We start from the raw sequence: 57,671 nt of genomic DNA on the forward strand, positions 1-57,671 counted from the left end.
GCAGCCGAGTTGGAAACTGCCAGGCAACTTACATTACAAAGAAGGAAAGATTCTATTAGTGCGGTAGAGAAAGAGAAAGAATTGGAGGCTCAAAGACTTGCTCAGCAAAGAGCCAGGGATTCTATAGCCGAAGTAAGGGAACAAGAAAGAATTGCAGAGGTGGCCAAAGTGCGCGAGCAAAAAAGGAAAGATTCTTTGGCCCAGGTGCAAAAAGCAGCGGAATTGGAAACTGCCAGGCAACTTGCTTTGCAAAGAAGAAAAGATTCTATCAGTGCGGTAGAGAAAGCGAAAGAATTGGAGGCCCAAAGAATTGCTCAGCAGAGAACCAGGGATTCTATAGCTGAAGTAAGGGAACAGGAAAGAATTGCGGAGGCGGCCAAAGTGCGCGAGCAAAAAAGGAAAGATTCGTTGGCCCGGGTGCAAAAAGCTGCGGAATTGGAAGCAGCCAGGCAACTTGCTTTGCAAAGAAGGAAAGATTCTATCAGTGCAGTAGAGAAAGCGAAAGAATTGGAGGCTCAAAGACTTGCTCAGCAAAGAACCAGGGATTCTATAGCTGAAGTAAGGGAACAGGAAAGAATTGCCGAGGCGGCCAGAAAAGCCGAACAGCAGAGGAAAGACTCCCTTGAAGCTGTCCAAAAGGCTGAGGCAGCAGCAATTGCCAGGAGAATAGCGGAAAAGAAAACACAGGATTCTTTGGCAAGGATAAAAGCTGAAGAAGAACTTGCAATTGCAAGGGCAAAAGAGCAGGAACGTATTCAGGATTCCATAGCGCAAGCCAAAGCAGAAGCGGCTGAAGCCTTTAAACAACAAGCTGCCCAAGAGGCTGCAGTAACCGTTGAACCGGAGGCCGGGGAGAAATATGAGGAAGCGGTCACTGAAGACGGTCTGGAACCAGGATTTTATCTTATCGCCAATGTTTTTGGCACAAAAAAATACTTCAACAGTTTTATGGCTACATTGAAAGATCAGGGATTAAGGCCCAAGTCGTTCTTCAGGAGCTTAAATAGCTACAACTATGTTTATTTACAGCGTTATGACTCTATGACCGAGGCCAGAAAAGCTAGAGATACGAAGTTCAATGGAAGATATCAGGGGAAAACCTGGATTTTCAGGGTTGTAGCACAGTAGTCTATTTCTTAATTTCCTTATTGATGAGCACCTCCAGATAGGCAACGGTATTCAATAAATATTTTCTATCCTGGGTGATGGTGGCCATGGCAACAGCGCCTTGCAACATGGTATACATTTGTTTCGCAAATTGCAGGGGAGTAACCGGCAACCTTAACTCATTATTATTTACACCATTTTCCAATACCAAGGCGATCTTCCCCTCAATAGTTTTCACGGTTTCCCTGGCTGCCGCTGAGAGTAGTTTATTATTATATTGGGCATCCACGCCAACATTCAGAACCGGACATCCGCCCAATTCATAAGTAAACTCGTCATAGCTCCTGTAGAATTCAGTGAGAACAAAAAGCTTTTGAATCGCTGTTCCCTCAGTGTTTAGTTGTTGATCAATGGCCTGGAGTAGGCGAGTGCTGTTGAATTCAAAGGCCGCAAGGGCCAGGGACTCTTTATTTTCAAAATTACCATACAAGGCCCCCTTTGTCAGACCAGTAGCCTCGGTAAGATCACTCATACTTGTCCCTACATAACCATGTTTATTAAATATTGGAGCTACTGTTTCAATAATAAAGGCAGTGGTTCTTTCGGCTTTGGTGGTCATAGAAATTCATTTTATACGAATATAGAAAAACTATATACTGCATGGTATATAATCGAATAAAAAAAATGTGCCTTAAAATATAACTTTAAGGCACACTCAATTATTGGTACGAACTATTATTTTACCAGCTCATTTTGATTCCTGAAAACCAAGCTGTCATCAAATGAATCTATCAGTACAATGCTGTCTGCCTTGACTTTCCCACCAAGCAGATCCTTAGACAGGGCATTTAAGACCTCTCTTTGAATTACCCTTTTTATGGGACGGGCTCCATATTGAGGATCGTATCCCATTTTTGCCAGATAGGCTATTGCTTCCTCTGTGGCGTCAATTGTAATATGCTGCTTAGAAAGCATTTTTTGTAATTGAGCCAGTTGCAATCTGACGATAGCAGTAATATTTTCCCTGGTTAGAGGTGTAAACATTATAATATCATCTATTCTGTTTAAAAATTCGGGACGGATAGATTGCCTTAATAATGCGAGTACCTCTACCTTGGAGGCTTCTGCCGCGGTGTGCAGATCAACTCCATCTCCAAATTTTTCCTGTATTAAATGACTGCCCATATTACTGGTCATTATAATGATAGTATTCTTAAAATCGGCCACTCTACCTTTGTTATCAGTAAGTCTTCCTTCATCTAATACCTGAAGCAATATGTTGAAAGTATCCGGATGTGCTTTCTCTATTTCATCGAGCAATACTACGGAATAAGGCCTTCTTCTTACTGCTTCGGTAAGTTGCCCACCTTCGTCATAGCCAACGTATCCGGGAGGTGCGCCAACCAGTCTGCTCACGGCATGGCGTTCCTGATATTCACTCATATCTATTCTTGTCATAGCATTTTCATCATCGAATAAATACGCAGCAAGAGTTTTCGCCAATTCTGTTTTACCCACCCCAGTGGTCCCTAAAAAGAGGAATGATCCTATGGGCCTCTTGGCATCTTGCAAGCCTGCCCTGCTGCGCCTGATGGCATCGGACACTGCCTGAATGGCTTCTTCCTGCCCAACTACTCTTTTATGTAAAACTTCTTCCAGTTTCAGGAGTTTTTCACGCTCACTTTGTAACATTTTCGTTACGGGGATGCCAGTCCATTTAGCTACCACTTCTGCAATATCCTCATTGGTAACCTCCTCCTTTATTAAAGTTCCGGCTTTCTGCTGCTCTGCAAGAGCAATTTGTAGTTTATCCAGTTTTTCCTGGGCATCCTTAATTTTACCGTATCTCAATTCTGCAACCTTCCCATAATCTCCGCTTCTTTCTGCACGCTCAGCTTCCAGCTTGAAGTTTTCAATATCCTGTTTTGTTTTTTGGATGTTATCTACAACGGTCTTTTCACTTTCCCATTTAGCAAATATTTCGGAACGCTCTTCTTTGAAATTGCCAAGCTCACTGTTCAATAAACTGAGTTTGGCTTTGTCGTTCTCTCTTTTAATTGCTTCGATCTCTATTTCCAGTTGCATTATTTTTCGGTCCAGGACATCTAACTCCTCAGGTTTCGAATTTATTTCCATTCTCAATTTGGAGGCGGCCTCGTCCATAAGGTCAATTGCTTTATCTGGCAGAAACCTATCGGTAATGTAACGCTGGGATAATTCAACAGCGGCAATGACAGCTTCATCTTTTATTCTCACTTTATGATGTGCTTCATACTTTTCTTTTAAACCCCTTAAAATAGAAATTGCACTTTCTGTATCAGGTTCGTTAACCACAACTTTCTGGAATCTTCGCTCCAGGGCTTTATCTTTTTCAAAGTACTTCTGATATTCATCTAAGGTGGTTGCACCAATTGCGCGCAATTCTCCCCTGGCCAAAGCTGGCTTCAGGATGTTGGCAGCATCCATGGCTCCTTGGCCCCCACCAGCGCCCACAAGAGTGTGGATTTCATCAATAAAGAGAACAATGTTCCCATCAGACGATGTTACCTCTTTAATCACCGCTTTGAGCCGTTCTTCAAACTCACCCTTGTATTTAGCTCCGGCGATTAGCGCACCCATGTCCAGGGAGTAGATGATTTTATCTTTTAAATTTTCGGGGATATCGCCCTGGATAATTCTATGGGCCAAGCCCTCGGCAATGGCAGTTTTACCCGTACCGGGTGCTCCAACCAACATGGGATTGTTCTTGGTTCTTCTGGAAAGTATTTGTAAAATTCTTCTGATTTCTTCATCCCTTCCAATAACCGGATCTAATTTGCCGCTATCTGCGAGTTCGTTGAGATTTCTCGCATATTTGCTCAAGGAATTATAAGTTTCTTCTGCGCTCTGTGAGGTCACCTTCCCACCTTTGCGAAGTTCTTCTATGGCGGCTTTAAGGTCTTTTTCTGCTACTCCCTGATCTTTAAGAATCTGAGAAATTTTGCTTTTGGATTTAAAGATGGCTAAAATGAAATGTTCTATTGAGACATATTCATCCTCCATCTTCTTGGCTATAATGCTGGCCTCGTTTACAGTTTTACCTGCCTCATTAGAAAATTGAAGTTGTCCGCCAGTAACTTTTGGAAAACGTTCCAGTTCTTTCTCCAGGATTTGATTCACCATGGGAATGTTGACCTGCAACTTTTTAAGAATAAAGGGTAATACATTTTCATCTACTGTGAATATCGCTTTAAAGAGATGTTCATTTTCTAGTTGCTGATGTTCCATTTCCTGAGCAAGCTGTTGTGCCTGCTGAATAACTTCCTGGGATTTTATAGTAAAATTATTTATGTTCATTATAGTATATCTTTGTGGTGTATATCAATTTTTCTAGCATAGTTCAACAACCTTACCAATAGGCCAAAGTAGACAAAATGACACCTTATAGCCTTAAAAACAAGTCATTACGGCAGTGTAAGGAATTATAGAAGTGCCGACCAATCTGGGTAATAGTAATAAAATGGGAATATTCAGTTCAATATTTGGAAATAGTAGTTCAGGGGAAAACAATGATAATGGCAAGGCTGCCTGGATATCATTAAATAGTTTAGATCAATTAGAAGAGATCGAGAAAATGTCAGAAGACCGGCCTCAGTTTATATTTAAACACTCTACAAGCTGTGGTATAAGTGGTATGGTACTTAGAATGTTTAAACAAAGTTATAGTCTGGAACCGAAAGCGGCAGATTTGTATTATCTTGATTTACATGCTTATCGGCAAATATCAAATAAAGTAGCAGAGAAATTTGGGGTTTATCATCAATCACCACAGTTACTGGTGATTAAAAACGGAGAGGTAGTGGCGCACAATTCTCATGGGGGTATTTCTGAAATGGCTCTGGAAAATTATATTTAAAAAAAAGCCCCGGCTTTTGGGCCGGGGCTTTTTAATTTAGTTGAACTTATGCCTGATAATAATATTCTTCAGACGAGATTTTAAATCTTCCCCTGCATCATAAACCATTTGCTCGTTTGAGGGAAATGGTACTGCAGCAAGATTTAACAGGGAAACCAAATTGTTATCCAACGCTCTTTTATCGCCATTATAATTGGCATAAATATGCTCAAAAATAAATTCACTGGATAATGGGTATGAATTCACTGCTTGTTTCGTTTTCAAGTCTATGTACTGAACGTTACCAACAACCTGAGCGGCCTTGTGCTGTGTAAACTGATAAAAATTACACCTTACGGTTTTTAAACGATCAATTTTAATCTCATTTCCAAGGCTATCCTTCACCAGGTTACCATTTTCGTCTTCAAGGTATTCATATCCGTCCTTGATTTGTTTCTCTTTTATAAGCTGTTTTTCACTTATTTGTTCAGGAGTAATGTTAATGTTTCTGAAGGCTACCTGCATCTCATAATCATAATCTATATTCTTAAGAGGATTTGCATGATACTCTGTCCATAGATCATTAAGACCATATGTATTAAAATTCAACAATTCTTCTTCCAGACGCTCAGGAACAATCTGGTCTGTATCATTAACTACATTCACCTTAACATAATCCAATCCCTTTATGTGGGCCAGTTCCATCTTTTCTTTAGTGTCGCTGAAACCCGGGTTGATTTCTTCCAGATACTTAAAATCTTCATAGGCATTCCTATAGTCAAATTTACTAGAGGCATTGGCCAGTAGATTATTGGCATTGCTATACAAATAATCTGATAATTCCTCTTTTGAAGCAAGGATATCCTCGTCATAATTGTTGAAAGAAAATCTGGCGTTTCTGTTTTCATCAAATATTTGCAAGGGCAATAAGGGTCTAATACGTTCCTGAATATTTTTAAGCTGACTATAAGAAGTATAGATTGCTTCTAAATTAGCCGGATTCCCATCATTTTTTAAAAAAGAGATATTCTGTAATTCTCTTTCAGTATTTTTCTGAAATGCTTCTTCTAAAATTAAGATATAAGGCTGATGGCTCTTTTTATTCTTGTTATCGGAAATATTTCGCAGGGCATTATTGATTGCACTGGTGTAATTACCTGTGTTTACTGCTTCTTGGGTCTTTTTGACCCCTCCGCAAGCGATCAAAAAAACCAATATCGAACTATAAAGTAGTGTTTTTTTCATGACGTTATCTTTTATGATTTTGTTGGTTAAATCCAATAGCTGTGCCAAAATGGACTTTTAACATAACGCAAAACGACTATCTATCGTATAAGTTCGATGAAATCCTTTATATGAATGTATTTTTACCTTATTCTGTAGTTAAAGCGGGTAGTAGTTTAGTGGATACCTCACCGAATCCTATCCGTAAGCCGTCTTTCTCACAAAACCCTTTCAAAGTAACGGTGTCCAGGTCATTGATAGACTTTCTTAATTCCCCATTGCTTAGCGTAATGGGTTGTGTTCCCTGCCATGCTAACTCTAACATGGAGCCATAGGAATCGGGGGTAGCCCCGGAAATAGTACCACTCCCCATCATATCCCCGCTGTTTACTTTACAGCCGTTCACCGTATGATGAGTTAATTGTTGTGCCATTGTCCAGTACATATGCCTGAAATTGGATCGGGTAACCGTGGTAGGTTCTCCTTTATCGGGTGTAATGGCCACCTCAAGATGTATGTCATAGCTTTTATCACCCTTTTGTTGCAAATAGGGTAGTGGTTCAGGATCCTGAGCTGGACTAGGGACACGAAAAGGAGTCAGGGCATCCAGGGTGACTATCCAGGGAGATATGGAAGAAGCAAAGTTTTTCGCCAGGAAGGGGCCAAGGGGTACATATTCCCATTTCTGCATATCCCTGGCACTCCAATCGTTGAAAAGCACCAGCCCAAAAATATAATCCTCTGCCTCTTCAATAGGAATGGGCTCACCCATAATATTGGCATCAGTAGTGATGAAAGCCATTTCCAATTCAAAATCAACCATTTTGGAGGCGCCGTATACCGGGCTCGTACTTCCTTTTGGAAGCGTTTGCCCCATTGGCCTTCTTATAGGCGTTCCACTGGGAATAATGGTAGAGCTTCTCCCGTGATAACCTACCGGTATATGTAACCAATTGGGCAACAGGGCATTTTCCGGATCGCGAAACATCTTGCCTACATTAGTAGCGTGTTCCTTACTGGAATAAAAATCGGTATAATCCCCAATTTGAACAGGAAGTTGCATTTCTACTTCATCCATGGTAAACAATACAATTTTCTGATGTTCCTTATTGCCTTGTAGTTCCGGATTTCCACTGTCAAAAATTTCGCTAATACGGTTTCTCACCAATCGCCAGGTTTTTTTTCCATCGGATATAAAATCGTTTAAGGTGTCCTGTAGAAATATGTCATCGGTAAGCGGAATATCTTTAAAATAACCTAATTGATGCAGTGCGCCCAGATCTATGGCCTGATCTCCAATCCTTGTACCAATGGTGATTACATCATCTCTTGTCAGGAAAACTCCAAAAGGGATATTTTGAATAGGGAAATCAGAATTTTGAGGTACGGGAATCCAGGAAGTTTTGTGCGGATCATTAGATTTTTCGGGCATAACAGTATTGTTAATTTTCGTTTGATAAATTCCTGATCAAATATATTATTTTCTTCTTATTAAAGGTATTCAATTTGTACTTTTACCGATCATTTAACAGAATTGAAAACTATGCAACGCGACCATGAAATTTTTGACCTTATAGAAGAGGAAAAAGAAAGACAAATCAACGGTATTGAACTTATAGCCTCCGAAAATTTTACCAGTGAGGCGGTAATGGAGGCTGCCGGATCTGTTTTAACTAATAAGTATGCTGAAGGATATCCGGGAAAAAGGTATTATGGAGGATGCGAAGTTGTGGATAAAATAGAACAGTTAGCCATAGACAGGGCCAAAGAATTGTTTGGTGCTGTTTATGTTAATGTGCAGCCCCACTCGGGATCGCAAGCTAATTCTGCTGTTTTTCATGCCTGCCTTAGCCCGGGAGATACCATTCTTGGTTTCGATCTTTCGCATGGTGGCCATTTAACTCATGGTTCTCCGGTTAATTTTTCGGGCAAGCTGTATAATCCTGTTTTTTATGGGGTTGAGGAGGCTACCGGGGTATTGAATTATGACAAAATTCAGGAAATAGCTAATAAGGAGAAGCCTAAATTAATCATTGCCGGTGCTTCTGCCTATAGCAGGGATATGGATTTTAAAAGGTTTCGTGAAATTGCCGATAGTGTGAACGCCTTATTGCTTGCCGACATTGCTCATCCTGCTGGGTTAATAGCCAAGGGGATATTAAACGATCCTCTTCCTCATTGTCATGTGGTAACTACAACCACTCATAAGACCCTTAGAGGGCCCAGGGGAGGAATGATTATGATGGGGACAGATTTTGAAAACCCATTTGGCATCCGATTGAAAAACGGAAACTTAAGAAAGATGTCTTCGCTGTTGGATCTTGCCGTTTTCCCTGGGAATCAGGGAGGACCATTAGAACATATTATTGCCGCCAAGGCCATAGCCTTTGGTGAAGCCTTGTCTGATAATTTCCTTCATTATCAGTTGCAGGTCAAGAAAAATGCCGCGGCCATGGCAGCCGCCTTTGTAGATAAGGGATATAAAATTATTTCCGGAGGAACAGATAATCATATGATGCTTATAGATCTGAGAAATAAGAATATAACTGGCAAAGATGCTGAAAAAGCCCTGGTAAATGCGGATATTACAGCAAATAAAAACATGGTTCCTTTTGATGATAAATCTCCTTTTGTTACTTCCGGAATTCGCTTGGGAACTGCTGCAATTACCACCAGGGGGCTCTTAGAGGATGAAATGGCAACAATTGTTGATTTCATAGATGAGGTGCTTACCAATCCTGAGGATGACAGCGTCTGTAATTCGGTAAAATTGCGTGTGAATAAATTAATGGGTCACAGACCTTTATTTAAATAATAAGAGTGCCGTAAATGGAAAACCAATAGCCCTAAATACTGGTTTTCCATTGTAAATCAATGATTTAGCATGTACAAGTCGCCAGAAATAATAGATTTGTTGCAAAGATCATAGATCACGGCATCTTCTTCCGAGTCGAAATATAAACCCCAGAAAGCAAAGTAGTCCTTTTTGCTGCTATTTCCAGAATTTATATTGTTGAGCCTGTCGTCATTTTCGGGAAAATCTTCTTCGAAGACCGGGATGTAAATTTCGTAAGGAGCCTCAGTTAGTCCTTTTGTGAGGTGTACATAATTTTCAGCTATGGTTTTTATGATATTACCCAACTGCTCCTGAATACTATTGTGATATATTTTTTTAATAATAATTAAGGAATCGTCCAGCATAATTGTAAGTTCCTCAATATCTATAGGTAAAGTATTAAGTCGTTGTAATTCTATAAGCGAATTGGAAAACGCTGTTGCCACAGCAGTGGATTCATAATCCTCTGAGATTGCTCCCCAGGTACCTTTTTGAGCATGAAACAGGACTTCTACCAGTTCTATTTTACACTTCATCTCAATAACCAATTTCGCAAATTGCGTATTAGGAGAGCAATTAAAAATGCTTACTTCGGAAAAATGTTCTTTCTCCAAACTGCGTTTAAATGCGTCTAACCCTATAATTTGAGGGTTGCTGTCTAATTTCAGTTTGAGATTACTTTTAAAGTTGTTTTGATCTATCCGCATGCGTCACCATAGTATTAAAATACACTTCTATGGTAAAATTAACGTTAATAGCTTACAGCTCACTATATAAAAACCATAGAATTATTATGGTTTTTATTTTTTTTTTTGATGGTCTGTTGACTTCTAAAGAGGTTGGGAAGTGCCAAGGTAAAAGGATATATCAGAAAATATTATATAAATCCCCTTTTTCTCGACTCGGTAATCAGGGCCTGATCGTTTTGCTTTTCAACCCCAAATAGCATTTTCAATTGCCTTTTTCTATTCTCAATACCGGGTAGAGAAAGTGAGATATGGTTCACCATATCCTTTGTTTTAGTGCCTATGGAAAGGTAATATAGAATTTTTCTGTCGTTGTCGTCCAGGTGAATATTGTTCGCCATTCGCTTTCGAATAGCCTTCAAGGCCTTCTGTGTATAATAGGGTGGATTGTCTATGACCGTTCGTACCATGGTTTGAAGGCTTAGTTGGTCTATTTCGGACTTTACCATATAGCCTTCAGGGTCTACACTTTCCAGGATACTATTAATTCGGTAGTTATCGCTGAACGAGGACATAAATACAATTTTGGACGTTGGAGATACTTCTCTGGCAAAAATTCCCAATTCTTCTCCCGTTTGCTGAGGTTCTTCAGTGATCTGGGACAGTTGAATATCCAAAAGGATAATGGTAAATGGAATATTCTTGGCTGCATCCTGGATCTTTTGTTTGGCTTCATCAAAGGTTTTGGCCGTATCCATTTGGACGCTGAAGTTTTCAAATTTCGAATCTTCCAGAATAAACTTGTACCCAAGAGTAGTCATTTCATGATCGTCTACCGCTAAAATTTTAACTACATCCATATCTTCTGCAGTGCGCTTATTATTTGTCCTTAGACACTAATTCTTTTTCCAAAGGAGATGTCGAATATACTAAAGGAATTTTAATTGTAACCAGGGTTCCATCTCCTTTCGCAGAATTCACGGACCAGCTACCATTTATTTTTTCTACCCTGGAGCTGATATTTTTATGACCGATACCTTTTTTCCCTTTTTTGGGATCAAAACCTTTGCCGTCATCTTCTATTTGCACAAGCAGTACTTCCCCTTCTGCCGTAATATCCAGGAAAATGTTCTTTGCCGATGCATGTTTAACACAATTCATTAAACATTCCTGTATAATCCTGTAGAGGTTGATAGTAATATCTGCAGACAGGTTATCCCAATCTATTTGTTCTTCATAGGTGAAACTGTGCTCTAAAGCAGCAGAATTTCCAACTGAGGTTAACAGTTCCTGGATAGAGATAATAAAGTTATGAAATTTTTGGTAGGCCGCATCGCTCAATTCATGGGAAATAGTTCGTATCTCTTCCTGTACCTCCTGCAATTTAGAAATTGCGGATGATCTCATGGCAATAGCGTTTTCGTCTGTTTTTTGGTTAAGGCCCATAAGAATCATGCGGGCTCCATTCATTTCTCCAAGAACCCCGTCATGTAGTTCTTCCGAAATCCGTTTTTGTTCAGATTTTTTTCCTTCCTCTATTTTTTGATTTTGAGCCATCATGAGACTAAAAATCTCGTTATTGGCTTCTTGCTGCTGCTGCTGAAATTTCAGTTTTTGATTCCTGATTCTTTGGGAAATAATTATAAAGATCAAAAGTGCTAAAAGAAATACCCCTAAAGCAATGCCGATCCACAACTGATTTTGTCTGGCTAAGACCAGATTTTCTGCTTCAACTTCTTCGGTTTCGAACTGTATGCGGGCAAACTTGTTTCGGACTTGCCGTTCTGCTTTCAACAGGCTATCGTTTAAATCGAAGTAATGAAGGCTAAATTCGGCCGAATTCCCGGGGTTTATTTTAGGAATCAAGGCCAGAGTTTCCAATAACCGGTCATTATTTTGGCTCAACTCTGCAAACTTTTTGGCTTCTAATGCATGGTGCTGAGCCCTGCCCGAATCTTTCCTGGCCAGATAAAATTCAGCCAGGTAATAATTGCTACCGGCAAGACCTTCAAGATCGTTCTCATTATTTCTAATATGAAGCGCTTGTTTAAATTCACTTTCAATATTTTCAGGGTCACCTGCTTTAAATTTACAATACGCCCAATTATTTAATGCCCTGGCATATAACTTCGGAGTTTTAAATTGCAGGCTATCAGTGGATAGCGTCCTTATAAAATTCGTTTTTGCTTCTTCAAAATTACCAAGTTCCCGGTGAACAACCCCAATATTGTTATACATTGCCAATTGAGTTGTGTTACTTCCCTCAATTTTTTGGAGATACTCAATTGCTGTATTATAATATTCCAAAGCCCGTTCATATTCTCCCAAATCCTTGGTTACTACTCCTAAAAGGTTAAAACAGCGGTATAGCATGGCATAATCCTCTAATGGTTTTAGAAACTCAATAGCCCTTATCGCGTTGCTTTCACTGCCAGTATAATCCTTTACTCTTGCTTGTAATCGGGCAATGTCATATAAAGTAATCCCGGCTTCCTCCTCCTGTCTAATGGATATGAAAATTTTTTGTGCATTGTTTAAGTAGAAAAAGGCACTGTCTTTTAAATTTTCACGGTTAAAGAATGTACCCAGGTCCCAATCGGTAATTCCTATCCTTAAAGAGTCGTTTAATGCTCGCGCGAGTTTCCTGGTTTGCCTATTGGATTGCCGGAATTGAAGGGAATCCTGCAGGTCCAGAAAATTCCACTGAATCTTAGTAAGTTGACGGATTTTAGGAGTGTCATCTTGTTTCTTCTGTACCAGTGAATAGGCCTTATCCAAATAACGTCGCCGGTCATCAACGGAATTGGTGTTATTCTGAGACTGGTCAATAAATAAATCAACACTATCAGTTTGGGTGGCTGCATTGTCATACCGGCCCGCATTAGACTTGTTTTTACAGGAAAGAGTACAGCACAAAACCACACAAAAAAGAACCGTGAATATTGAAAAACAGGAGTAAAAATTTCTCTTTTCAGTCATTACATACAAGATAGAAAAAAAGCCTTAAATGAAATATTTAAGGCAATTGGTTTTATCGTTGTTATAGGGCTTATCTTCCGCCGCTACCTCCACTTGGTGGAAGATAATCATCATCGCTGGCAGACTTGTCTAATTTGTATAGGGCATCTGTCTCGTCAACAGTATTTTCTGGTTCGCATGAAATCATTCCTAAACTAAAAATTGCAATTGCTAATACACTTAGTACCTTTTTCATCTTCTTCTGTTTTTGGGATTATTTGTTTTGATTTGTTGTTCTGTAGCTAAACTAAGAAGGAGTACCCAAGGGTATTGTGTAAAAGAAAATGTTTTAGTAGATGAACAGCCTTTAGGAGTAATTATACTGTTTCTGTGAGAATTTACTTAATTAAAGGAGGTAATTGTGTTTTTCGCAAGCAGTGTTTTAAGGTTATCTATGTTTTGCTTGTACGTTTTAGAAAAGGGGAGTTGCGTCTTTCCGGATTTCAAGGCACAAATAGCCTTGCCGTAATTTATCCTGGAAACATAATGCGTATTTAGAATATAACTCTGGTGAATTCTGATAAAATTATCAGGGAGTTGTTGTTCAAAGCTCTTTAAGGTCTTAAATGCGCTTATGGTTCGGCCATCGCGCATAATAAAATCCGTTGCATTATTATCGGCCTTTAGATAAAGGATATCTGCAGTTTCCAGGTATTGAAAATCCTTATACGATTTTAAGCAGAGTGTTTGAGAAACTACCTCTTTCGGCATGTTTTTGCGCAGCTTCAGAATGGTTTTCCTGATATCAAATTCGCTGTATGGCATTAACCAATAATCGAAGAAGTTATTCTTGAGTGCCTCATACGCGTATTCCTTGCCCCTGGAAATCCCAATAACCAATGGTAATTCTTTGACATATTGGTGCAATTGAGTTACCATATGAAAATATTCGTATGCCGTTTCGTTGAGATTAACAAAAACTAAGTCCGGGAGGTGTTTAAGGATGGCATCCAGGCCGTCATGGCTATTTCTAGCCTGGGCTACACATAAAAAATCCCCGTAGTCTTCCAGATAATGCTCCAATTGGAGCTGGGAAGTGGCTTCAGAATCTATGATGGTATAGGTGTAGTCCAATTCAACTTAATTTGAGGTACAAAGTAGTAATACAAAATGAGAAAGTACTATATATTTACCATAGAATTATTAAGGTTTTTGTTATAAATCGTTGAAAATGAACTAGATTGAAGGAAATTTCTTTCAAAAATGAAATCTACTACGAACAAATTATTGTACTAGAAATTCGATTGCGCCAATATCCGGGGTTTCGGTTCTGTCCGTTCCAAAAATATCCAGGGGTACCAAGGCTGCCGCATCAGTGTCTGCAATATCTATGGCAAATGAAGATGAGCCTATTCTAAAATCGCTATTTGCAGTGTCGAGAAAGTTGGTATCTTCGTTGAGAATCAGGGTGTTGTAGTAGTCCGGATTGGTAAAATCGTAAAGTGGGTTATCTGCAAACTGATTGTTAAGATCCCGAAATTTCAACATAGAATTTTTAAATGTAAAGTTAAATGTCGCGCCTTCCATGGTGTTTAAAGATAGTTCCCTGGAGATGTTTCCATCTATGATGCAATTTGTAAAATTAGCAGCGATTAAATCACCAGTCTGTATTTCATTATTACCGTCGGTTTCAAAGTTACTGAGCTCCAGGGCTGTACCACTTCTAAAACCATTGCTCCAGTAGTTGGCAATTGTAGTATGAATAAATGAATACTCCCCGCCAAGAGAGCATTTAAGGGATGTATTTCCGGCATTGCCCAGGATAACGTTTTCGGCCTGAATCTCGGATTGTCTGGCCCAGATATTTATTGTGGCACTATTGTGTATCTGACTATTTTTTATGGTAAGCGTTGGGATGGCGGATACTGAAAGTCCCTCTACCAGCATCCCAAGGGTGGCATTCTTAACGGTAAGATGATCAATTACATTGTTTAAACTACCCTGAGAAAGCCAAATTGTTCCCCATTGTCCCGGAACCTCGGAGAGCGCCGTTTCTAATCTGTCGCCTTCAAAGATTACCTCGTTTTCCATGATCTCCGGATTGGTACTCAGACTTCCGTTAACTTGCAGAGTACCTCCCTGACCTATTAGCATCCCGGAATCTTTATGAAAGTGGACCCGGGTGCCTGCCTCGATGGTAAGAATTTTATTTTCGGCCACAGCAGCATAACCATAAATTACATAGGGTTTTTCATTATTGAAATTCAGTTGGTTATCCTGAAGGATAAAACCTTCAATTCTTATTTCATTGCCTTCTTCATCCAGCCCGAGAAACAGCGTTTCTTTACTGCCATCTGCCAATACCGAAGGATAAAGAAATACAGCATCTTTTATAAGAGTTACGATAGGGACTTGCTGTAAATTGCTCCCAGAATCGAACTGTAGCAAGTCTGTATACAGAAATTCGTTTTGATTTGTCGGGGCAATGTCATAAGTAGTTTCGACAAAAATAAAAATACTGTCCTGGGCTAAGATGGGAATGTCTTCAAATGATTTACCGGGAATGCCATCAACATTCAGGCGGTAACTACTAGCTTCTCCTTGTGCTAATGCAATGGTCGGGATTAATATATCGTCCCGGCTTCTGTTATAAACTTTAAGGGTATAGGTGCTACTTCCGATATTTGTAAATACAGTATCCAGAAATACAGTATCCTTAGAAAACTCTAGTCTGCCGGTACTAAAACCGTATTCAAAATCTTTTCTGCACGAACTCCAGAATATCATGAGTAGAACAATAGGAAGTAAACAGAAGTATGAGCGCATGTTTTTCTAACTCTCCTTATCGGCAAATATTGCGCTGATCTCCCCTGAAATGCGCATTGGGCGAAAAGTTTTGGGGTCTAACAAGCACCAGGTAGTTTTAGATTCAAGAAGTAGTTCCCCGGTTTGCTCATTTCTCATCTCAACCACCCTGTGTGAAGTTGCCCCTTTAGTGGCAGCTATATAGGTTTTAAGAGTAATTACATCTCCTAATTTAGCAGCACCTTTATACGTGATATTGTGGTTTTGAACAACCCATATTACGGCATTATTCAACTTTTCGGGAACACTTTTTTCCCAATGCTCTTTAGATATATCCTGAATCCACTGCACATATCTTACATTGTTAACATGATCAAGATCGTCCAGGTCTGCCTTTTTTACTGTTATTTTCTTTATAAATGGTTTCATGGGGCCTTTTTCTTTATCTGAACCTCAAATAATTTATCCCAATATTTCCCGGTAACAAAAAAAGTTTTTCTTTCCGGATGATAGGCCACCCCGTTTAATACCGCATCTGTATCGTTTGGTTTTTTAGTTTTGTTTTTTAATCCTCCAAAATTAATTACACCCTCTATTGCCCCGCTGCCCGAATCTATTATCATCATACTTTCTTTTTGCCAAACATTAGCATAAAGTTTCCCGTCTACGTATTCCAGTTCATTGGCCTTGTTAAAAATAGATTTATTGGTAACTGTTTGTATAAAACCCTCTTCTACAAGTGTTTCAGGATTAAGCAACCATATTTTCTCGGTACCATCACTTTTAAAAAGTATTTCGCCGTTATTACAGAGCCCCCATCCTTCTTTACTTTGACCGTATTGAAAACTATCTGTTTTTTTAAAACTTTCCAGATCGTAAACAAAGCCAATTTTACTGCGCCAGGTCAGTTGAAAAATTTTTCCATTGAGAATGGTAATCCCTTCACCAAAAAAATTGTTTTCCAGATCTATCTTAGCCAGGACCTCACCAGTTTTATAATCTACTTTTCGCAGAGATGAATTGCCGTTTTTACCAGTTCCCTCATATAAAGTATCGTTATAAAACTCTAAGCCCTGAGTATAAGCAGACGTATCGTGGGGAAACTCATTTAATATTTCATAGGTATATATCTCAGGGGCTTTATCTGCCAGCACCTTTATCTTTCTGGAAATATCTACTGTTTGACCTTCGAAATTTATTCTGGCATTAAGTACCTTGTTTCCCAGTTTTGCAACATCCAGTGTTATCTGATTATTTGTAGCATCCAGTTCTTTGCCGTCAATAGAAAAAGTAACTTCGTCTATTGTTTTATCTGCCTTATTGCTGATGTCAACAGCGATAGTTTGGTTGACCTGAAATTGTTTTTTGTTACCATCAATTCGGATATCGAAAAAACGGCTGGGATCCTTTTCTCCACCACAGGCTAATACAAAAAGAACAATGCTGCTGTATGCAATAAATTTGAGGGAATTCATAGGTTTTTTTCACTTTGAAAAGCAAGGTAATTCAATAAATTTAGAATCTAAAATATTGCCTTAAAATTAAAAGGGTTGTATATTTGCAGTTGGCAAGTCCTACACGACCAGCTCCTGCAGAATCCCCCAGGGTGGGAACGCAGCAAGGGTATGCGGTCGTAGCGGTGCGATGTAGGTAGCTTGCCTTTTTTTGTACCTGCTATTCAACAACAAAAATCGTATTAAGTTTAGTGCTTTCAATGGCCATGTAATAATCCGCACAGGTCCGATTTCCATTCTCACAGTTTTATTTGTTTATTTGTGCAATTATGGAACAAAGGGTTGTATTGATCACGGGAGGATCTTCTGGAATTGGCAAGGCCATCGGAACTTATTTAAAAGCTAAAGGCTTTAAGGTCTATGGCACTACAAGGAGCAAGCATAATTATCCTGGTTTTAATGACTTTAATCTTCTTGAGCTCGATGTATGTGAACCCCCAACCATAAAAACTGCTGTTGAAGAAGTTATTTCCAGGGAGGGTCAGATAGATATCCTTATCAATAACGCGGGTATTGGTATTACCGGGCCCATAGAAGAAACACCGCATAAGGAAATACTAAAGGCATTTGAGACCAATTTACACGGCCCAATTCATGTAATTAAGGCAGTGCTTCCTTATATGAGACGGCGGGGATCTGGCCTGATTATCAATATAACATCTATTGCCGGTTATATGGGTTTGCCTTACCGTGGAATTTACTCTTCAAGTAAAGGAGCTCTTGGACTGATCACTGAAGCCCTGAGAATGGAAACTAAAAGTTTTGGCGTTCATATCACCAATTTGGCACCTGGAGATTTTGCCACAAATATAGCTGCAGGGAGATATCATTCGCCAATCGGCGAAGTATCACCCTATAAAGAAGGATATGGAAACACACTTCAAATGATCAATGAACATGTAGATAAGGGTGGCGATCCGGACATGGTGGCCAGGAAAGTACTTCAGATTATCAGGACCAGGAAGCCAAAGGTACATTATAAAGTAGGTAGTCCGATGCAGAAATTCTCATTGGTATTAAAGCGGTTATTGCCCGATAAAGTGTATGAACGCCTGCTATTAAACCATTATAAGTTGTAGTTTTGTGTACCGTTAAGAAGCTTAACAAAAACAAAGAATAAATTGTACTAATTAACAGGAGAAGCATATGAAATTTTTTATTGATACTGCAAATTTGGACCAAATACGTGAGGCACAGGAACTTGGTGTTTTGGACGGGGTAACCACCAATCCGTCATTGATGGCCAAAGAAGGCATTAGTGGACGAAATAATATTTTAAAGCACTACGTGGACATTTGTAATATTGTAGACGGAGATGTTTCTGCCGAAGTGATTGCAACAGACATTGATGGGATGATTAAAGAAGGTGAGGAGCTTGCAGAATTACATGAGCAGATTGTTGTTAAAGTACCGATGATTAGAGACGGGGTAAAAGCGCTTAAATACTTTTCAGATAAAGGGATAAGAACCAATTGTACCTTAGTGTTCTCTCCGGGGCAGGCTTTATTAGCTGCAAAAGCGGGAGCAAATTATGTCTCTCCTTTCCTGGGAAGACTGGATGATATTTCTACCGATGGTCTTAATCTGATTGCCGAGATCCGACTTATATATGACAACTACGGATTTGAAACACAGATACTTGCAGCATCTATAAGACATACTATGCACGTAATTGATTGTGCAAAATTGGGAGCAGATGTTATGACCGGGCCCTTGTCTTCAATTGATGGCCTGTTAAAACATCCACTGACAGATATTGGCCTGGAAAAATTTCTGGCTGATTATAAGAAAGGGAACTAGAAATAACGATTGCAAAAAAAACCCGGTAATCCATTCTATAGATTACCGGGTTTTTATTTTCTAATCTGTATTTAGAAGGAAGACCATACGTTGGCAAAAGCATCAACGATAACACCATCTTTGCATATGATGCTTTTATTTGCATCGTAAACAACAAGGGTATGAGAAGCTTCCTCAAAATCTTCCGTCCAGAACTGCTCGTCCTTGTCTAAGCCGCTTGTTTCAACGATCGACTTCCAACGCAATTTGTCGGTTCTCATGTTTAAACCGATAAAGGTATATTCCGGATGCTCTTTCTTTAATTTGGCTATTCGTTTAGTGATATTCCTAAAGTGCTTCTGTTCTGCTCCTGACCAGAAGTAGAAAACCACATTTTTATTTGCAGTAATTTCTTTTAAAGACACCTTCTGATCATCAGTAGTATGCACAATAAAGTCTGGTAGTTCTTTTTCGGGCTGCATTTTTTTGATCCCTTCATACAGATTGGTAATTTCATCCATATGTCTGTTGTTCCCAGAGCGATCTTTAAATTCAGCTATAAAAGCGTGTATATTCTCTTCCTGATCTGGTTTAAGTAAATAGTTGACTGCAAAATGTCTGAACAAATTATCTCTTAATTCTGCTTGCTTAATCAGACTATCTGTAAGTTTTAACTTATGCCTGTTATAGTGCAGTTGGTTAGAAGCTATATTCATGTCTCCTCCGCAGTTGTCCTTACATTCCATATAGGCCAAATTTCCAAGATGGTAGATCATGAAATTATAATAGGGCCTTAAATAGGTAAGATCCTCATCCTTATAATTTATTTGTTTTCTGTAATCATAGAAATCTTTTGGAAGATGGTGTATGTCTTTTTCACCTTTGTTCCTCTTGTGGTAAAATGGATAGGCCTCTCTGGAGATATATGATTCGTAATTAATATTGGCCTTGGCTATATTGTATGCACATTCCGAAAGTTGCGTTTCTTTTGCAAGTGACTCTAAGGCCTGAAGTTTAGTTGCTCTTAATGAATCTGTCTTTGAAATAAACAAATTTGGTTCTAAATGGTAAAGAGAATAAACCATCTCTTTTTCATTTTCGTGAACCAGAAACATCTCAATTAAAAAATTATTGACTTCTTCGCCAATTCCAGAAAAAACCAGAGATTCATCAAACTCAATTGTATTGAGCCTTAATTGAATGCTATCGCCTTTTCCAAGGTACACAAACTGATATTCAGGATAATGATAGAAATGATGAAGCCCGGGCCGGACAGAATCCAGTTTAATACTAAACCTGTTGCTCTCATCTAGTAATGCAGAATCAATAACCACATCTCCCCGGTAAAGGACGATATGATCACTGGTGGGATTTACAATTTCCCCGGCAAAAAATACAGTTGGTGACTCCTTTTTCTCTTCGTCACATGCCATCAGCAAGAAAAGTGAGAGACAAAATAAAAATTTATTCATATAAATATATCTGCCATATCGAAGCAAATCTAGTCAAACCTGAATCTTCGCGCTGTTAATAGGGCGTTAAAAAATCCTAACAGAAGTTAAACCTTCGTTCAAAAGAACTGTTATTAAGTTTATTGGTTCAACAGTTTGTTTTCGCTATTTTTGCAAAAAATTTAAAGGCACGTATATGTTAGCTGTTTCAAATTTATCGGTACAATTTGGTAAGAGGGTTTTGTTTGATGAGGTAAATGTAAGTTTTACCCAGGGAAATTGTTATGGGGTAATAGGGGCCAATGGCGCCGGGAAATCAACTTTCCTTAGAATACTTTCAGGCCAGATTGAAGCAACTTCAGGGCAAATAAACCTGGAACCCGGAAAAAGAATGTCTGTTTTGGAACAGGACCATAATGCTTATGATCAGCACACTGTTCTTGAGGCCGTCGTAATGGGCAATAAGACACTATTTTCGATCAAGACAGAAATAGATGCCCTTTATGCGGACTATTCGGATGAAAATGCAGATAAAATTGGAGAGTTGCAGGTGACATTTGAAGAAATGAATGGATGGAACGCTGATAGCGATGCTGCCGCTCTTTTATCTAACCTTGGTATTTCTGAAGGGTTGCACTATTCGCTTATGTCTGATATTGATTCCAAACTCAAGGTGAGGGTTCTTTTAGCTCAGGCCTTATTTGGAAACCCGGATGTACTGGTGATGGATGAACCTACCAACGATCTGGATTATGAGACGATCAACTGGTTGGAAAATTTCTTGGCAGATTACGAAAACACAGTAATTGTAGTTTCGCACGACAGGCATTTTCTTGATGCAGTTTGTACGCATATTGCTGATATAGATTTTGGAAAGATCAATCTGTATTCCGGCAATTATACATTTTGGTATGAAAGCAGTCAGCTCGCAGCCAGACAAAGGGCTCAGCAAAACAGGAAAGCCGAAGAAAAGGCAAAAGAATTGCAAGAATTTATTCAGCGATTTAGTGCCAATGTAGCCAAAAGTAAACAGGCCACTTCAAGGAAAAAAATGCTGGCAAAGCTCAATATCGCAGATATAAAACCTTCTAGCAGGAGATATCCGGCAATTATTTTTGAAAGAGAACGGGAAGCAGGGGATCAAATCCTTAATGTGGACAAACTTTCTACAACTTCTGAAGATGGTGATTTATTATTCAGGAATGCCAGTATCAATTTGGCGAAAGGTGATAAGGTAGCAGTGATCTCAAGAGATTCCAGGGCAACCACTGCCTTTTACGAAATAATAAATGGCAACCGCAAAGCGGACAGTGGTTCATTTCAATGGGGAATCACCACAGCGCAATCTTATTTGCCTGCAGATAATTCTTCCTTTTTTAATGATAATAGCAATTTGGTAGATTGGCTCAGACAATGGGCGAAGACCGAAGAAGAACGCGAAGAGGTCTATATCCGCGGCTTTTTAGGGAAAATGTTATTTAGTGGTGAAGAAGCCTTGAAAAAGTGTACAGTACTCTCCGGGGGAGAAAAAGTAAGATGCATGCTTAGCAGAATGATGATGTTAAGAGCAAACGTACTGATGCTTGATGAACCTACCAATCATCTGGACCTGGAAAGTATTACCGCATTTAACAACTCACTAAAGAATTTTAAGGGGACTGTTTTGTTTACTACACACGACCACCAATTTGCTCAGACAGTGGCAAATAGGATTATAGAACTGACTCCAAAAGATACTATAGACAGATATTTGACGTTTGATGAATATATGTCCGATAAAGCTATCAAGGAGCAAAGAGAAAAAATGTATTCGATTCCTGCGTAGTAGTGTTGGACCCCAAATCCCAATGCTATGAATACCTACAGACTGTGCTTTGTACTAATGGCTGTTTTGGCCCTCAGTTGCACTAAAACTGAGAATTCTACCCCTATAGACGATGAAGGCCCAAATGCAGATGCTGATTATTCCGTGCTTATTGCGCATAATGGGGCGCTTTCTGAGACCTTACTTAATGCTAATGCCGAGGTTATTACTAAGGATCCGGTCAGTAGCCCTTTCCAAAGCATTACTTTACCCGAACATAGCTACCGAGATGGGTATAATATAAGTTGGTACACCACAAACCCGGATTGTACAGGGGAACTCACAAAAGTTGATTTTAGTAGTTATGCTACGAAACAAATAGCAGTTTTTGAAGATTTACTCAACTGTGAATTGGTTGTGAAGTCTATAACGCATTCTGACAATTCAATGTTCCTGGCCTATGCTGTACCAGGTACTGGGGTTGAGGATACCAGTTATTTTATTAGAACTGTTGATGCCAGCTCGGAAGAAATTACATTTACAGATATTGAACTGGAGCTTGAACCTGTACAAATTGTCTTTGCTCTGAATAAAGTATTTATTCTTTCATTGGATGCCGATGAAGAAGACAAGTTTGCTCTGATTGTCTTTGATACAAATAGTGGAACCTTGGTTCATGAATTAAATCTGGATTATAGTGCCCAGAGAATATTTAAGACCGTTGATAATAATATTATGGTGAGCTATCCGGAATTGCACCTGGTCATCCATAGCAGTTCTATGGCAGTTACGGAAACAGTGCGCTATAATGAAGGCTTGGAGCCTAAATTTGGATATTCTGAAGTTTCCGTATTCGGTCCGGCCGGGAATTTATACTACCCAATGCCTACCAATTTGGATGAAACTGATTATCCCAATATTCCGGGAGTATATGATTTTTCTACAAATACTGCAGTACTATACTATTTTGAAAATTTCCTTACAGCATCTGAGCGGCAGTTCGAATTTGAAATTGGGGATACTACTATGGTATCTTATGATACCGCCAATAACTTAATTCTTATAGGGTATCAAAAATCGAGCGACAGCAATAAGGGAGGATTGTTGAGGATTAAGCCAATTCCGGAACCAGCATTTATTGATAATATTGACCTGGACGGCGTTCCGAAGCAGATTTTCATAAACTAAATCCGCTGCTTCAAGGTCAGGAAGAAGCAAGCAAGAAATTCTGATGAATAGGTAGACTTCCCGGGAGTACTTATCATAAGTACTTGCTTCGCCAAATAGCAGGATTAAAATTTTTCCCAAGTGCGAAGCCATAAAATATTACTATCGCGGCAATAGATTTGAACATAAAGAAGAAAATGATCCAAAACTCTGCAGCCGAATTATTTTTCGAAAATAAACCGTCCGGGACCATCAGACTTACTGCATAACTCATCAAAACCACCAATAGTGCAAGGTTAATAATATTCTTAAAAGGCCATACCAAAATCCTGCGAAAAGGATGTAAATCTTTCCCCCATTTATGGATGAGGTAGAAATAATCGTTACCAATAGGTGCAAAGAGTAGGGGATCATCTTTGTCTTCCAGTCTAAAGAGTTTGGAAGGAGCCATTATCTTATATCCCTGAATCTCAATATCATGAAGCTCTTCTAACTTTTTAATCTTATTAATAGCCGCCAGAGGGATATCTCCTTTAAAATATGAAGTATTCAGGAAACGAAGTCGATAATCTATACAAGTTTCTCTGATCTGATTAATATGGAAGATATTTTTTGTTTCTAATAAATCAAAATTGAAATCGTTGATAATTTCTCTTGAATTATTCGATAAGCTTTGCTGTATGCGTTTCTCCCGTTCATTATCCTTTTCCAGTAAGGCATAGACACTGGCCAGTAATTCTTCTTCAGAAATCGACTTGTCTCTTACCTTTGCCAGTTTGGTGGCGATATTTATTCTTTTAAATAGCATAGGTTTTATAGCATTCTCTCAAAAATAGTAATTGCTAAAGGTCAAATCAATTCCAATTAGATAAAATATATTGTTAATATTTTGTTAATTTCTATGAACTGCACAGTGCGCATAACAGATATCTAGTGCTAAATTGTATATTGTCGATATAATAATACCGTTCATCGATATTGAATGACTACTTCAGATACCCCACCACAATGAAATACTTAAGAGCCCCACTTTTTATCTTAAGCCTATTATGCGTTTGTACCATTACCGGACAGGGTTCGGAGGCCGAGCTGGATCGGTCTGTTGTGGACAATACAATTATTGAAAGCACTGAAGGCTCCGAGCATCACAAGACCTTATTGGCAGCGGTGAGAGCTGCAGATTTAGAAGAAACATTAGAGAGCGATGGTCCTTTTACGGTATTTGCTCCGTCAGATTTTGCTTTTAGGAAGTTATCCAAGGAAAAGATAGCGGCATTATTACTTCCCGAGAATAAAAAGGAATTAAAGGCCGTACTTTCTTATCATATTGTAGCTGGTAATTTAACCGCTTCCAAGATTTTAAAAGCCCTTTGCAGAGGCGAGGGTACTGCCAGTTTCACTACAATCCAGGGAGATGAAATTAGGGCCAGTATGGATGGGATAGACATCGTTTTAACAGATCGGAATGGGAATTCTGCAAGAATTACTACTGCTGATGCCAACCAATGCAATGGAGTAATACACGTCATTGATAGTGTAATTATGCCATAATCTATTTAAGGTCTATCTGAGTTCTGCACCGAGTTCCTTTTCGTACCGCTGTTGCAGTTTATTCATTATCTTATCTATTTGCTTATCTGTCAAGGTCTTCTTCTCGTCTTGCAACGTATAACTTATGGCATAGGACTTTTTGCCTTCCGGTAATTTTTTGCCGGTATATACATCAAATAGATTGATATCTTTAAGTAACTTTTTCTCGGTTTGAACAGCTATTTCATATACTTGCTTGAAAGTAATTTCATCTCCCAGGAGCAATGCAAAATCGCGTTTTACTTCAGGATATTTTGATAGTGGTTTAAAGATAATAGTCTGTTTTGCAGCTTTTTCTATTAATTTATCCCAATCAAAATCTGCGAATAGCACCTCTTGTTTTATATCAAAATGCTGAAGTATCTTTTTGTTCACAACGCCGTAATTTACCAGCGCATCTTTGCCATCGAAAAGTGTGATTCCTTCGGAAAATATAGGGTCTTCAACCGGGCAGGAGGTAACCGCAGATAAACCTAATCTGCTCATCACCAATTCTACAACTGCTTTTAGATAATAGAAATCCGTAGGCCTGTTTGCTTCCGTCCAACTATCTCTGAGCCTGTCTCCCGTAATTAGGAGGGTCAGATGTTGTTTCTCTAAATTCCCTTCTCTACCCTTGCTATACGTTTTACCATATTCGAAAAACTTAAGACGTGTTTTTTTTCTGTTTATATTATAGGAAATAGCTTCCAGGCCAGAAAACAACATGGTTGATCTCAGCACTGATAAATCGTTACTCAGTGGATTTAATATTGCTACGGCTTTACTATTATCCAAGCCATCTATATAACCAGTGTATTCGGGATTACTTAGACTGTTTCCAAGGATTTCATAATATCCCTGTGCTGTCAACATGTTGCCGATAATATGCTGAAGTTTATGGCCCTCATGCTTGCTGGTACTGGCTACTGATGCATTTAACTTATTACCGAAAGCGACATTATTATATCCATAAACCCGTAGAATTTCTTCAATTACATCAACTTCACGCTGAACATCTACCCTATAAAATGGAATTTCCAGTCCTAATCCTGATTCCGTGACACTTTTTGCCTGAATATCCAAAGAGGCCAAAATAGATTTGATAGTATCCCGATCTATTTTCTGCCCTATGAGTTTATCAATCTTCTTGAAGGAAAGAAATACCTGATAATTCTCCTTTTTTTTGGGGTAAAGATCAACAATATCCGAGGTGATATCTCCTCCGGTTAGTTCTTTGATCAACACAGCGGCCCGCCTTAAAGCATATTCCACATTGTTGATATCTATACCTCTTTCATACCTGAAAGAAGCATCGGTGTTCAATGCATGTCTTTTGGCAGTTTTCCTGATGCCAACCGAATCAAAATATGCACTTTCTAGGAAAATAGCCTTGGTGCTTTCTGTTACTCCGGTATTAATGCCTCCAAATACCCCGGCAATACACATTGGTTTCTCCTCGTCGCAGATCATGAGATCATCTTCGTGCAGTTTGCGTTCAATGCCATCTAATGTCATAAACTTAGTGCCGGCAGCAAGCGTCTTAACGCTTATTTTATTACCGTATATTCTATCGGCATCAAAAGCATGTAAAGGTTGCCCAAGTTCATGGAGAACATAATTCGTGGCATCCACCACATTATTTATAGGTTTCAATCCAATTGCCCTTAACCTGTTTTTTAACCAGTCTGGCGATTGTTGAACTATAAGGTTGCTAATGGTAATCCCACAATATCTGGGTGCAAGGTCGCTATTGGCTACTTCTACATCCATCTTAAGCGATCTGTTCAATACATTAAAGTTGCTTATAGAGGGGGTAATTAACTCCATAAGGACCTCTTTCTGCTTTAGGCCTGCTCTTAGATCTCTTGCTACCCCAAAATGACTCATGGCATCAGCTCTGTTGGGTGTTAATCCAATTTCAAATACCTGATCTTTTTCAATTTCAAAAACTTCAGAACAAGGGCTTCCGGGAACAAGACTTTCTTCCAGCACCATAATCCCGTCATGATCATCACCTAATCCTAATTCGTCTTCAGCACATATCATTCCATGGCTTTCTTCTCCTCTGATTTTACCTTTCTTTATGGTGAAAGGCTCACCTTCACCAGGATGCAAAGTGGTACCAATGGTAGCTACGGCAACCTTTTGGCCTTTGGCAACATTGGGCGCCCCACAAACTATTTGGACCGGATCTTTTGTCCCTATATCTACAGTTGTAAGTTTTAGTTTATCGGCGTTGGGATGTTTTATGCAACTTAGAACTTCCCCCACGACAACCCCCTCCAATGCCCCAACAATAGATTCAAATGGAGTTATCCCTTCTACCTCCAGACCCAGGTCTGTTAATAGTTCAGCGGTCTGCTCTGCCGGCCAATCTAATCGGAGAAACTGTTTTAACCAGTTATAGGAAATATTCATCAGTTGGTTTTAGAGCCTCAAAGATAAAACAATGCAATCTTACATTCAATAGTGTAAGGATTGAAATACTTCATTTTTATTGTAAGTTCTACCGGCTTATTTCGATATTTGGAACATATAGGAGAATTATGGTTAAAAAGATAATATTGGTATTTGTTTTTATTGGGTTCTTTGGATGCGAAACGGTTAAAAAGGATCAATTGAAACAAGGAAGTTGGTTGGCGCATTTGGAAGTTATGGACGGGGAGAAATTGCCTTTCAATTTTAACCTTAGCAAAGTGGATGAGTCTTTTGTTATGGAAGTCTATAATGCCGATGAAGTAATCACCATAAACGATATAGAAATTAAGCAGGACTCTATATATATCAGAATGTCTGTTTTTGAAGGATATATTGCCGGGACCTATACCCAAGAGAGCGTAGAGGGGAGTTATATTAAAGAAAGCCTTGATAGGGTAGTGCCTTTTAAAGCTGCCTATGGGGCGGCTCCAAGGTTTACATCCGCCCATCCTGGTACACAGGACATTTCCGGGATTTGGGAAACTGAATTTATTCCTGATGACGATGACCCTTATATTGCCAAGGGGATATTTACACAGAATAAACAACTTGTTAAGGGGACCTTCCGTACAACTACAGGAGACTACAGATATCTGGAGGGAATAGTCGATGGAGATTCTCTTAAACTTTCAACTTTTGATGGGGCCCATGCTTTTTTGTTTACAGCAAGGGTGACAGATAGCACACTTAATGGCGCGTTCTACTCTGGTAATCATTCTAAGGAAATTTTTACTGCCGTACGTAACGAAGATTTTGAACTGCCGGATGAAACCACTCTGACCTATTTAAAAGATGGTTACGATACATTCGAATTCAGTTTTCCGAATGAGGCAGGAGAACTAATTTCGTTAGGCGATCCTGAATTCCAGGGAAAGGCTACCGTAGTGCAGATCATGGGCACATGGTGCCCTAATTGCCTTGACGAATCGAAATTTCTGGTAGATTATCTCAAAAAAAATAATAACCCCAATTTGAAAGTGATAGCCCTGGCTTTTGAATATGCCAGGACCAAGGAGGGTGCTTTTAAAGGAATACAAAGACTTAAAGACAGATTGGGGGTAGAGTATCCTGTTTTATTAGCACAATACGGCACATCCAATAAGAGTAAAGCGAATGAAAAGTTACCGATGCTCAATCATGTACTTTCTTATCCAACTACCATATTTATTGACAAAAAAGGAAAGGTTAGAAAGATTCATACCGGTTTTAATGGTCCGGCAACTGGTGATAAGTACCTGGAATTTAAATTGGAGTTTGATACGTTTATAAAGGAATTATTGGACGAGTAGTAAGGTTTCGATTCCGCCTTAATTAATGCCCTGACCCTTGTTTCAAATGCGCTGGAAAATAAAAAGACCCCCTGGAAAATAGAAGGTCTTTTTTTGGTGACTAAAATGTAACTAAATGATGGTTGATTTTCCCAACCCAATATTCTCTTTATTGATACTCTGAAAGTTATCAGAGTCTACTATGTTTCCGGCAATAAACTCTCCAACTTCATCTGTACTGTATTTACTTTTTACATCCAGATCGGGGGTGACAATGTTCTTTTTCATGGATTTGTAAATGGCATTGACCACGGATTGCGATTCTTCATCAAGCCCAAAATGATTTAGTAGCATTGCGGCCGACAAAATTGAGGCGATAGGATTGGCAATGTTTTTACCAGCAGCCTGCGGGTATGAACCATGTATAGGCTCAAACATTGCGTTGTTTTCCCCCACGGAAGCCGAAGGTAAAAGTCCAATGGATCCCCCAATAACTCCTCCGACATCAGATAATATGTCTCCGAACATATTGTCTGAAAGTATTATATCGAATTGTTTTGGATTCAGAATTAATTGCATTGCCGCGTTGTCTACGAACAAGAATTCCAGCTCAACTTCTGGATAGCTTTCACCTATTTTACTAACAACTTTACGCCACAGTCTGGAGGATTCCAAAACATTCGCCTTATCTACCAGGGTAAGCTTCTTGCGCCTGCTTTTTGCCGCTTTAAAAGCGAGGTGAGCAATTCTGCTGATCTCGTGTTCGGAATATTCACAAAGGTCAGAAGCCTTTGTCCCATCGTCGCTTAATTTTTTTTCACCGAAATAAATACCGCCTGTTAGTTCTCTGTAGATAATAAAATCTGTTCCCTTGATCACCTTTTCTTTCAGGGTAGATTTTTTAATGATTGTTGGGAATATCTTTACCGGTCTTATATTGCTAAAAAGATCCAATGCTTTACGCAGTCGCAATAAACCTTGTTCGGGTCGGATTTTGGCATCCGGATCCTTGTCATATTTTGGATCGCCTATCGCTCCAAATAAAACGGCGTCCGAATTTTTACATAATTCCAGGGTTTCTTCGGGAAGAGGATCACCTTTGGCCGAAATGGCACTTGCACCAACCAGTGCCCGAGTAAAAGTAAATTGATGTCCAAAGGTTTCTTCAACCGCCTGCAGGCATTTTACTGCCTGTGCTGTGACCTCGGGACCAATACCGTCACCGGGAAGCAATGCGATCTTTAATTTCATCTATGCCAAACTTTCCAGATTAATCTGACTTGCTACTACAATTTCATGAATATCCGCATCCTCTATTTCTTTTTTTCGGTCTGCGAATTTCAGAAACTCATCATACACCTTATCCAACTGAAGTTTGGTAAGTTCGTAACCAATATTTTTTGCCCTGTATGCCAGAGCAGCTCTTCCGCTTCTGGCCGTCAATACTATTGAAGATTCGTTTACCCCAACGTCTTCAGGATCGATAATCTCATAGGTCTCTCTTTTTTTGATAACCCCGTCCTGATGTATTCCCGAGCTATGTGCAAAAGCATTAGAACCTACAATAGCCTTATTGGGCTGTACTGGCATTCCCATTTTCTGGGACACCATCTGGCTGGTACTATACAGCAATTTACTGTTGATCCCGGTATCGAGCGCCAAATGGGGATGTTGTCTTAAGATCATTACTACTTCCTCCAAAGACGTATTCCCAGCGCGTTCTCCTATCCCGTTAATAGTACATTCTATTTGCCGCGCTCCGTTAATTACTCCGGCAATTGAATTCGCAGTAGCCAGCCCCAGATCGTTGTGGCAATGACAAGACAGTATAGCCTTATCTATTCCCCTTACATTTTCCTTTAAATATTTCATTTTGGCCCCATACTCTTCGGGAAGGCAGTAGCCTGTAGTGTCAGGAATATTTAAGACTGTTGCACCCGCCTTTATGACTTCTTCACAGACGCGCGCCAGATATTCATTATCTGTTCGTCCTGCATCTTCTGCATAAAATTCAACATCCTCCACAAAACTTTTGGCATATTTGACGGCCTCCACGGCCCTCTCAATGATTTTATCTCTGGTGGAGTTGAATTTGAACTTAATATGCGAATCGGAAGTCCCAATGCCGGTATGTATTCTGGGTCTTTTGGCATGTTTTATTGCCTCGGCCGCCACTTCTATATCCTTTTTTACAGACCTGGTCAGCCCGCAAACTGTTGCATTTTTGACCACTCTCGCGATTTCAGACACCGATTTAAAATCTCCAGGACTCGAAATTGGAAAGCCTGCTTCAATAATATCCACTCCCAATTGGTCTAGCCTTTCGGCAATGACCAACTTCTGTTTCGTATCTAATTTACAACCGGGAACCTGTTCCCCATCTCTTAAAGTGGTATCAAAAATGTGTACCTTATCTTTACTCATTATTTTTACATAATTTTAGTCACCATTACGAATATATAGTTAGCTTTTCAAAAGCAATTAGAACCATCGTGCTATTTACAACGTTAATTTAGTTTTTGACATAGATAATATCCTGAAATACAATTGTTTAAATCTATCATTTTACGATGACAACTGCCCATAAAGACGCCTTGTTTGTTCTGGTTAAATCCTTATCCAAATCGGAAAAGCGACAATTTAAATTATATGTCGGACGGTTAGGGGTGAATACAGATGCTAAATTTCTTGCGCTCTTCAATCTAATGGACAAAATGAAGAAGTATGATGAGCGTGTTATTCTGGACAGTGGAATTGTCAAAAAAACGCAGCTCTCTAACCTAAAAGCCCATCTGTACAAACAAATTTTAGTAAGCCTTCGTCTTAATCCGGTTAACCAGAACATTCGTGTTCAGTTGCGGGAGCAGCTAGATTTTGCAACTATTCTCTATCAAAAAGGACTGTATAAGCAAAGCCTTAAAATACTGGATAAAGTAAAAGCAATCGCGATTGATAATGAGGAGAAAAACATTGCTTACGAAATAGTTGAGTTAGAGAAAATAATTGAAACCCAGTATATAACAAGGAGTATCCCGGATAGGGCAGATGAACTTGCCGTGCAGGCTAAGGAACTGGCTGAACAGAATGTAATGACCAGCAAACTCTCTAACCTCTCCCTGCAATTATATGGCATGATGCTCAAAGTGGGTTATGTCAGGAGCGATGAGGACTATCGAAAAGTGGAGCGGTATTTTGAAATGCACCTGCCAGAATATCGAATAGAGGATTTAGGTTTCAGGGAAAAGTTGTGGCTGTATAAAGCGCATTTATGGTACAGCTTTTTACTTCAGGACTTCCTATCCTGTTATAAATATTCCAGTAAATGGGTAGATCTCTTTTATGAGAATAAGGAGATGATTTATCTTAACCCGGTTTTCTTTCTTAAGGGGAACCATTATTTGCTAGAATCTCTGTTTTTTGTAAAATACAGCTCCCAGTTTAAAGCTAGCCTGGAGCGATTGGAGGCTAAAATTAGTGAAAAAGACTTTCCCAAAAATGACAATATCAGCTCCCTGGTATTTCTTTACGTAAATGCAAACAAACTTAACCTGCATTTTCTGGAAGGCACCTTTGAAAAAGCCCTGTATTTGGTGAGAATCATAGAATATGGTATAGCCAAGCACCGAGACAGAATAGACGAGCATCACATAATGGTATTGTATTATAAGATCGCCTGTCTCTACTTTAGTATTGGCGATAACAAAACCTGTATTCAATACTTAAAAAAGATCATCAATAATAAAAACCTGAAGATGCGGGAAGACCTTATGTGCTTTGCAAGAGTTCTGAGCTTAGTGGCGCATTATGAGGCAGGTATGGATTATCATTTGGAAATACAACTTAAAAGCACATATAAGTTTCTTTTAAAAATGAACGACCTTCATGAAGTGCAAAAGGAGATGATCAAATTCTTAAGGGGCCTTGGAGATATTTATCCACATGAGCTGAGAAATGAATTTCAGAAGTTGTACGATCAATTAAAGAAATATGAGCATCATCCTTATGAAAAACGCGCTTTTTTATATCTCGATATTCTTTCCTGGCTAGAAAGTCACTTGCAAAACAAACCGGTTGCACAGATCATAAGGGAAAAAGCAATGGCCGCTACTCGTTAACTATTCCTGGGGTTCCGGACCCAAATTGCTGAATTAGCCCGGAGGAGAGCTTTTCAAATTGGTTGTTCTTTGCCAGCTCCCTTACTTTCACAGGGTCAAAATCTCCATTGAAATACAAGAAAGAACCCCTTATGTTATTGTTATTATAGATCAGGATTTCTTTGACCGAATTGCGCTTTTCACGAATGGATACTACATTTCTTTTTAGTTCATCATTTTTTCTGAACACCTCAATAAAAGAATTGCCGGTAATATTGTTCATTTGGTTATTAAGAAAGCGTGTTCTCGCAGGGGTTGTACTTGGAAATTGCATATACCTCAGATCCTTTGTATTGCCAACAAGGGCGTTCATCTCCGGGGAAATACCGCTAACCAAGGACAACATTACGCGTGGCACGCGTATGGCCATTACTTTATCGTCATTTTTATGAGCATTGTAGAAATTGTCAATCGAATTATAGCTACTACAAGAAGCCGCCAATAATACGCCAATAATAAATAGTGTTCTTTTAATCATGGTATAGTGTTCTTTATATTTCATTCTCAGTAATTCAAATACCATGCCTATCTCTTTCCTATGCAATAAAGTTGGCGGCTGGTAATTTCATTTTTAGATATAAACATCCCAATGAATTACGTCTCCTTTAAAGTAATAAAAAATCATAAACCTGCCTGCCAGAGCACATCCGAAGGGGGTGGTGCGACGATATTTACCTCTACTTTTTGGACAGGATGTATAAACGACAACTTTCTCGCATGCAGATGTATGCTCGCATCTGCATTGCTTCTGTCAAATCCATATTTTAAGTCGCCTTTAATAGGGCAACCTATTGCTGCCAATTGCGCCCTGATCTGGTGATGCCTCCCGGTTTCCAGGTGAATTTCCAGTATAAAATAATTGTCTAGTTTCCTGATAATTTTATAGGTCAGAATTGCTTTTTTAGCCCCCTCAACCTCCAGTTTATGAGCATAGGACTTATTCTGCCTGGGGTTGCGTACCAACCAATGAATAAGGGTGTCTTCACTTTTGTCAGGTCTGGATTTAACGATGGCCCAATATGTTTTTGTAGCTTCTTTCTGCGCAAAAATTTTATTGAGTCTGGCTAGCGCTTTAGAGGTCCGGGCAAAAACCACTATACCCGATGTTGGCCGGTCTATTCTATGCACTACGCCTAAATAAACGGCACCTGGCTTGTTGTACTTTTTTTTAATGTACAGCTTTACTATTTCACTAAGGGGAAGGTCTCCTGTTTTATCTCCCTGAACAATATCTCCCGGACGTTTGTTAATAGCGATAAGGTGATTGTCTTCATACAATACCTGGAGGTTATCTGCCGTGGAAATTCGTTTGGAGGTCACTACAGTGCTATTTTTTGTTGTCTGAAAATCAGAAATAAAATAAACAACATCCCACAACTAATAGAGACGTCGGCCATATTGAAGATTCCGGTTTTAAGAACACCAAGTTTAATTTGAAAGAAGTCGGTCACAGATCCATACATTACCCTGTCCCACAAATTGCCAATACCTCCTCCAATAACAAAAGCAAAGGCGATTACCAGGCGATAGTCCATTCCTGTTTTTTGCAACAGTCTTATAAGAAGTGCAAGCAATACCATTAAAGGTAGCAGTTGAAGAATTATAATTTTCAATGTAGGAGATAGCTGGTCTCCAATACCCAGCATTGCGCCAGTATTCTCTACATTGGTTAAAATCAGGTGATGCTCCAGGACTTCTATATAATCTGATGGGTGAACATTTTTTCTCACCAAATCTTTGGAGATCTGATCACAGCTGATATTAAGAATAACTACAGCCAGTATTCCTAGTCCTCTAAGTTTTTTTTGAGCTCTCATAGGGGTCAATACAACTGTAGTCTAATCAGTACTGTTCTTCATCACTTGGAAAATCCAGGTTTTTAACATCCTGGACATAATTGGATATTGCCGCACCCATCTCCTCGTATAAGTTCATATAACGGCGTAAAAATCTTGGGTTAAATTCATGAGTCATCCCCAACAGGTCATGGATGACCAATACTTGTCCGTCTGCATGTTTGCCGCCCCCAATACTAATAGTTGGGATAGAAATACTTTCGGATACTTTCTTTGTTAATTCGGCTGGAATTTTCTCCAGAACAATGGCAAAACAACCCAGTTTCTCAAGAGTTTTTGCATCGTCCATTAATTTTTCAGCTTCGTCTTTGTCTTTGGCCCTGACCGTATATGTTCCAAATTTGTAAATAGATTGAGGGGTTAATCCCAAATGCCCCATGACCGGGATTCCTGCGTTTAGAATCCTTTTTACGGACTCCTTTATTTCTATCCCTCCCTCTACTTTAACGGCATGCGCTCCACTTTCTTTCATAATTCTGATGGCAGATCTTAGGGCCTCTTTGGGATCACTCTGATAACTTCCAAAAGGGATGTCAACTACCACCAGAGCTCTGTTTACGGCCCTAATTACTGATGAGGCATGATAAATCATTTGATCCAGGGTGATGGGTAAAGTAGTTTCATGTCCGGCCATCACATTGCTGGCAGAATCACCAACCAGGATAACATCCACATTTGCGGCATCAACAATTTTTGCCATGGAATAATCATATGCCGTAAGCATGGAGATTTTCTCGCCCTGCTTTTTCATATCCACTAAAGATTTTACGGTAACCCTCTTGAATTCCTTTTTTGCTGTCGACATGCTACAAAATTTAATTGGGCTAAATGTAAGGAGTTTTGGTGAGATAGTACCACAGATCCCAAGGGGGATTATATTTCGTTTTTTTGAGTTATTTTTGGACAAATTGTAAAAAATGAAAAGATTACTATTGTTGTTTTTACTATTGTCGATTGTTCCACTTTCCGCTCAGGGTACGGCAGAGGAAGCCGTTCAAAAAACAATTGAGACCTTCTTTGAGGGTTTCCACCAGCAAGATTCTGTAGTTATGTTGTCTACAGTTGGCGATGATCCCATACTGCAAACCATTGGAAATAATAAAGAAGGCCAGTTGAGAATCAGGCAGGAAAAATTTGATCGACTTATACAATCTATAGTGTCTATTCCCGATTCTATAAATTTTCAGGAAAAAATAAAGTCGTACAGTATTCAGATAGATGGAGCTATGGCCAATGCCTGGACGCCCTATGAATTCTGGATTAATGATAAATTCAGCCACTGTGGTGTAAATTCCTTTCAGTTGTTCAATGATGGGGAAGGATGGAAGATTATTTATCTGGTAGATACCCGGCGAAGGGACGACTGCCTGTAATACTCCCAATTTTAGATTTATTTAAAGAGAAGTTGAAAACAAGAATTGATTATCTACATATGAAAACGAAATTTATATTGTATTCGGTTATTACCTTTATGATTTTATCATTGTCACCTGCGATTATCTTCGGACAGGATGAAAATCCGTTGGAAGGAAGATGGAACCTCTCCATTTCTCAGGAAGGCAAAGAATTACCATCCTGGTTAGAAATCCGGCATTCAGGGACCAATACGTTGGTGGGCCGCTTTGTTTACGCATTCGGCAGTGCCAGGCCCATTGCTGAAGTTAAATTACAGGATGGGAAGTTTAGCTTTGAAATACCACCCCAGTGGGAGCCAGGTAAGACCAATATGAAGTTCGAAGGAGCCTTATCAGGTGAAAAGTTGATGGGTACTATGGTTTATACCGATGGTAAATCTTACGATTGGGAGGCATCAAGGTCCCCGGAATTACCACACAACGCCAACCCGGTTTGGGGAGAATCTACGGCGCTGTTCAATGGCAAGGATTTGTCCGGATGGCAGGCAATGGGAGAGAACCAATGGCAAGTGACAGATGGTATTTTAACAAGTCAAAAATCTGGCGCTAATCTGGTTTCGGATCAAAAGTTTACAGATTTTAAGTTAAATGTGGAATTTCGTTATCCAGAAGGCAGTAATAGCGGTATCTACCTCCGCGGCCGATATGAAGTACAAATAGCAGACAACAAGGGGCTGGCACCTTCCGATATCTATTTTGGAGGGGTGTATGGATTTCTTACTCCCAATGAAATGGTAGCCAAAGCAGCAGGGGAGTGGCAGACTTATGAGATTACACTTATTGGTCGCAGAGTGACCATAGTGGGTAACGGCAAACAAATTATTACAGATCAGATTATCCCTGGAATGACCGGAGGTGCCCTCGATAACAATGAGGCGGCACCCGGACCGATATTAATTCAGGGAGACCACGGCCCTGTGGAATTTAAGAAAATAACTATAACACCTGTTAAAGGGTAAGGCCGCTATATTTTCCAGCCCTCTCTATAGGTTCTGCCTACAAATTGGTTCGCTTCTTCCTGATTGGTGATTCTCATGTTTTCGCCATCCCAAAGCAACTTTTTTCGGGCAAAGAATTCCATCTTTCCTTCAGAATTTTCCTTCTGCAGCATATAACTTCTTATGGCCAGGTTACCCATTAGTACTGTTTCTGTCATAGGCCCGGCATAATCAAACGAGGAGGTTAATCCCAAATGCTCGGGACTGTTAAAACCGGCTTTACATGCGTCTACCCATTTGCGTTGATGGCCGTATTCAGGTTCTTTATTATCCTCTACTTCCGGACCAAATTCTGTAGTTCCGTCATTCAGGTAAAGTTTTGGCATAATAGGAGAACTGTCGTTAATATTTGTAGAGATAATCCCCTTATCACCGATTATTAGTACCCCATTGCTACTATTTTTACCGCCAATATCGTGGTCTGCCGGAATAATGTCCGGATGTGAAGGTCTTATTCCTCCATCACTCCATGTCATTTCTATGGGAGACTTACTTTTCTCTGTAGCGTCAAAATGCAGGGTAATAAATGAAGAAGGAGGGCAACCTTCCGGATGATAATCGGCATTCCACATTTGGGTGTAAACAGACCCCACACTGCATTCTGCATCAGTTGGATACTTAAGACCCAGTGTCCTGAAAGGAATGTCTATAAGGTGGCAGCCGACATCCCCAAGTGCTCCGGTTCCATAATCCCACCATCCTCGCCAGTTAAATGGATGCAGGTTGGGAGTGTACGGACGGGCTGGGGCCGGCCCCAGCCAAAGGTCCCAATAAAGATCTTCTGGTTTCTTTGAAGCATCTGGTTCGGGCATGGCATAACCTTGAGGCCAAACGGGTCTGTTGGTCCATACCTGTACTTTTGAAATATTACCTATTACACCAGAATCAACCCATTTCTGCACCATTCCTAATAGCGGATTAGAACCACCCTGGTTCCCCATCTGAGTAACAATTTCATTACTGCGTGCCATTTCTGTCAGCATTCTGGCTTCTCTGATGTTATGAGTCATAGGTTTTTGAACATAAACATGTATTCCTCTTTCCATAGCGAAGGCTGCTGCAGGTCCATGAACATGGTCAGGAGTAGAAATGGTGACCGCGTCCAACCGCTCTTTCTCTAACATTACTCTGTAATCATGATATAATTTTGCCTTGGGAAATCTTTCTACTGAACGTTTAGCAGACCCCGAAAAATCCACATCACATAGGGCAACCACCTTTTCCCTGCCGTTTACCGAGGCATTATAGATGTCACTAGATCCTTTGCCGCCTGCACCTATTGCGGCCAGACGAAGTCGGTCACTAGGTGCAACATATCCCACGCCACCCAGTACATGTCTGGGAACAATAAATATAGACGAGGCGACAGTTGCTTTTTTCAGGAATGACCTTCTTGAATTATTTTTTTTGGATGAGGGTGATTGTTTCATTGTGTATTTATCTTTTTCTGATTGGTTAGGTAATAAATGTAAGAAAAATTCGGACTAAGAATAAAATTTTAATCGTATGCGCATTAAAAGAGATATGAAATTAACAATCACTTAGAAATACCCCAACGGCAAGGCCGCCTTCAGAGGTCTCCTTATATTTGGCATTCATGTCTTTGGCGGTTTCCCACATGGTATCCACCACTTTATCCAGGGGTACCTTAGCGTGTTTTGGGTCAGCGTCTAATGCAAGTTCCGCTGCATTTATAGCTTTTATGGCCCCCATCGAATTGCGTTCTATACAAGGCACCTGAACCAATCCTCCAATAGGATCGCATGTGAGCCCCAGATGATGTTCCATGGCAATTTCTGCGGCTACCAGCACTTGTTCAGGAGTACCTCCTAGTAGTTCTGTCAGCGCAGCCGCTGCCATTGCTGAGGATACTCCAATTTCCGCCTGACAACCGCCCATTGCAGCAGAAATGGTTGCCCCTTTTTTAAAGATGCTGCCAATTTCACCTGCCACAAGTAGAAACTTTTTAATATGTTCAAAATTGGCATCGTGATTTTCAATGACCATATAATACATCAAAACAGCAGGAATTACCCCGGCACTACCATTTGTGGGTGCAGTTACTACCCTTCCCAAAGAGGCGTTAACCTCATTTACACTCAGTGCGAAACAACTAACCCACTTCAGGATTTGCCTGAACTTAACCTCGGTTTTTCTTATGGTTTGCAACCAGGTTTCTGGTGTATCATAGGGGAGATCTCCTATTAAATTTTGATGCATATCATATGCACGTCGACGGACATTTAAACCGCCTGGTAAAATGCCTTCAGTGTGGCATCCTGTATATATGCATTCTAACATGGTATCCCATATTCTATGTAATTCATGGTCAATTTCGGTATCAGTCCTTAAAGCTCTTTCGTTTTGTAAGACGATTTCGGAGATAGATCTTGCTTGTTGATGACAGTGATGCAATAAGTCTGTGCCTTTAGCTATTGGACAGGGGAATTCATTAAAATTGGCGATATTACGTTTTGCATTCTTTCTATCTTCCACAACTACAAATCCACCGCCAATAGAATAATAGGTGTTCGATTTTTTTTGACCACTTTCAAGAATTGCTTCAAATTTCATCCCATTGGCATGAAATGGCAGAAATTTCCTGTGGAATAGTATGTCGGATTTATGATCGAAACCAAGAGCCCTTTCCTTACCAAATAACAGGGTTTTGGTTTCCTTAATTTGACGAACTATTTTTTGTATGTGATCTACAGGAACAAGCTCCGGATCTTCACCTGCCAGACCCAGCATAACAGCATAATCTGTGGCATGACCCTTACCGGTAAGTGAAAGGGAGCCATACATATGTACTTTTAGTGAAGTAACTTTTTGGAATAGATTCCTTGCTCTCAGTTCCGAGATAAAGCGCTCTGCTGCACGCCAGGGACCCAGGGTATGTGAACTGGATGGTCCGACCCCTATTTTAAGCATGTCAAAAATGCTGATGCATTCTATTCGTTTATCCAAATTGGCCATAAAAGTAAAGATAGACATTATGCACAATGATATATTCTTACATTCTAAAAATTGCATAGCACTTTATCTTGGCATAAGATGGGATCATCTTGTTTTAAAGGGCTGGAGGGGAAAATTTGATTAAATAAAATTTGTTCTAATTCTACATTAATGACATCCTGTCAGTTTTGCAGCGTTGGCATGTTGTTTGACATTTACCTACCGATGATTATAAAATTGAAAGCACTAATATAAAATATAAGAAATGAGTAAAATTATTGGAATAGACTTAGGAACAACCAACTCCTGCGTCTCTGTAATGGAAGGTAACGAGCCCGTTGTAATTCCAAATGCAGAAGGAAAACGTACTACACCTTCTGTTATAGCGTTTGTTGAAGGCGGTGAAATTAAAGTGGGAGACCCCGCCAAAAGACAGGCGGTTACTAACCCTCACAAAACCATATATTCCATAAAAAGATTTATGGGAAATAAATTTTCCGAATCTAAGAAGGAGGCAGATAGAGTACCTTATAATGTAGTAAAGGGAGATAATAACACGCCCAGAGTTGATATTGACGGAAGGCTTTATACTCCTCAGGAATTGTCTGCAATGATTCTCCAGAAGATGAAGAAGACTGCAGAAGACTATCTTGGGCAGAGTGTAAGTAGCGCGGTGATTACCGTACCTGCTTATTTTAATGATGCTCAGCGTCAGGCTACCAAAGAGGCAGGTGAAATTGCCGGACTTAAAGTAGAGCGGATTATCAATGAACCTACGGCTGCATCATTGGCTTATGGTTTAGATAAGAAAAGTATTGATCAGAAGATTGTAGTATTCGATTTTGGTGGCGGAACTCATGATGTATCTATCCTTGAACTTGGAGATGGAGTATTTGAAGTATTGTCTACCGATGGTGATACGCATTTAGGAGGTGACGATGTAGACCAAAAGGTTATAGACTGGTTGGCAGAAGAGTTTAAAAAAGATGAGGGGATAGACCTGCGTGAAGATGCAATGGCTTTGCAACGTTTAAGAGAAGCCGCAGAAAAGGCAAAAATAGAATTGTCTTCCTCTGCCCAGACAGAGATTAATTTACCTTATGTAACTGCAACGGCTTCAGGTCCTAAGCACCTGGTGCGCAGTCTTTCAAAGGCAAAATTTGAACAATTAATTGCAGATTTGGTAAAGCGAACTATAGAGCCATGTGAGACTGCTCTGAAGTCTGCCGGATTGTCTAAAAGCGATATTGACGAAATTATCCTGGTGGGAGGTTCTACAAGAATTCCGGCCGTACAGGAAGCTGTTGAGAAATTCTTTGGTAAAAAACCATCCAAAGGTGTAAACCCCGATGAAGTAGTTGCTGTTGGTGCAGCTATTCAGGGAGGTGTACTTACCGGGGATGTAAAAGATGTTTTACTATTGGATGTGACACCTCTATCTCTTGGGATTGAGACCATGGGAGGGGTGCTTACAAAGTTGATAGATGCCAATACTACCATTCCTACCAAGAAGTCGCAGGTATTTTCCACAGCAGCTGATAACCAGCCTTCTGTAGAAATCCATGTTCTTCAGGGAGAAAGGCCTATGGCAACTGATAATAAGACTATCGGAAGATTTCATTTAGACGGTATTCCACCTGCACCCAGGGGAACACCTCAGATTGAAGTTACATTTGACATAGATGCCAATGGGATAATTAAAGTATCCGCTACAGATAAGGCAACTAATAAGACCCAGGACATAAGGATTGAGGCTTCTTCTGGTCTGACGGAGGAGGAAATTGAAAAGATGAAGGCCGAAGCGGAGGCGAATGCCGAAGCGGATAAGAAAGCCAAGGAGACTGCTGACAAATTAAATGAGGCAGATGGAATGATTTTCCAGACAGAAAAGCAACTCTCCGAATTTGGTGATAAATTATCGGATGATAAAAAGAAACCTATAGAAGATGCCTTAGCCGAATTGAAGACGGCTTATGAAACCAAGGATTTAGAAGTTATTGCTCCGGCTCTTGATAAAATAAATGAAGCCTGGAAAGTAGCCTCTGAAGAAATGTACAAGGCACAAGCAGAAGCCCAGCAGGCCGGATCGTCAGCCAATGGAGAGGAAACTGCAGCCAAGGATGGGGATCAGGAAGGAGATAATGTAGAAGATGTAGACTTTGAGGAAGTAAAGTAATTCTGCTCCCTTTAATAATTTAGACCCGCTTACTATTTAGGTAATGCGGGTCTTTCTGTTGAATTAGGCACACAATTTGTTCTAGGTTCTTACGTTATGCATTAATTTTACAGATATGAAGAGAAATTACCCCCAAAATGTTATTTTATCTTTCTTAACAGCAGTTGTTCTGCTGTGCTCTGCTATGGGCTTAGCACAGGCGCCGAGAATTTTTACCGTGCAGGATTTTGAATTGACTGGAAAAGTGAAGTCTTGCCAGGTTATTACCCCTTACGGTAAGGAAACTTTTGAATTTAATGAGGCAGGATTACTCACAAAATCTATTACGAGTTTTAATGAGCAGGATTATGATATTACCTATTACAAATATCAGGGTGAAGAGTTATCTGAACGAAGAGATGAGATATACAGAGACGGGGTATTTGACAAGTCTGTATCTATGGCCCATTTATACCATATAGATACCACATCTACCAAGAAGATTACAGAGAAAATAGTAACCTATGATGAAGATTTTATTGATAAATATGAGTATCAGTACAACTTAGAGGACAGGCTGGTAAAAGTTATCAGGTCTAATAATGAAGGACTGGATGAGACGCTTATAGAGTATACCAATTATAAAAGCGAAAACACGGTTACGCATTACCTCAATGGCGTTATCCAGAAATCTGTAAGAACATCCGATAATAAAAAGAAGAATAGCGACAAGCAAAAAATTGAACTTATAAAGGAATTCCTTGAAGGGCTTCCGGTTAAAGCAATAGAGAATTCTTATGACGCCCAGGGAAAGCTGTTATCACAACAGTATTTTGTTTACGATAACCAAAAGAAATCGTTTACGCCAGACCAATTGATCAGTTATAATTACGACGAGATGGGCAGGCTAATTGGAAAACTGACCGAGGCCAACGGCATAACGAATGAGCAGGAGTTTATATATCAATTTGACAATGGAGAGAGTGGTAATTGGGTGAAAAAGATAGTTACTCCTGAAAACGCCTTTACCACAAGAAAAATAGCATATTACCCTGAAGAAACCGAGGTAGATGAATAGAAGACTTTCAGCTTCCGGTCTTATAACCTGGGAGCGTGCCGGAATAGCATCCCAATAATTTCAGAGCCTGTTTGCCGCTCTGTCTATCCATTCCTGTTTTAATATACCATAGCAACAAGTATTTCTTTTATATCCATCCAATAGGTAAACGTTGGCCCTTAAAACACCTTCTAATATTGCCCCAAGTTTTTCTACAGCTTTCCTGGAACGAATATTACGTTCGTCTATTCTGAATTCTACTTTTTCAAAACCCATAGGGCCAAATGCATGGTTGAGCATCAGCAACTTTATCTGATCGTTCAGACCACTCCCTTGGAAAGCCCTGCCGATCCAGGTAGCTCCAATATGTAATACTTTGTTTCCCCAATCAATGTGCATATACCTGGTGCTCCCTGCAAACTTCTGATTTTTCTTATCGTAAATAATAAAGGGGATGGCTTGTTTGTTTTTGTGCTGTTCTAAGGCCTTTTCAACATAATTAGCCAGACCCTCTCTGGTCTCAATATCTGCTGGAGAATATTGTACCAGCTTTTCTTCGGCTGCTATTGCATAGAGATGATGAAAATTGTCAAGTGATAATGGCTTTAAAAGCGCAAAATCGTTTTCAAGCACAAAGGACGCTTCACTCATACCAATTCATTGATTAATGCTTTTTTTATTTCATGTTTCCCGGTAAAAGTAATCAGTTCGGCATTTTTAGGAAAGAGTGTTTCAATTTTTTGTTTTTCCATTTGCATACGATCAGGCGTTAAATATTCATCAGCATCACCTACTATTACTTTTATTTTTACTGACGGGGGCAGGAATTCAAAATCTTCATATTCCAGTTCAGCCGGGATACCTCCGGCATAAAGAACCATTTGCTGGCATCTTATCTTGCGTTTTGCCACCCAGCGCATCGCAACAGACACGCCTTGTGAGTATCCCAGGATAATCAGCTTGCAATCATCAGGGATGGTTTCATTGGTATAAAGAGTATCGAGATAATTGAGCACATTCTCCAGGGCTGAAGCTGTATCATCTTTGGTGAGCCAGCTTGCTCCTACATGCCTGTATTCATTATTCAGATAGTATTTTGAAGGGGCCTGAGGCGCAATAATGTAATTTTCCTCTGCAGGTAGTTCATCAAAATATTTCAGAAAATACCGGCTTAAATATCCAATACCATGAAAAACGATCCAGACATTTTTAGTTTTATCAGATAATTCATTTAGTGTAGAGTAGCTGTTATTGCTTGTGTAGCTAATAAGATTTTCCTTGGTATTCATAAATCAAATATAATGTAATGGCAGAAGTTTTACCCGTTTGTGTAATTTTGCCCAAAACTTAGCTAAATGAACCAATACAAGGAAAAGATACTTAAAGTTTGTAATGATATCAGAAAGAACACCCTCTTGGAAACTTTGGAAATGGAATTCACAGATGTAGGAGAGAATTTTTTGGTGGCAAGGATGCCCGTTAATTCTAAGGTGCATCAACCAGACGGGGTCTTACATGGAGGAGCAACAGTAGCTTTGGCAGAAAGTGTAGGTAGTGCAGCATCTTATGTGTTTTTGGATGGGCAAAAATTTTATGTTCGTGGTATAGAAATTTCTGCAAATCATGTTAGGAGTATCAAGGAAGGTGATGTTTTTGCCAAGGCCATTATTCTTCATAAAGGAAAAACTACCCAACTTTGGGAAATAAAGATAACGGATGAAGAAGGCCAGCTTATTTCCCTTTGCAAACTAACTACAATTGCGCTACCAAGAGAATAAAATGTTTCTAGATCTCCTTAAGAAGGCTGAGGCCCATTACCAGAAATGCCTCCCTTTTGTTCTTTATAGAAAGCCCGAAGAAACGAAAGTGCTGGGAATATTTCAGAACAATAATCAGTTACACACAACTGCGAAATACGAGGATTCAGGATTTGTATTTGCACCTTTTGATAGTCATGGGACAACTGTGCTAATACCGCCAGACGAGCAGATCATAGCAGAGTATATTACTCCCCGGGAAAAGACAAAATCATTTAAATGGGATGGCTCAAATGCATCAGAAAAAAGTAAACACCTCGAACGTATTTCAGAGGCCCTAAAACAAATAAACACCGGAAGAATTAAGAAAGTAGTGCTTTCCCGGAAAGTTGAGGTAGCTGTTTCAGCAGACCCATTGGCTATATTTCAGGAGATCCTCAGTCTATACCCCAGGGCTTTTTGTTACCTCTGGTTCCATCCGGCCGTTGGAGTTTGGTCTGGAGCCAGCCCGGAAACCTTTTTAAATATTTCCAATGGAAGGTTAACTACTATGTCTCTTGCAGGTACAAAGCGGGTAAATGAAAATGATTTACCTGAATGGGGGAGTAAGGAGATAGAAGAGCAGGGCATGGTTACCTCATATATACTAAATGTTCTTGGTACTTTAATCAGCGGTATAAAAGCGTCCAATGTTGTTTCGGTAAAGGCGGGTAATCTTTGGCACCTAAAATCAATAATCTCTGGAAATATGAAGAATATTTCCTTAGAAGCCGTTATAGAAGCACTTCATCCTACCCCAGCGGTTTGCGGTCTTCCCTTACTGGAAGCTCAGAGGTTTGTTAGTGAGCACGAATCATATGACAGGGAGTACTATAGTGGATTTTTAGGGGAACTAAATATGGGAGGCAATATGAGTACTCAATTATTTGTTAACCTCCGTTGTTTGAAAGTTCAGGACGAGTTGGTCAATTTGTATATTGGCGGTGGCATCACCAAAGATTCTATACCGGAAAATGAGTGGCTGGAAACCCATGACAAAATGGAGATTATGGGACGGGCATTATTTAATTCCCAGGATTGATTGGTAGGCTAGGGCTTCCGTTGTATTTTTGTAACACCTATGAAGTATTCCAGTATCCCCTCTGCGCAAACTGTAGTTTATCATTGCAAATCCAGAGGTATTAAAGACGTTGTAATTTCCCCTGGTTCAAGGAATGCACCATTGACCATTGGTTTTGCGGAAGACGACTTTTTCAGCTGCTATAGCATTGTAGATGAAAGATGCGCAGCTTTTTTTGCTCTTGGAATTTCCCAGCAGATCAGACGTCCCGTTATCCTCGTTTGTACATCAGGAAGCGCATTACTAAATTATTATCCGGCGATTTCAGAAGCGTATTACAGCGATATTCCCCTGGTGGTAATTTCGGCAGACAGACCACAGTATAAAATTGATATTGGAGATGGGCAAACTATAAGGCAGGAAAATGTCTTTAAGAATCATATAGGGTATTCTGCTAACCTTAAACTGGATCCTGAATTTAATTTAGAAATTGGTAAAGAAAAGTCTCTAAGTAAACAAGAAGTTCAGGATTTCAATGATGATGAATTAAATAAAGCTTTGCTCATTGCAACATCGCATCGAACTCCTGTGCATATTAATGTGCCCTTTGAAGAGCCCTTATATGAAACTTTAAAAATTCCTACGGTAGTTCCCAGCTTAGACAATCCAAATACATCAGAGGATTCCTCATCGGATGATATTCAGAAATTCATTGAAATCTGGAATAGAGCTGATAAAAAAATGATTCTGGTAGGAACACATTATCCGGAACAGATAGACACCCAAATATTAGAGAAATTAGCGAAAGATGATGCTGTCCTGGTATTTACAGAAACGACATCCAATCTGCATCACCCGACTTTCTTCCCAAGTATTGATAGCATTATCGCCCCAATAGAAAAGAAAGAGGATAGGGATGAGCATTTCAGGAAATTACAGCCCAGTGTTTTACTAACATTTGGAGGTATGATAGTATCTAAAAAAGTAAAGGCTTTTTTAAGAGCGTACCCACCTGAACATCACTGGCATGTAGACTCAAAAAAGGCGTTTAATACTTTCTTCAATCTTAGTCATCATTTTAAAAAAGATACGTCGCTCTTCTTTAAAGAACTATTAAAAAATCCCTCGGTCAGACAGAGTGATTATTATAATTATTGGGCCGGTATAAAAGACCATTATGTTGCAATGCGGAAGCGTTATTTAGATGAAATCCCGTTTACAGATATGTTGGCTTTTGCTACTATCATGAAACAGATTCCCCTGGGGTATCAATTGCAGTTGGCAAATAGTTCAACAGTAAGATATACCCAACTTTTTGATGTACACCCTTCATTAAGGGTCTTCAGCAACAGAGGAACCAGCGGGATAGATGGGAGTACTTCCACAGCGATTGGGGCGGCTCTTTACAATGAGAACCCTACGCTATTGCTCACGGGCGATCTGAGTTTTTTTTATGATAGTAATGGTTTCTGGAATGATTATATACGCCCGGATTTCAGAGTAATTGTAATCAATAATGGAGGAGGGGGTATTTTTAGAATATTACCGGGGAAAGGAGCCACTGCCCATTTTGAAAAGTATTTTGAAACGGTACACGATCTTAAGATAGAAAGACTCTGTGCATTTTATGATCTGGAATACAGCCTGGCTGATGATGTTGTAAATCTTAATAGTAGTCTGGCACAATTTTATGAACCATCTTCTCGTCCTAAACTGTTGGAAATAAGAACACCAAGGGTCAAAAATGATGAAATTTTGCTTAACTATTTTGATTTTATATCTTAGGGCGTAATTAACTATTTAACTAGTAACACTACCATTATGAGCAGTAAAAGAGATGATTTAATTGCGCTTTATGCCAAAGACATTAAAGCGAAATTTGGCGAGTCACCAGACATGGATTTACTTACCAAAGTAACCATCGGATTAGGGCCATCCATATACAATATGGATTCTTCAAAAGTATCGGGCTCAGACGATTCCGAATTACAGACAGTAAAGAATAATTTTCTGATCAAGAAATTAGGGCTTTCTGATGATCCCGGCCTCATGGAAGCTGTCAGAAGTGTCTTGAATACCTATGGCGTTTCTGAAAGAAATAAATATCGTGCCGTGGTATATTATATGTTGGCCAAACATTTTAATAAAGAGTCGGTTTACAATTAGACCAACAGGAAATTTAAATTACCCTGAAACTGAATCGTATTGGTTTCAGGGTTTTTTTATGCCTGCTGTCATTTATTACTGCTACTGGCCTGTTGACCTATCTTCACTGAAGTCATTTTAAGGGGTATTAAATTTACAATTGCCGCTATATGACGTACCTTTGATTCATGATAGAACTTGGCAATTATAACACCCTTAAAATTCTCAGGGGTACCAGCGTAGGATTGTTCCTTGGAGATGATGATGTGGATGATTTACTGCTCCCTAATAAGTACGCTCCAACAGATTTTGAGATAGGTGATGAAATCAGGGTATTTTGTTATCTGGATCATGAAGAAAGACCAATAGCAACTACTTTAGACCCTTTCATAAAAAGAGACGAATTTGGTTTTATCAGGGTTGCCGAGGTTAATGAATATGGCGCATTTATGGATTGGGGATTAGAAAAGCACCTTTTGGTCCCATTTCGTGAGCAGCGCATAAGAATGAATCCGGGAGAGTGGTACGTAGTTTATTGTTATCTGGATGAGAAATCGTTTCGGCTGGTTGCATCAGCAAGAGTAAATAGATTCCTAAGTAAAGATCATCCCAAGTATCGCGTTAATGATGAAGTGCAGTTGTTGGTATCCAGAAAGTCGGATTTGGGGTGGGATGTAATTGTAGACAATCAGTTCAAAGGGTTGGTTTTTAGCAATGAAGTTTTTCAGCAGATTAAAGTAGGCGACAGGCTAGCGGGATTTGTAAAGAACGTAAGACCCGATGGAAAGCTAGATATAACCTTGCAGCCTATTGGGCTGGTTAAACTAGATCCGGCAGCCACACAAATTTACGACAGACTATTGGAAGAAGGCGGGGTATTGAATATTCATGATAAATCATCTCCCCAGGATATTATGGCAATGTTTCAGATGAGTAAGAAGACCTTTAAACGAGCAATAGGTAGCCTGTACAAACAAAGAAGAATTGAAATAAAGGAAGATGGCATTTATAAAATCTAAGTTATTTAAAATCTACATCAAAAAACCATATTTTGGTTGCAAAACTTCATACCTTGCGGATTATAAGGATTTTAAGTACATTTATGCCATAAGACCCCTAAACCTAAAGACATATGCCATTTATTGAGGAAAGCGATTTACTTGAATTGCATAAAGATATCGATAAGGCTCAGATAATTAATGAGCGTTTATTAGATCAAATAAAATTTAAAAACAAGGAACTAAAGAGAAGTAAACTTCAGCGAAATATTCTTGCTGGTTTTACTACACTTTTCCTAATAGGGACCCTGGCATTATTTTCTTTTACGGCAGGGCTGAGCAGTTCCAAAAGTTTGGATAACCAGAATTTATTGGTTTCCATAGATAGTCTAGATGCGGTTAAGACGCGTATTAATAATCTTAGTCAGCAAAACGAAGAGTTGAGCCTTGTTAAGGAATTTTACCTTGCAAAGAACTTTTTGGAAAAGGAAAAAATTTACTCTGTTCAAATAAAATCCTTTGTCGATAATAACGTAACCCTTGCTTCAGAAGCTTTGACCAACACCATGTTCGTAAAGACTAATCCTTTTTATTCTTACTCATTAGGGAATTTTGGCACCCTCCAGGAGGCCCAAAAATTTAGAAAAGAATTGGTTGATATGGGATTCAGGGATGCATTTGTAGCTTCTTATAAGGATGGCAAGCGTCTGAAAATTGAAGATCCTTATTAATTTTGTCGAGTTTTAGAGCCTGGCTAAGTGCGGCCAGATTGCGCACACTTCCACTTTCAGTTTCAGGAATTCTTGTTGGTACGGCTCTTGCCAATTTTCATGGGTACCATAATACTACGGTACTTATTCTTGCTCTTTTAACTACAATAGGTTTCCAAATTACCTCCAACTTTGCCAATGACTATGGTGACGGGGTTAAAGGCACTGATAATGAAGACAGGATAGGTCCTGCCAGAGCCTTGCAGAGTGGCATTCTGGATAGAAGGCAACTTAAAAAAGGGATTATTTACTCTATTGTCATCAACCTGGTGCTGGTTATGGCTCTGCTTTACACAGCATTTGGAATAGAAAATCTAAACTATATTTTTGTGTTTATGGCCTTGGGAGCAGCCAGTTTATGGGCTGCAGTCCGATATACTGTTGGGGAAGGAGCTTATGGATATAAAGGCCTGGGAGATGTATTTGTATTTATTTTTTTTGGTCTTGTAGCGGTGCTGGGAACCCTGTTTCTCTTCACCAGTTTTTTGGAGTACAAAGCCGTATTTCCTGCCATTACTATTGGATTATTGAGTACAGCGGTTCTTAATCTGAATAACCTGCGCGATCTTGAATCTGATAAAAGAGCAAAAAAAAATACATTAATTGTAAAACTGGGACTAAAGAATGGGAAAGTGTACCATTACCTTCTTTTGATTATTTCATTTGTGAGTCTGTTTTACTTTGTTTTTACAGAATATAACTCGTGGAGCAATGCGATTTGTTTTTTGGCATATCTACCAATTTTACTGCATTTTAGAACGGTTTATTCCATTAAAGATCCGGTTTTGTTTGATCCGGAGCTTAAGAAACTTGCCTTGAGTACATTTTTGCTGGCCTTGCTCTTTTATATTGGTTATAATAATTTTTTGTAAATTTGAAGGGACAGAAACTCCTAAAACCACACCCGCTTTGGAACAACCTATCAGGATTCTTATAGTAGAAGATAATGTTATAATTGCTGATGACATGCAATCTATGCTTGAGGAAATTGGCTATGTAATTGTAGACAATGTCATTGTTTACGAACAAGCCGAAGAAGTATTAAAAAACAATGAGGTAGACCTGGTTCTAATAGACATAATTCTGGCTTCCGATAAAACGGGGATCGATTTAGGAAAACATATCAGAGAGAACTACAACATTCCTTTTATTTTCGTTACCTCCAATTCTGACAGAGCAACGGTAGAAAATGCCAAGACCGTGAAACCAAACGGGTATTTGGTTAAACCATTTGAACAGCAAGACTTATATACTTCCATAGAAATTGCACTTTCTAATTTTGATTTTTCTAAGAAGTCCGGTGGAGCAGCAGCGCCTGATATGGGAGAAGAAAAGATAGTCTCTAATTCGGTATTAAAGGATTCTATTTTTGTAAAGAAGCAACATCTGTATTATCGAATTCAGTTTGGAGATATTCAATTCATAAAAGCGGATAATGTATATCTGGAAGTTAACACGGTAGACAAAAAGTTCCTGGTCCGTTCCCCATTGAAAGACTACCTTGGGAAGCTTCCAAAAAATAAATTCTACCGCGCGCATAAGTCGTACATCGTTAATGTAGACCATATTGATGCCATAAACTCAAAGGATATAATGATTAACAATACCTTGATCCCAATATCCAAGGACTTTAAAGAGTTTATAATTTCTGCAATGAACTCCTAATTGCCATTATACTTTCTTTGACTTTCTACAACAAGCAAAGCAATACTACCTTGTAGGCTGTAAATATCTTGGGGTTTAATTGACCACAACTTTTAGCCCATACACAACATTTTATTGTTAGAACATTTATTGCAAACTACTTTAGCACTGTAGTTAAAGCGATTATAATTTTTCATTTTCATATAGTGTTCTCGTAAAAGAGTCCTGTCAAAAACGATAGGGCTCTTTTTAATTTATATCTGTCGTCAGAAGATCTTACCGAATTCAGGATAAAAGGGAAAAATGGCGATAATGAAAAATTCCATGAAAAGTCAAAATCATCGATGAAATGCACTTTATGTCTTATAAACTTGCTTTCACAACAGAAATTGGCACTTACACAACAATATTCACAAAACAACTATTCTACTCACTACTTTTGAAACAACCCAAATCTCATCATTTTTTTAGCGGTTAACCAGGAGTTAACAGGTAGTTTACGGCTGGCCATAATGCAGAATATTAATTATGACCCGCATTAAATCGACAGTTTTCAGAAAGAACACTAGAACGTCCGAAATTGTATGGTAATATTAACAATGCGGCGTAACCGTTGTACGGAAATTTGGTGGGAAAGATGCAAATTTAATCGTTCACCACATATTAATTTCTAATGACAACAATTGAGATAGCTCGCCGTTTTATTAGTGCATGTAAAACTGAGGCGACCTCCTGGATTTTATAAGGGAGAATCGTCGTTTGAAAATGATTAAATAGATTTTTTTGGCATGTTATGGCAAAGTCGCTTGGCAATTTTTTATTCTTAGTATTTCTTTTAAACGCAACAGTATCTTTCTCCCAAAGTCTTGAAAGTTCGGAGCAGAATCTGTTGAGGAGTTTTAAAGGAACCTACGGTTCTTCTGAAAAATTTCAGTTCTTCTTTACCACTGTAAACCGCTATAGCGAGAATTCTGCTTATGATTGGTTAGATGAGGTAAACAGATTACTGGTAAATGCGGAAAAGGAGGAAGAAGAGGCGGATATTCACAATTATAAACTCATGCAATCCCAGATATATTTTGATCTTGGGGATTATGATAAGAGTATAGCTATTGCCAGGGACTTGTATACCACCAAAAGTCTATTAGACCTTCCCACCAAAGAAATCTTATTAGATCTGATCGATAATAATTATGAACAACTCGAATTCTACGATAAACAGGTGGAGATCAGGCAGGAGAAACGAGATTTGGGGCTGACCGAGAAAATTACTTTCTATGATATTTATTCTAACCTGGGGTTACATAGAGACGCCATGAACGACTACATCATGGAAATGAAAAAGACCACCGATGACGGAGATCTTTTTGGCCTGGGAGTATATAATAATAACATTGGTAAGTTCCTTTTGTTAGATGGCTCTGCATCTGTGGCCCTGACAAGTTTTAATAAAGCTAAGGGCTATGTAGATATCTATTTAAATGATCTGACAAAAGTCAAAACTGAAAAAAATATAACAGATGCCAATCTGTTAAGAGGTATTATTCAAGGCAATATTGGTCAGGCCAATATTCAATTGCGTAAATACGAGGAAGCATTACCGTATTTGGAAAACGGGATCGCCATAATTCGCGAGAATAAAATAGGAATATATTCTATCGATGTTATAGAATTTACCCTGGCACTTTCAGAATCCCATTTAAAATTAGGGAATATTGAGAAGGCCAAGGAGTATTTGGATACCGACTTAAACCTGGTCAAAACAGACCATATCTACAAGAGAAACAGATTACTGTCTATGTATTACGACGGGATCCAGGATTATAAGAATGCCACCTTCTTTCTTCAAAAGAACATGCGTATTAATGATTCAATAGATAAAACAGATACTTCTTTAAAAAAACAACAGCTCGCAACAATTGTCGCACAATACGAGGTAGAAGATGTAAGACGATCTCTGGATAAAAAGAGAATGGAAATGGAAATAAAGGATATAGAAATGCAGGCTAAGGATGAGCGAATAAACCTGGTATTTATATCACTTATTTTTACCTTACTGGGTTTTGCAGGCCTTGTATATGCTTATTTAAAAAGTATTAAAAACCAACGTCTTATTGCGGAGCAGAAACACATTATTGAAAATTCTCTGGTAGAGAAAGATTCGCTGCTCAAGGAAATTCATCACAGAGTAAAGAATAACCTTCAAATGGTATCGAGCCTCCTTAGCCTGCAAACTAAGAATACACGCAGTAAGGCAGCCATAGAAGCCCTTGAAGAAGGAAAAACCAGGGTGAAGGCCATGGCACTGATTCATCAAAAACTATATCAGAACGACGACCTTTCTGTTATTGAAATGCAGGGGTATATAGAGAGTCTGATCAACAGTGTCCAATCCGTATTTAAGAAAGGCGGACATAATATTAATATCACCATCGATGCAGAAGGGGTAGAGTTAGATATAGACAGGGCCATCCCATTTGGTCTAATACTCAACGAATTGGTTTCTAATTCTTTTAAGTATGCATTTCCAGAAGAAAATGATGATGGTAAAATTTATATCCATTTAAGGAAGAATGGGGAACACGGTTTCTTTGAGTATACCGATAATGGTATTGGCCTCCCTGAAGATTCAGAAGAACGTGCAGGTTCTTCAATGGGAATACGTTTAATGAACCGTCTTGTGAATCAGCTCCAATCTACCCTCAATATTGATAAAACTTCTGAAGGAGTTCGTTTTTGGTTTAATTTTAAATAAATTAGAGCAACCAATAGTTGCTTTATGGAAATTAAATTTTTAGGCCACGCTTCTCTCCTTATTACCATTGGAGAATCCAGACTACTTGTAGATCCATTTATTAGCGGGAACGAAAAAGCTGCTAATATCATTGATGTTAATGCATTACATCCTGACTATATACTACTAACTCATGCACATCAGGATCATATTCTGGATGCCGAAAGTATTGCGAAAAGATCTGGAGCTACCATTGTTAGTAATTATGAAATCGCTACCCATTACCAGACTAAAGGTATTAATGTACATCCAATGAATCATGGTGGCAATTGGTCTTTTGATTTTGGTACACTTCGGTACACCAATGCCATTCATACTTCTTCCTTTCCAGATGGGTCTTATGGCGGACAACCGGGTGGATTTATAATAAGTACCGAAGAAAAACAGGTTTATATAGCAGGAGATACTGCGCTTACCATGGATATGAAACTGATTCCCATGACCTTTAAGTTAGATCTTGCCATTTTGCCAATAGGAGATAATTTTACAATGGGAATTGAGGATGCAGTGATTGCTTCCGATTTCATACAATGCGATAACATCCTGGGCTACCATTATGACACTTTCGGGTATATTGAGATAGATCATAAACTTGCCGTTAAGAGTTTTGAAAATGCAGGTAAGACGCTTCATCTTTTACCCATAGGAGCGTCATTGGTGGTATAGTTATACTACCTGACTTCTTAAAACTACTTTGTGAAGTAATTTGGGAAAAAAACGCTTTAGATACACCCCTTTAATTTCTTTTCTACCTATATAAGCCTCATATTTTTTTTTGGCTATTGCTTTGAGCATTTTTCTCGCAAAATCCTCAGGGGGTAAGCCATTAGCGGTACCCGGGTCGTTTACTTTCTTTAAACTTCCATCTCCAATAAAGGCATTTATTGCTACATTGGTCCGAACAAATCCCGGGCAGATAAGCGTAACATCTATCCCGTGTTTCTGGTGTTCCATCCTCATAACATCAAAAAAGCCATGCAAGGCGTGTTTTGCACCGCAATAGCCAGAACGCAAGGGAGAACCAAATTTTCCCATTAAACTGGTGACTACAACGTAATGGCCGCTCTTATTGGCTAAAAAATGAGGTAGTATGGCATTAGAGAGTGCAACCGTACCCAAGTAGTTGATGTCTACCAATTTCTTAAAAACTTCAAATTTTGTGTCAATGATGTAAGACCTCTGACTTATACCAGCATTATTTACCAGGATATCAATCCGCGAAAACAATTGAATCGCGCTCTCCACAATCTTTGGCATTTTGGAGTGTTCAGACAGATCCAGGGGCAGCACCCTTACATTTTCTGGAAACTGGCACTTGGATTTTACCTCTTCAAGAGCAGTGGCATTTCGGGAAGATATAATAATTCTACTTCCATATTTATTGAGTTCATAGGCAAGTGCTTCCCCTATGCCGGAAGATGCGCCGGTAACCCAAACTACTTTGTTCGCAAATTGTGTCATATGCATAATTTAAGAGGTAAAATATACTTAAATTTGATCGCAATCAGCATGAAAGCGTCGTATAGAAAATACATACTGGATTTTAAAGTTCCCGGGGGAACATCAAGAGGCATACTTACCCAAAAAGAGACATGGTTTTTAGTTCTGAAAGACAGATCAAAATCTGGTATAGGCGAATGTGCTATTTTCCGTGGTCTTAGCGCAGATGATTGCCCTGAATATGAAGACAAGCTTAAATGGGTTTGTGCAAATATTCAATTAGGACCGGCCAAATTATTGAGCGCCTTAACAGACTTTCCAAGTATCCAATTTGGTATTGAACAGGCCTTTTTGTCACTGCAGTCTGAAGATCCGTTTATTTTAATCGATTCAGATTTCACAAAGAAAAAAGCAGGAATAGAAATTAATGGCCTGATCTGGATGGGAACAGAGGCCTATATGCAGGAGCAGATTGGCAAAAAAATAGAACAGGGATTTAGTTGTCTTAAACTAAAGATCGGAGCGCTAGATTTTAGTCAGGAAATTAAATTGTTGGCCGCTATCAGGAAGCAGTACTCTTCTGATGAAATAACCATAAGAGTAGATGCCAATGGGGCGTTTAAGACGGATGAAGCGCTGGATAAACTGAAGATTTTGGCCCAATACGATTTACATTCCATAGAGCAGCCAATTAAAGCAGGAAACATAGATGACATGAAGGAGCTATGCGGGTTAACTCCACTCCCCATTGCCCTGGATGAAGAACTTATTGGTGTTTTTGATGTAACATCTAAAGAAAAAGTGTTACAAACCATAAGGCCACAGTACATAATTTTAAAACCTAGTCTGGTTGGCGGTTTTGCCGGCTGCAGGGATTGGATTAACTTGGCCGCTAAATTTGACATTGACTGGTGGGTAACCAGTGCTTTGGAAAGCAATATTGGACTTAATGCCATTGCACAATGGACATATTCTCTTGGAAATAAATTGCCACAGGGCCTAGGCACCGGTAGTTTGTTTGATAATAATTTTGAGAGTCCCTTAAATGTTGCTGACGGAACGCTATTTTACAATTCGGCTGCTAGCTGGCAAGATAATTTAATAGAACAACTATGTATATAGAACAAGGTTTTAAAGCGCTTCATGAAGGATGGAGGTATTTGGTAGGATTTTTATTCGTACTAATAGGATGGCAATTTATTGGGGCAATTCCTCTCCTGGCCATATTGGTAGCCAAGTCTGTTAAATCAGGGAGCATGCCGTCCGATTTAGGAGGGATGTCCGATCTTCTGGGGTCAAATTTATTTCTGTTTTTAATGTTGCTGACATTTGTTGTTGCCCTTTTTGTGTTGTTCTTAACGGTTAAATTTCTTCATAAACAAGACTGGAAAACTTTAACAACAGCCAGGAAGAAAACAGATTGGAAGAGAATATTTTTTGCTTTCGGATTATGGAGTGTTGTTTCTATTATTTTCATTGGCATAGATATAGCTTTGTCCCCCCAAAATTACGAGTGGAATTTTCAACTACTGCCTTTTCTGACCTTATTCGTTATCGCCGTTATATTCATCCCATTGCAAACAAGTTTTGAAGAGTATTTTATGCGTGGATACCTGATGCAGGGCATTGGAGTGGCAGTTGGGAATAGATGGGTGCCATTGCTGTTTACATCTTTCCTGTTTGGCATTCTTCATATACTAAATCCGGAAGTAGAGAAGTTGGGATATGGCATCATGGTCTTCTATATGGGAACCGGCCTTTTTCTTGGTATTCTAACTTTAATGGACAAAGGCCTGGAACTTGCTTTGGGCTTTCATGCTGCCAATAATTTAACCGCTGCGCTTTTGGTCACAGCAGATTGGACGGCTTTCCAGACCCATTCTGTATATAGAGACATATCGGAGCCCGCATTGGGGTGGGATGTTTTTCTTCCTGTATTGGTAATTTATC

At 39.3% G+C, this 57,671-nt stretch carries 52 protein-coding genes and 1 other RNA gene (2 of these 53 running past the window's edge); 27 read left to right on the forward strand and 26 right to left on the reverse strand.

Features of this window, described 5'->3' with window-relative positions; translation table 11 throughout:
• Window positions 1-1,128, forward strand: the end of a protein-coding gene (locus tag J1G40_RS09925) for a PorP/SprF family type IX secretion system membrane protein (protein ID WP_265242476.1). The gene continues 1,314 nt to the left of window position 1, outside the view; only the last 1,128 of its 2,442 coding nucleotides appear in the window; the start codon falls outside the window, past its left edge; the stop codon is at window positions 1,126-1,128.
• 1 nt (window position 1,129) lies between these two features.
• Here J1G40_RS09925 and J1G40_RS09930 read toward each other — a convergent pair whose 3' ends face one another.
• Together J1G40_RS09930 and clpB are read right to left on the reverse strand one after the other, a co-directional pair.
• Entirely contained in the window at window positions 1,130-1,726 is a 597-nt protein-coding gene (locus J1G40_RS09930; protein ID WP_265242477.1) for a TetR/AcrR family transcriptional regulator, read from the reverse strand.
• A gap of 116 nt (window positions 1,727-1,842) precedes the next feature.
• Window positions 1,843-4,443 carry an ATP-dependent chaperone ClpB gene (gene clpB, locus J1G40_RS09935; RefSeq protein ID WP_265242478.1) on the reverse strand — a complete coding sequence of 867 codons (2,601 nt, stop codon included), beginning with the start codon at window positions 4,441-4,443 and terminating at the stop codon, window positions 1,843-1,845.
• A 163-nt stretch (window positions 4,444-4,606) separates the two neighbouring features.
• On the opposite strand from clpB, the gene ytxJ reads away from it, so the two are divergent.
• Complete coding sequence (gene ytxJ / locus J1G40_RS09940; protein ID WP_265242479.1) at window positions 4,607-5,002, forward strand: bacillithiol system redox-active protein YtxJ; 396 nt, start codon at window positions 4,607-4,609, stop codon at window positions 5,000-5,002.
• A gap of 36 nt (window positions 5,003-5,038) precedes the next feature.
• On the opposite strand, the gene J1G40_RS09945 is transcribed toward ytxJ, so the two are convergent.
• Both J1G40_RS09945 and fahA read right to left on the reverse strand, forming a co-directional pair.
• Window positions 5,039-6,226, reverse strand: a complete 1,188-nt coding sequence (locus tag J1G40_RS09945) for a hypothetical protein (RefSeq protein WP_265242480.1) — start codon at window positions 6,224-6,226, stop codon at window positions 5,039-5,041.
• 127 nt (window positions 6,227-6,353) lie between these two features.
• Entirely contained in the window at window positions 6,354-7,637 is a 1,284-nt protein-coding gene (fahA, locus tag J1G40_RS09950) for a fumarylacetoacetase (RefSeq protein WP_265242481.1), read from the reverse strand.
• Between the two features lie 111 nt (window positions 7,638-7,748).
• Here fahA and glyA point away from each other — a divergent pair, with 111 nt between their 5' ends.
• On the forward strand, window positions 7,749-9,020 hold the full coding sequence (glyA, locus tag J1G40_RS09955; protein ID WP_265242482.1) for a serine hydroxymethyltransferase: 1,272 nt from the start codon (window positions 7,749-7,751) through the stop codon (window positions 9,018-9,020).
• Window positions 9,021-9,076: 56 nt separating this feature from the next.
• Here glyA and J1G40_RS09960 read toward each other — a convergent pair whose 3' ends face one another.
• The 8 genes from J1G40_RS09960 to J1G40_RS09995 all read right to left on the reverse strand — a co-directional run bounded on the left by J1G40_RS09960 (window position 9,077) and on the right by J1G40_RS09995 (window position 16,965).
• Window positions 9,077-9,748, reverse strand: a complete 672-nt coding sequence (locus tag J1G40_RS09960; protein ID WP_265242483.1) for a hypothetical protein — start codon at window positions 9,746-9,748, stop codon at window positions 9,077-9,079.
• Window positions 9,749-9,918: 170 nt separating this feature from the next.
• On the reverse strand, window positions 9,919-10,587 hold the full coding sequence (locus tag J1G40_RS09965) for a histidine kinase (RefSeq protein WP_265242484.1): 669 nt from the start codon (window positions 10,585-10,587) through the stop codon (window positions 9,919-9,921).
• A 19-nt stretch (window positions 10,588-10,606) separates the two neighbouring features.
• On the reverse strand, window positions 10,607-12,706 hold the full coding sequence (locus J1G40_RS09970) for a tetratricopeptide repeat-containing sensor histidine kinase (protein ID WP_265242485.1): 2,100 nt from the start codon (window positions 12,704-12,706) through the stop codon (window positions 10,607-10,609).
• 70 nt (window positions 12,707-12,776) lie between these two features.
• Window positions 12,777-12,941, reverse strand: coding sequence for a hypothetical protein (locus J1G40_RS09975; RefSeq protein WP_265242486.1), 165 nt, complete (start codon window positions 12,939-12,941; stop codon window positions 12,777-12,779).
• Between the two features lie 146 nt (window positions 12,942-13,087).
• Complete coding sequence (locus tag J1G40_RS09980; protein WP_265242487.1) at window positions 13,088-13,819, reverse strand: LytR/AlgR family response regulator transcription factor; 732 nt, start codon at window positions 13,817-13,819, stop codon at window positions 13,088-13,090.
• A gap of 150 nt (window positions 13,820-13,969) precedes the next feature.
• Window positions 13,970-15,472: a hypothetical protein gene (locus J1G40_RS09985; protein ID WP_265242488.1), complete on the reverse strand. Its 1,503-nt coding sequence runs from the start codon at window positions 15,470-15,472 to the stop codon at window positions 13,970-13,972.
• Between the two features lie 45 nt (window positions 15,473-15,517).
• Entirely contained in the window at window positions 15,518-15,919 is a 402-nt protein-coding gene (locus J1G40_RS09990) for an acyl-CoA thioesterase (protein ID WP_265242489.1), read from the reverse strand.
• Complete coding sequence (locus J1G40_RS09995) at window positions 15,916-16,965, reverse strand: glutaminyl-peptide cyclotransferase (RefSeq protein ID WP_265242490.1); 1,050 nt, start codon at window positions 16,963-16,965, stop codon at window positions 15,916-15,918. Before J1G40_RS09995 ends, J1G40_RS09990 begins: the two co-directional genes overlap by 4 nt.
• 90 nt (window positions 16,966-17,055) lie before the next feature.
• Between J1G40_RS09995 and ffs the strand changes: the two genes are divergently transcribed.
• The 3 genes from ffs to fsa all read left to right on the forward strand — a co-directional run bounded on the left by ffs (window position 17,056) and on the right by fsa (window position 18,804).
• Window positions 17,056-17,154, forward strand: an RNA gene (gene ffs / locus J1G40_RS10000) — signal recognition particle sRNA small type.
• A 119-nt stretch (window positions 17,155-17,273) separates the two neighbouring features.
• A complete protein-coding gene (locus J1G40_RS10005) occupies window positions 17,274-18,083 on the forward strand; it encodes an SDR family oxidoreductase (protein ID WP_265242491.1) in 810 nt (269 codons plus the stop codon).
• Between the two features lie 67 nt (window positions 18,084-18,150).
• On the forward strand, window positions 18,151-18,804 hold the full coding sequence (fsa, locus tag J1G40_RS10010; protein WP_265242492.1) for a fructose-6-phosphate aldolase: 654 nt from the start codon (window positions 18,151-18,153) through the stop codon (window positions 18,802-18,804).
• Between the two features lie 71 nt (window positions 18,805-18,875).
• Here the strand turns inward: fsa and J1G40_RS10015 are convergent, their stop codons facing one another.
• Entirely contained in the window at window positions 18,876-20,255 is a 1,380-nt protein-coding gene (locus J1G40_RS10015; protein ID WP_265242493.1) for a peroxiredoxin family protein, read from the reverse strand.
• A gap of 175 nt (window positions 20,256-20,430) precedes the next feature.
• Between J1G40_RS10015 and J1G40_RS10020 the strand changes: the two genes are divergently transcribed.
• Together J1G40_RS10020 and J1G40_RS10025 are read left to right on the forward strand one after the other, a co-directional pair.
• Entirely contained in the window at window positions 20,431-22,059 is a 1,629-nt protein-coding gene (locus J1G40_RS10020) for an ABC-F family ATP-binding cassette domain-containing protein (protein ID WP_265242494.1), read from the forward strand.
• 27 nt (window positions 22,060-22,086) lie between these two features.
• A complete protein-coding gene (locus J1G40_RS10025) occupies window positions 22,087-23,226 on the forward strand; it encodes a hypothetical protein (protein ID WP_265242495.1) in 1,140 nt (379 codons plus the stop codon).
• A 73-nt stretch (window positions 23,227-23,299) separates the two neighbouring features.
• Here the strand turns inward: J1G40_RS10025 and J1G40_RS10030 are convergent, their stop codons facing one another.
• Window positions 23,300-24,013, reverse strand: a complete 714-nt coding sequence (locus J1G40_RS10030; protein ID WP_265242496.1) for a hypothetical protein — start codon at window positions 24,011-24,013, stop codon at window positions 23,300-23,302.
• A 200-nt stretch (window positions 24,014-24,213) separates the two neighbouring features.
• On the opposite strand from J1G40_RS10030, the gene J1G40_RS10035 reads away from it, so the two are divergent.
• Window positions 24,214-24,756: a fasciclin domain-containing protein gene (locus tag J1G40_RS10035; protein WP_265242497.1), complete on the forward strand. Its 543-nt coding sequence runs from the start codon at window positions 24,214-24,216 to the stop codon at window positions 24,754-24,756.
• Between the two features lie 12 nt (window positions 24,757-24,768).
• Here the strand turns inward: J1G40_RS10035 and pheT are convergent, their stop codons facing one another.
• Complete coding sequence (gene pheT, locus J1G40_RS10040; protein ID WP_265242498.1) at window positions 24,769-27,195, reverse strand: phenylalanine--tRNA ligase subunit beta; 2,427 nt, start codon at window positions 27,193-27,195, stop codon at window positions 24,769-24,771.
• A gap of 128 nt (window positions 27,196-27,323) precedes the next feature.
• Here pheT and J1G40_RS10045 point away from each other — a divergent pair, with 128 nt between their 5' ends.
• Window positions 27,324-28,544, forward strand: coding sequence for a peroxiredoxin family protein (locus J1G40_RS10045; protein WP_265242499.1), 1,221 nt, complete (start codon window positions 27,324-27,326; stop codon window positions 28,542-28,544).
• Between the two features lie 111 nt (window positions 28,545-28,655).
• On the opposite strand, the gene leuB is transcribed toward J1G40_RS10045, so the two are convergent.
• Together leuB and J1G40_RS10055 are read right to left on the reverse strand one after the other, a co-directional pair.
• Window positions 28,656-29,774 carry a 3-isopropylmalate dehydrogenase gene (gene leuB / locus J1G40_RS10050; RefSeq protein ID WP_265242500.1) on the reverse strand — a complete coding sequence of 373 codons (1,119 nt, stop codon included), beginning with the start codon at window positions 29,772-29,774 and terminating at the stop codon, window positions 28,656-28,658.
• Complete coding sequence (locus J1G40_RS10055; protein WP_265242501.1) at window positions 29,775-30,947, reverse strand: 2-isopropylmalate synthase; 1,173 nt, start codon at window positions 30,945-30,947, stop codon at window positions 29,775-29,777. It lies immediately after the preceding gene.
• A 146-nt stretch (window positions 30,948-31,093) separates the two neighbouring features.
• Here J1G40_RS10055 and J1G40_RS10060 point away from each other — a divergent pair, with 146 nt between their 5' ends.
• The gene (locus tag J1G40_RS10060; protein WP_265242502.1) at window positions 31,094-32,638 is read left to right on the forward strand and encodes a hypothetical protein; all 1,545 of its coding nucleotides are present in this window, start codon (window positions 31,094-31,096) and stop codon (window positions 32,636-32,638) included.
• Here J1G40_RS10060 and J1G40_RS10065 read toward each other — a convergent pair.
• From J1G40_RS10065 to panB, 4 genes are all read right to left on the reverse strand, one after another.
• Window positions 32,628-33,179, reverse strand: coding sequence for a DUF4252 domain-containing protein (locus tag J1G40_RS10065; RefSeq protein WP_265242503.1), 552 nt, complete (start codon window positions 33,177-33,179; stop codon window positions 32,628-32,630). The two genes, J1G40_RS10060 and J1G40_RS10065, sit on opposite strands and share 11 nt — an antisense overlap.
• 119 nt (window positions 33,180-33,298) lie before the next feature.
• On the reverse strand, window positions 33,299-33,997 hold the full coding sequence (locus J1G40_RS10070) for an RluA family pseudouridine synthase (protein WP_265242504.1): 699 nt from the start codon (window positions 33,995-33,997) through the stop codon (window positions 33,299-33,301).
• Window positions 33,997-34,494: a signal peptidase II gene (gene lspA, locus J1G40_RS10075; protein WP_265242505.1), complete on the reverse strand. Its 498-nt coding sequence runs from the start codon at window positions 34,492-34,494 to the stop codon at window positions 33,997-33,999. Before lspA ends, J1G40_RS10070 begins: the two co-directional genes overlap by 1 nt.
• A gap of 25 nt (window positions 34,495-34,519) precedes the next feature.
• Window positions 34,520-35,338, reverse strand: a complete 819-nt coding sequence (gene panB / locus J1G40_RS10080) for a 3-methyl-2-oxobutanoate hydroxymethyltransferase (protein ID WP_265242506.1) — start codon at window positions 35,336-35,338, stop codon at window positions 34,520-34,522.
• A gap of 112 nt (window positions 35,339-35,450) precedes the next feature.
• Between panB and J1G40_RS10085 the strand changes: the two genes are divergently transcribed.
• Both J1G40_RS10085 and J1G40_RS10090 read left to right on the forward strand, forming a co-directional pair.
• Window positions 35,451-35,906 carry a nuclear transport factor 2 family protein gene (locus J1G40_RS10085; protein ID WP_265242507.1) on the forward strand — a complete coding sequence of 152 codons (456 nt, stop codon included), beginning with the start codon at window positions 35,451-35,453 and terminating at the stop codon, window positions 35,904-35,906.
• Window positions 35,907-35,965: 59 nt separating this feature from the next.
• Complete coding sequence (locus J1G40_RS10090) at window positions 35,966-36,907, forward strand: DUF1080 domain-containing protein (RefSeq protein WP_265242508.1); 942 nt, start codon at window positions 35,966-35,968, stop codon at window positions 36,905-36,907.
• A gap of 5 nt (window positions 36,908-36,912) precedes the next feature.
• Here the strand turns inward: J1G40_RS10090 and J1G40_RS10095 are convergent, their stop codons facing one another.
• Window positions 36,913-38,376, reverse strand: coding sequence for a Gfo/Idh/MocA family protein (locus tag J1G40_RS10095; protein WP_265242509.1), 1,464 nt, complete (start codon window positions 38,374-38,376; stop codon window positions 36,913-36,915).
• 100 nt (window positions 38,377-38,476) lie between these two features.
• The gene (locus J1G40_RS10100; protein WP_265242653.1) at window positions 38,477-39,901 is read right to left on the reverse strand and encodes an L-serine ammonia-lyase; all 1,425 of its coding nucleotides are present in this window, start codon (window positions 39,899-39,901) and stop codon (window positions 38,477-38,479) included.
• 265 nt (window positions 39,902-40,166) lie between these two features.
• On the opposite strand from J1G40_RS10100, the gene dnaK reads away from it, so the two are divergent.
• Both dnaK and J1G40_RS10110 read left to right on the forward strand, forming a co-directional pair.
• A complete protein-coding gene (gene dnaK / locus J1G40_RS10105) occupies window positions 40,167-42,077 on the forward strand; it encodes a molecular chaperone DnaK (protein ID WP_265242510.1) in 1,911 nt (636 codons plus the stop codon).
• 115 nt (window positions 42,078-42,192) lie between these two features.
• On the forward strand, window positions 42,193-43,134 hold the full coding sequence (locus J1G40_RS10110; protein WP_265242511.1) for a hypothetical protein: 942 nt from the start codon (window positions 42,193-42,195) through the stop codon (window positions 43,132-43,134).
• 60 nt (window positions 43,135-43,194) lie between these two features.
• On the opposite strand, the gene J1G40_RS10115 is transcribed toward J1G40_RS10110, so the two are convergent.
• Together J1G40_RS10115 and J1G40_RS10120 are read right to left on the reverse strand one after the other, a co-directional pair.
• Window positions 43,195-43,764 carry a GNAT family N-acetyltransferase gene (locus J1G40_RS10115; protein ID WP_265242512.1) on the reverse strand — a complete coding sequence of 190 codons (570 nt, stop codon included), beginning with the start codon at window positions 43,762-43,764 and terminating at the stop codon, window positions 43,195-43,197.
• Window positions 43,761-44,402: an alpha/beta hydrolase gene (locus J1G40_RS10120; protein ID WP_265242513.1), complete on the reverse strand. Its 642-nt coding sequence runs from the start codon at window positions 44,400-44,402 to the stop codon at window positions 43,761-43,763. Before J1G40_RS10120 ends, J1G40_RS10115 begins: the two co-directional genes overlap by 4 nt.
• 66 nt (window positions 44,403-44,468) lie before the next feature.
• Between J1G40_RS10120 and J1G40_RS10125 the strand changes: the two genes are divergently transcribed.
• The 10 genes from J1G40_RS10125 (at window position 44,469) to J1G40_RS10170 (ending at window position 54,947) form a co-directional block, all read left to right on the forward strand.
• The gene (locus J1G40_RS10125; protein WP_265242514.1) at window positions 44,469-44,891 is read left to right on the forward strand and encodes a PaaI family thioesterase; all 423 of its coding nucleotides are present in this window, start codon (window positions 44,469-44,471) and stop codon (window positions 44,889-44,891) included.
• 1 nt (window position 44,892) lies between these two features.
• The gene (locus tag J1G40_RS10130) at window positions 44,893-45,951 is read left to right on the forward strand and encodes a chorismate-binding protein (protein WP_265242515.1); all 1,059 of its coding nucleotides are present in this window, start codon (window positions 44,893-44,895) and stop codon (window positions 45,949-45,951) included.
• 39 nt (window positions 45,952-45,990) lie between these two features.
• Window positions 45,991-47,715, forward strand: coding sequence for a 2-succinyl-5-enolpyruvyl-6-hydroxy-3-cyclohexene-1-carboxylic-acid synthase (gene menD / locus J1G40_RS10135; RefSeq protein ID WP_265242516.1), 1,725 nt, complete (start codon window positions 45,991-45,993; stop codon window positions 47,713-47,715).
• A 36-nt stretch (window positions 47,716-47,751) separates the two neighbouring features.
• Window positions 47,752-48,096 carry a DUF2853 family protein gene (locus tag J1G40_RS10140; protein WP_265242517.1) on the forward strand — a complete coding sequence of 115 codons (345 nt, stop codon included), beginning with the start codon at window positions 47,752-47,754 and terminating at the stop codon, window positions 48,094-48,096.
• A 167-nt stretch (window positions 48,097-48,263) separates the two neighbouring features.
• Window positions 48,264-49,094, forward strand: coding sequence for a S1 RNA-binding domain-containing protein (locus tag J1G40_RS10145; protein ID WP_265242518.1), 831 nt, complete (start codon window positions 48,264-48,266; stop codon window positions 49,092-49,094).
• 113 nt (window positions 49,095-49,207) lie between these two features.
• On the forward strand, window positions 49,208-49,804 hold the full coding sequence (locus J1G40_RS10150; protein WP_265242519.1) for an SPOR domain-containing protein: 597 nt from the start codon (window positions 49,208-49,210) through the stop codon (window positions 49,802-49,804).
• A gap of 2 nt (window positions 49,805-49,806) precedes the next feature.
• Entirely contained in the window at window positions 49,807-50,715 is a 909-nt protein-coding gene (gene menA, locus J1G40_RS10155; protein WP_265242520.1) for a 1,4-dihydroxy-2-naphthoate octaprenyltransferase, read from the forward strand.
• Window positions 50,716-50,752: 37 nt separating this feature from the next.
• A complete protein-coding gene (locus tag J1G40_RS10160) occupies window positions 50,753-51,508 on the forward strand; it encodes a LytR/AlgR family response regulator transcription factor (protein ID WP_265242521.1) in 756 nt (251 codons plus the stop codon).
• Window positions 51,509-52,280: 772 nt separating this feature from the next.
• On the forward strand, window positions 52,281-54,242 hold the full coding sequence (locus J1G40_RS10165) for a sensor histidine kinase (RefSeq protein WP_265242522.1): 1,962 nt from the start codon (window positions 52,281-52,283) through the stop codon (window positions 54,240-54,242).
• 24 nt (window positions 54,243-54,266) lie between these two features.
• Window positions 54,267-54,947, forward strand: a complete 681-nt coding sequence (locus J1G40_RS10170; protein ID WP_265242523.1) for a metal-dependent hydrolase — start codon at window positions 54,267-54,269, stop codon at window positions 54,945-54,947.
• On the opposite strand, the gene J1G40_RS10175 is transcribed toward J1G40_RS10170, so the two are convergent.
• Complete coding sequence (locus J1G40_RS10175) at window positions 54,948-55,742, reverse strand: SDR family oxidoreductase (RefSeq protein ID WP_265242524.1); 795 nt, start codon at window positions 55,740-55,742, stop codon at window positions 54,948-54,950.
• Window positions 55,743-55,790: 48 nt separating this feature from the next.
• On the opposite strand from J1G40_RS10175, the gene J1G40_RS10180 reads away from it, so the two are divergent.
• Window positions 55,791-56,843 (forward strand): o-succinylbenzoate synthase, encoded by a 1,053-nt coding sequence (locus J1G40_RS10180; protein WP_265242525.1) that lies wholly within the window; start codon window positions 55,791-55,793, stop codon window positions 56,841-56,843.
• On the forward strand, window positions 56,834-57,671 hold the 5' portion of the coding sequence (locus J1G40_RS10185) for a CPBP family intramembrane glutamic endopeptidase (protein ID WP_265242526.1). 125 nt of this gene lie beyond the right edge of the window; 838 of the gene's 963 nt are visible here — the first part of the coding sequence; the start codon lies at window positions 56,834-56,836; its stop codon lies off the right edge, out of view. The genes J1G40_RS10180 and J1G40_RS10185 overlap by 10 nt, the downstream gene beginning before the upstream one ends.

The sequence above is a fragment of the Muriicola sp. Z0-33 genome, from assembly GCF_026126425.1.
Lineage (GTDB): Bacteria > Bacteroidota > Bacteroidia > Flavobacteriales > Flavobacteriaceae > JAFMPW01.

Excerpts from the sequence above, each read along its gene's own strand:
- J1G40_RS09930 (WP_265242477.1), bottom strand. The coding sequence starts at position 1,726 with ATGACCACCAAAGCCGAAAGAACCACTGCCTTTATTATTGAAACAGTA.
- clpB (WP_265242478.1), bottom strand. The coding sequence starts at position 4,443 with ATGAACATAAATAATTTTACTATAAAATCCCAGGAAGTTATTCAGCAG.
- ytxJ (WP_265242479.1), top strand. The coding sequence starts at position 4,607 with ATGGGAATATTCAGTTCAATATTTGGAAATAGTAGTTCAGGGGAAAAC.
- J1G40_RS09945 (WP_265242480.1), bottom strand. The coding sequence starts at position 6,226 with ATGAAAAAAACACTACTTTATAGTTCGATATTGGTTTTTTTGATCGCT.
- fahA (WP_265242481.1), bottom strand. The coding sequence starts at position 7,637 with ATGCCCGAAAAATCTAATGATCCGCACAAAACTTCCTGGATTCCCGTA.
- glyA (WP_265242482.1), top strand. The coding sequence starts at position 7,749 with ATGCAACGCGACCATGAAATTTTTGACCTTATAGAAGAGGAAAAAGAA.
- J1G40_RS09960 (WP_265242483.1), bottom strand. The coding sequence starts at position 9,748 with ATGCGGATAGATCAAAACAACTTTAAAAGTAATCTCAAACTGAAATTA.
- J1G40_RS09965 (WP_265242484.1), bottom strand. The coding sequence starts at position 10,587 with ATGGATGTAGTTAAAATTTTAGCGGTAGACGATCATGAAATGACTACT.
- J1G40_RS09970 (WP_265242485.1), bottom strand. The coding sequence starts at position 12,706 with ATGACTGAAAAGAGAAATTTTTACTCCTGTTTTTCAATATTCACGGTT.
- J1G40_RS09975 (WP_265242486.1), bottom strand. The coding sequence starts at position 12,941 with ATGAAAAAGGTACTAAGTGTATTAGCAATTGCAATTTTTAGTTTAGGA.
- J1G40_RS09985 (WP_265242488.1), bottom strand. The coding sequence starts at position 15,472 with ATGATATTCTGGAGTTCGTGCAGAAAAGATTTTGAATACGGTTTTAGT.
- J1G40_RS09990 (WP_265242489.1), bottom strand. The coding sequence starts at position 15,919 with ATGAAACCATTTATAAAGAAAATAACAGTAAAAAAGGCAGACCTGGAC.
- J1G40_RS09995 (WP_265242490.1), bottom strand. The coding sequence starts at position 16,965 with ATGAATTCCCTCAAATTTATTGCATACAGCAGCATTGTTCTTTTTGTA.
- J1G40_RS10005 (WP_265242491.1), top strand. The coding sequence starts at position 17,274 with ATGGAACAAAGGGTTGTATTGATCACGGGAGGATCTTCTGGAATTGGC.
- fsa (WP_265242492.1), top strand. The coding sequence starts at position 18,151 with ATGAAATTTTTTATTGATACTGCAAATTTGGACCAAATACGTGAGGCA.
- J1G40_RS10015 (WP_265242493.1), bottom strand. The coding sequence starts at position 20,255 with ATGAATAAATTTTTATTTTGTCTCTCACTTTTCTTGCTGATGGCATGT.
- J1G40_RS10020 (WP_265242494.1), top strand. The coding sequence starts at position 20,431 with ATGTTAGCTGTTTCAAATTTATCGGTACAATTTGGTAAGAGGGTTTTG.
- J1G40_RS10025 (WP_265242495.1), top strand. The coding sequence starts at position 22,087 with ATGAATACCTACAGACTGTGCTTTGTACTAATGGCTGTTTTGGCCCTC.
- J1G40_RS10030 (WP_265242496.1), bottom strand. The coding sequence starts at position 24,013 with ATGCTATTTAAAAGAATAAATATCGCCACCAAACTGGCAAAGGTAAGA.
- J1G40_RS10035 (WP_265242497.1), top strand. The coding sequence starts at position 24,214 with ATGAAATACTTAAGAGCCCCACTTTTTATCTTAAGCCTATTATGCGTT.
- pheT (WP_265242498.1), bottom strand. The coding sequence starts at position 27,195 with ATGAATATTTCCTATAACTGGTTAAAACAGTTTCTCCGATTAGATTGG.
- J1G40_RS10045 (WP_265242499.1), top strand. The coding sequence starts at position 27,324 with ATGGTTAAAAAGATAATATTGGTATTTGTTTTTATTGGGTTCTTTGGA.
- leuB (WP_265242500.1), bottom strand. The coding sequence starts at position 29,774 with ATGAAATTAAAGATCGCATTGCTTCCCGGTGACGGTATTGGTCCCGAG.
- J1G40_RS10055 (WP_265242501.1), bottom strand. The coding sequence starts at position 30,947 with ATGAGTAAAGATAAGGTACACATTTTTGATACCACTTTAAGAGATGGG.
- J1G40_RS10060 (WP_265242502.1), top strand. The coding sequence starts at position 31,094 with ATGACAACTGCCCATAAAGACGCCTTGTTTGTTCTGGTTAAATCCTTA.
- J1G40_RS10065 (WP_265242503.1), bottom strand. The coding sequence starts at position 33,179 with ATGAAATATAAAGAACACTATACCATGATTAAAAGAACACTATTTATT.
- lspA (WP_265242505.1), bottom strand. The coding sequence starts at position 34,494 with ATGAGAGCTCAAAAAAAACTTAGAGGACTAGGAATACTGGCTGTAGTT.
- panB (WP_265242506.1), bottom strand. The coding sequence starts at position 35,338 with ATGTCGACAGCAAAAAAGGAATTCAAGAGGGTTACCGTAAAATCTTTA.
- J1G40_RS10085 (WP_265242507.1), top strand. The coding sequence starts at position 35,451 with ATGAAAAGATTACTATTGTTGTTTTTACTATTGTCGATTGTTCCACTT.
- J1G40_RS10090 (WP_265242508.1), top strand. The coding sequence starts at position 35,966 with ATGAAAACGAAATTTATATTGTATTCGGTTATTACCTTTATGATTTTA.
- J1G40_RS10095 (WP_265242509.1), bottom strand. The coding sequence starts at position 38,376 with ATGAAACAATCACCCTCATCCAAAAAAAATAATTCAAGAAGGTCATTC.
- dnaK (WP_265242510.1), top strand. The coding sequence starts at position 40,167 with ATGAGTAAAATTATTGGAATAGACTTAGGAACAACCAACTCCTGCGTC.
- J1G40_RS10110 (WP_265242511.1), top strand. The coding sequence starts at position 42,193 with ATGAAGAGAAATTACCCCCAAAATGTTATTTTATCTTTCTTAACAGCA.
- J1G40_RS10115 (WP_265242512.1), bottom strand. The coding sequence starts at position 43,764 with ATGAGTGAAGCGTCCTTTGTGCTTGAAAACGATTTTGCGCTTTTAAAG.
- J1G40_RS10120 (WP_265242513.1), bottom strand. The coding sequence starts at position 44,402 with ATGAATACCAAGGAAAATCTTATTAGCTACACAAGCAATAACAGCTAC.
- J1G40_RS10125 (WP_265242514.1), top strand. The coding sequence starts at position 44,469 with ATGAACCAATACAAGGAAAAGATACTTAAAGTTTGTAATGATATCAGA.
- J1G40_RS10130 (WP_265242515.1), top strand. The coding sequence starts at position 44,893 with ATGTTTCTAGATCTCCTTAAGAAGGCTGAGGCCCATTACCAGAAATGC.
- menD (WP_265242516.1), top strand. The coding sequence starts at position 45,991 with ATGAAGTATTCCAGTATCCCCTCTGCGCAAACTGTAGTTTATCATTGC.
- J1G40_RS10140 (WP_265242517.1), top strand. The coding sequence starts at position 47,752 with ATGAGCAGTAAAAGAGATGATTTAATTGCGCTTTATGCCAAAGACATT.
- J1G40_RS10145 (WP_265242518.1), top strand. The coding sequence starts at position 48,264 with ATGATAGAACTTGGCAATTATAACACCCTTAAAATTCTCAGGGGTACC.
- J1G40_RS10150 (WP_265242519.1), top strand. The coding sequence starts at position 49,208 with ATGCCATTTATTGAGGAAAGCGATTTACTTGAATTGCATAAAGATATC.
- J1G40_RS10165 (WP_265242522.1), top strand. The coding sequence starts at position 52,281 with ATGGCAAAGTCGCTTGGCAATTTTTTATTCTTAGTATTTCTTTTAAAC.
- J1G40_RS10170 (WP_265242523.1), top strand. The coding sequence starts at position 54,267 with ATGGAAATTAAATTTTTAGGCCACGCTTCTCTCCTTATTACCATTGGA.
- J1G40_RS10175 (WP_265242524.1), bottom strand. The coding sequence starts at position 55,742 with ATGACACAATTTGCGAACAAAGTAGTTTGGGTTACCGGCGCATCTTCC.
- J1G40_RS10180 (WP_265242525.1), top strand. The coding sequence starts at position 55,791 with ATGAAAGCGTCGTATAGAAAATACATACTGGATTTTAAAGTTCCCGGG.